Source organism: Burkholderia sp. BCC1988, from assembly GCF_905339895.1.
Classification (GTDB): Bacteria; Pseudomonadota; Gammaproteobacteria; order Burkholderiales; family Burkholderiaceae; genus Burkholderia.
This window is the reverse complement of record NZ_CAJPHA010000010.1, coordinates 114,361-171,055: the sequence shown is the minus strand read 5'-3', so window position 1 is coordinate 171,055 and position 56,695 is coordinate 114,361. Positions and strand designations below refer to the sequence as shown.

Below are 56,695 nucleotides of genomic sequence, written 5' to 3'. Positions count from 1 at the left end.
GATGCCTGTGCGGTTTCGTCGGTCGGCCGCGCTTTCCGGCGCTTGCGCCACGCAAAACCGGCCGCCAGCACGACCACGGCGGCGCCGGCCGCTGCGGCCGGACGCCAGTCGATCTGTTCCGAACCGCGTGCAGGCACAGCGGTCGCCGCCGGCACGGCCGGCTGCACGGGCGCCGATGCCGGCTGCACCGCACTCGCGGCCACGCCGGACGCCGCTTCGCTCGCAGCCGACGACGACGCGGCAGCTGACGCCGCCGCATCATTCGCGCCGTTCGTGCCGTTCGTGCCGTTCGTGCCGTTCGCGCCGTTCGTGCCGTTCGCAGCGGGACGCGGCGCAGCGGGCGCCGGCGCCGTTGCAACGTTGTTCGTGGCGGCCGGCTTCCCGATCCCGTGCTTCTGCAGTTCCATCAGCACGCGGTTCTTCAGCGCGAGCAATTGCTGCAGGCTCGACGGCCGCGGCTGCGACGCACCCGCGACGGGCGCTGCTGCAGACGGTTCGTGCATCCCTTGAGCTGCACCGCCCGGTCCGGACTGCATCACGGCTTCGCTCGCGGACGACGGTGCAGACTGGATCGCGCCGTTCCACACGTGCGGCCCGCTTGCGCCGGCCGCAGCCGCGGGCGACTGGACGGATTCGACCGTCGACGCGCCATGCGCGGCGGACGCGCCGCTCGAAGCCGACGCTCCTGCCGCCACCCCGGCTGCGACCGTGACGCTCGCCCCGCTGACCGGCGCCGTATGCGCGGCCGATACGGCCGGCGCGGCTTGCACGGCCGACCCAGGATGCGGCGCCGACGCGCCATGCTGCGTGACCGCCGCCGTGCTCGACACGGCAACCGGCGCGGACGCAGCCGACGCCCCCGACGCAGCAGCCGGCACGAGCGCCGCGCCGGTCGCATCGAGCGCCGGCACCGTCAGCGTCGCGCCGACTTTCAGGCGGCTCGGGTCGTGCTTCATGAACGCCTGCGGATTGGCGTCGAACAGCGCGCGGCCGGCGCGCGCGAGCACGCCCGGATCGTGCGATTGCGTCGCGGCTTTCGCGAGGTCGTTCAACGATTGGCCCGGCTGGACCGTCACGTTGAGCGGCGCGGCACCGCCGGCGGCGGACGCCGGCAGCTCGCCGGAACCGGCCGCCCAGGCCGAAGCGGCCGCGCCGAGCGCCAGGATCGCCAGCGCGCCACGCACGGCGCGCGCCAGACGGGACTGACGCGGAAACAAGGAAATTCGGGACATCGTAGGCTCTATCGCCGCGCGCGGGCGCGGCTCGGATTCGCGTAGGGAAGCGTCAATAAAGTCGCCGCAGAAATGCAAAAGCGTCGCGCAGAACGCGACGCTTTGGGCGGCTCTGCGCGTCGTAACCGCATAGTTTACTTCACACGATCGCGTTCCGGCCGAATTCGTCGCCTGCGGATGCGGCCGTCCGCGCCTGCGCCGCGACCTTACGGCCGACCGCGTCGGGCCGTCGGTGCGCGAATCGCGCGAAGGCATCGCCGATCCGGGCACTGAATCGCACGCGCCGGTTTTGTCAAAAGAGGATCATCAATCGATGAAAAACCGGACGACGGCATCGGGTTCCGGAATTCGGCCCCTCCTTGTACTTCGCGTCGCATCGATTCCTCGTGCCAAAGGATGGCGATGCAGGAAAAGCCCCGGCCGCGCGAGCGGTTCGGGACTTCCGCGCAATGGGCGGTCCGCACAAGACCTGACGCCGGACAAAAAAAACGCCTGCCACCCCGCGAAGGGCTGGCAGGCGTTTCGCGTCACGCGCGCACTGCGCGCGGCGCGGCCCGACTTACTTGTCGAGCAGGATGCGCAGCATGCGGCGCAGCGGCTCGGCCGCGCCCCACAGCAGCTGGTCGCCGACCGTGAACGCCGACAGGTATTCGCCACCCATCGCGAGCTTGCGCAGGCGACCGACCGGCACCGTCAGCGTGCCGGTGATCTTCGCCGGCGACAGGTCGCGCATCGACGCTTCGCGCTCGTTCGGCACGACCTTCACCCAGTCGTTCGCCGACGCGAGGATGCCGTTGATTTCGTCGAGCGGGACGTCCTTCTTCAGCTTGATCGTCAGCGCCTGCGAGTGGCAGCGCATTGCGCCGATCCGCACGCACAGGCCGTCGACCGGGATCGAACCCGGCTCGCCCATGGCCGGCTTGCCGAGGATCTTGTTGGTTTCCGCGCCGCCCTTCCACTCTTCCTTGGACATCCCGTTGCCGAGATCCTTGTCGATCCACGGGATCAGCGAGCCGGCGAGCGGCACGCCGAAGTGGCTCGTCGGCATCGCGTCGCTGTTCATCGTCGCGAGCACGCGGCGGTCGATGTCGAGAATCGCGGAAGCCGGATCGGCGAGTTGTTCCTGCACCGAACCGTGCAGCGTGCCCATCTGCGACAGCAGTTCACGCATGTTCTGCGCGCCCGCGCCCGATGCGGCCTGGTAGGTCATCGCCGTCATCCAGTCGACGAGGTTCTCGCGGAACAGGCCGCCGAGCGCCATCAGCATCAGGCTGACCGTGCAGTTGCCGCCGACGAAGTTCTTCGTGCCCTTGACGAGCGCGTCCTTGATCACGTCGAGGTTGACCGGATCGAGGATGATGACCGCGTCGTCGTTCATCCGCAGCGACGAGGCCGCATCGATCCAGTAGCCGTTCCAGCCGGCCGCGCGCAGCTTCGGGAACACGTCGTTCGTGTAGTCGCCGCCCTGGCACGTGATGATCACGTCGCACTTCTTCAGCTCGTCGACGTTGGTCGCGTCCTTGAGCGTAGTCTCGTTTTTCGCGAACGACGGCGCCTTGCCGCCCGTGTTGCTGGTGCTGAAAAACACCGGTTCGATCAGGTCGAAATCACCTTCTTCCTGCATGCGCTGCATCAGCACGCTGCCGACCATGCCGCGCCAACCTACGAGACCTACGTTCATGACTAACCCTTTGCTTGAATGGAGCTTCCCCGCCATTTCCGTCCCCGCGTGACCGCGCGGGGAAACAGGCGGGCACGACGGCGATCAGCGTTTAATGATCGTTTTCGTGGTAATGGTTTTCGTGATGACGATGGCGCGCGTACCCACACGGGCAGTGTTGCCGTGGAGTTTCAGGACCGGGGAGATCAGGGAAATCAGCGCCATCGTTCGAGTCTACACAAAGCCGGTTGCCCGCACAACGGCCAACCGCGCGCGAACCGGCCGATTTCGCGGCCCGTTCGCGCCCTTTTCCATCTTGACTGCCTGTTGCCTTGCTGCGCGCTTACAGCGCGGCGACCACCGCGTCGCCCATCGCCGCCGTGCCGACCTGCTGGCAGCCCGGCGTCGCGATGTCGCCGGTGCGATAGCCTTGTTCGAGCACCGTTTTCACGGCGCGCTCGATGCGATCGGCCTGCTCCGCGCGATTCAGCGAGTAGCGCAGCAGCATCGCGGCCGACAGGATCGTCGCCAGCGGATTCGCGATGCCCTTGCCCGCGATGTCCGGCGCCGAACCGTGCGACGGCTCATACAGACCCTTGTTGTTCTTGTCGAGCGACGCCGACGGCAGCATGCCGATCGAGCCCGTCAGCATCGACGCTTCATCCGACAGGATGTCGCCGAACATGTTGCCGGTCACGATCACGTCGAACTGCTTCGGCGCCTTCGCGAGCTGCATCGCCGCGTTGTCGACGTACATGTGCGACAGCTCGACGTCCGCGTATTCCTTCGACACGTCGATCATGATGTCGCGCCAGAACTGCGACGTCTCCAGCACGTTCGACTTGTCGACGGACAGCAGCTTCTTCGCGCGCTTTTGCGCGGCCTGGAACGCGACGTGTGCGATGCGGCGCACTTCCGGTTCCGAGTAGCGCATCGTGTCGAAGCCTTCGCGCGCGCCGGCGAACGGGCCGTCCGGTGCCGCGCGCACGCCACGCGGCTGGCCGAAGTAGATGTCGCCGTTCAGTTCGCGCACGATCAGGATGTCGAGGCCCGCGACCAGTTCCGGCTTCAGCGGCGACGCATCGACGAGCTGCGGATAGCAGATCGCCGGACGGAAGTTCGCGAACAGCTCGAGATGCTTGCGCAGCCCGAGGATCGCCTGCTCGGGGCGCAGCGCGCGCTCGAGCGAGTCGTACTTCCAGTCGCCGACCGAGCCGAACAGGATCGCGTCGGCTTCCTTCGCGAGTTTCAGCGTCGCGTCCGGCAGCGGATGACCGCTCGCCTCGTAGCCCGCGCCGCCAACCGGCGCCTGCTCGAGCTCGAACTTCTCGTCGAGGGCGTTCAGCACCTTGACCGCTTCGTTGACGATTTCCGGACCGATGCCGTCGCCGGGCAGCACTGCAATCTTCATGCGTTATTCCTGACTGGATAGGTATGGGTGGCAGGTCGGCGGGCGCGCGTCATGCGCGCCCGCCCGGAGGCAATCTCAGCCGACCAGCTTGTTGTTGAGCCACGGCTGCTTCGCGAGCCGCTCGGCTTCGAACTGGCGGATCTTGTCCGCGTGGCGCAGCGTGAGGCCGATGTCGTCGAAACCGTTCAGCAGGCAATACTTGCGGAACGCGGTGATGTCGAACGCATACTCGCGGCCGTCGCCCGTGCGCACGACCTGCGCATCGAGGTCGATCGTCAGCTGATAGCCGTTGAACGCATACGTGTCGTTGAACAGGTGATCGACCTGCTGCTCGGTCAGCACGATCGGCAGCAGCCCGTTCTTGTAGCAGTTGTTGAAGAAGATGTCGGCGAAGCTCGGCGCGATGATCGCGCGGAAGCCGTACTGCTGCAGCGCCCACGGCGCGTGCTCGCGCGAGCTGCCGCAGCCGAAGTTCTTGCGTGCCAGCAGCACCGATGCGCCCTGGTAGCGCGGCTGGTTCAGCACGAAGTCCGGGTTCAGCGGGCGCTTCGAGTTGTCCTGGCCCGGCTCGCCGTGGTCGAGGTAACGCCATTCGTCGAACGCGTTCGGACCGAAGCCCGTGCGCTTGATCGACTTCAGGAACTGCTTCGGGATGATCGCGTCGGTGTCGACGTTCTCGCGATCGAGCGGCGCCACGACGCCGGTATGTACAGTGAATTTTTCCATGATCCGTCTACCCGGTTGGAGGGCCGGCAGTCAGCCGGCGCACATCGACAAATTCTCGGTGGGCGTCAGTCCGCGGCGCGCTGCAGCGCATTGCCGGCGGCGTTGACGTCCTGACCGAAGCCTCGGACGGTATTGCAGCCCGCGAGGCCGAAGCCCAGCCCCGCGAGCGCCAGCGCGGCCACCAGCCGCGCGATGAGCTTCGATGCCGTCACGCGTTACCCCAGCTGGCGAATGTCGACGAAATGGCCTTCGATCGCCGCCGCCGCCGCCATCGCGGGGCTCACGAGGTGCGTGCGACCGCCCGCGCCTTGCCGGCCTTCGAAGTTGCGGTTCGACGTCGACGCGCAGCGCTCGCCCGGCTCGAGCCGGTCGGCGTTCATCGCGAGGCACATCGAGCAGCCCGGCTCGCGCCATTCGAAGCCCGCGTCGGTGAACACCTTGTCGAGCCCTTCGCGCTCGGCCTGCGCCTTCACGAGGCCCGAGCCCGGCACGACCATCGCGAGCCGCACGTTCGACGCAATGCGGCGGTTCAGCTTCTTCACGACGTAGGCGGCCGCGCGGATATCTTCGATGCGCGCGTTCGTGCACGAACCGATGAAGATCTTGTCGACCTTGATCGACTCGATCGGCGTGTTCGGCTCGAGCGCCATGTAGGCCAGCGCGCGTTCCATCGCGTCGCGCTTGACCGGATCCTTCTCGCGCTCGGGGTCCGGCACGCGACCGTCGATCGACGTGACCATTTCCGGCGACGTGCCCCACGTGACCTGCGGGACGATCTCGGCCGCGTTCAGCTCGACGACGCGGTCGAACTGCGCGCCTTCGTCGGACTTGAACTCGCGCCAGTACTCGACGGCCTGGTTCCATTCCGCGCCGGTCGGCACGAACGGACGACCCTTCAGGTAATCGATCGTCGTGTCGTCGACCGCGACCATGCCCGCACGCGCGCCGGCTTCGATCGCCATGTTGCAGACGGTCATCCGGCCTTCCATCGTCAGCGCGCGGATCGTCGAGCCGCCGAATTCGATCGCGTAGCCCGTGCCGCCGGCCGTGCCGATCTTGCCGATGATCGCGAGCACGATGTCCTTCGCGGTACAGCCGCGCGGCAGCGTGCCCTCGACCTTCACGAGCATGTTCTTGCTCTTTTTCTGCAGCAAGGTTTGCGTCGCGAGCACGTGCTCGACTTCCGACGTGCCGATGCCGTGCGCGAGCGCGCCGAACGCACCGTGCGTCGACGTGTGCGAGTCGCCGCAGACGATCGTCATGCCCGGCAGCGTCGCGCCCTGCTCCGGCCCGATGATGTGCACGATGCCCTGACGCACGTCGTTCATCTTGAACTGCGTGATGCCGAACGCATCGCAGTTCGCGTCGAGCGTGTCGACCTGCAGCTTCGAGACCGGATCGGCGATGCCGTGGCTGCGATCCGTGGTCGGGACGTTGTGGTCCGACACGGCCAGGTTCGCGCTGATGCGCCACACCGGGCGGTGCGCGACGTTCAGCCCTTCGAACGCCTGCGGGCTCGTGACTTCGTGCAGCAGCTGACGGTCGATGTAGAGCAATGCCGTGCCGTCGTCCTCGGTGTGGACGACGTGGGTATTCCACAGTTTGTCGTAGAGAGTCTGTGCCATGGGTATGCGGGGTCGTTGTGACTACAAGCCTTGCGGATGCGGTCGATTATGCCACGCAGAACGCGCCGCGGCGCGGGCACGGCGCGAAAAAACCCATTAAAAACAGTGGTTTGGCTGGTAGTGTCAATACCTGTATCGGCATTACCAGCCAAACGGGGAACGTCAGCCGTTCGGGTATTCGCGGTTGATCAGCGCGAGCCGCAGCATGCCGAGCTGCACGCCCGCGCTGCTCAGCAGGTAGAGATCGCGACGCCGCAATGCAGGCAATTGCGCGGCGCTGTCGTAGAACACCGGCAGCGTCAGTCCGGCCGGCACCGCGGCCTGCATCCCCGCAGCGCTCGACACGCGCACGGCGAGCGACGCCTGATCCCGATGCGTGACGATGCCGACCTTGCCGAGCGCCGCGGCCGAGCCGGCCTGCCGGACGATCGCGGCGACGACGCCGTCGGGGGTCGGGATCGGGCTGCCGGCGGCCGGTGCCCGCGTCGCGATCGACGTCACGCCGGCCGTCAGTCCGTACTTCGACGCGAGCACGCTCGCGACTTCCTGCTGCGCGTAAATCGGCGCCGCGGCCTTTTGCCGAAGCTGGAACACCGCATCGGCGATCGCCTCGTTCACCGGGCCCGGGACGGGCGCGGCACCGGACGCGCCCGCGCGGCTGCCGAAGCCGAACGCGGCGATCGTGTTGATGGCGGCCGCATCGACGCCCGGCGGCGTCCATGAGAACAACGTGTCGAGCAGGTAGCCGGTCTCGTCGGCCGCGGTCGCGCGATCGTTCAGTTCGTCGGTCAGCTTGCCGAGCATCTGGCGCTGGAGTTCCGCATCGGACACGGGGGCACTGCTCGCGCGCACGGGCGCGACGGCGGCGCACGATGCAGCGAGCAGCGAAGAGGAAGCGAGGAAATGGCGGCGGGTCGTCATGGTCATGAGATTCGAGTGGAGAGCGGCAGGCGTCAGCCCTTCGGAAACGCCTGCATCGTCGCGGCGATCGCGCGGGTCAGCATCTGCGCGTACATGTCGTGCACGAGGTAGAGGCTGCGGTTGCGCGTCCACGGCTGGCCCGATTGCGGGTCGTACACGGTCGGGAGCGGCACCTCGGCGACGGCGGCCGCCTTCATGCCCGCCTGCTGCGAGGTCTGGATGCAGCGCTTCGCATGGTCGCGATGGCCGACCACCGCGACGGTGCCCATCGCAGCCGCACCGCCCGCACGCGTAACCGCCTCGGCCGCGACGCCGGCCGTGCTCAGGTACACGATCGTGCCGTCGCTCGCGATCACCGGTTCGACCGACGACAGCACGTCGGCGCCCATCCCGTATTTCGACACGAGAAAGCGCGCGATTTCCCACTGCGCGTAGACCTTGACCGGCTTCAGCTGGCGGATGCGGTACACGACGTCCGCGAGCGCTTCGTTGACGGGCCCCGGATCGGGCAGCGCGGACTGGTTGCCGCCCGTGCTCGACGTGTTGCCGCTCGCGGCGTTCGGGCGATTGCCGAAGCTGTACGCGACGATCGCGCCGATCTGCGCGGCCGGCACCGTCGGCAGGTCCCAGGTGAAGCCGACATCGGTCAGCGCGGGCAGGATCGCGTCGACCGTCGCCGCATCGCCGAGCTGCGCGTTCAGCTTCGCGGACATCTGCGCGGCCAGCGCCGCATCGGTGAGCGGCGCCGATGCGACGTCGTCGCCACCGCATGCGCTCAATAGCGGCGCCGCTGCGATGCCGGGTGCGGCGGCAAGGAATTTTCTGCGTGAAGCAGTCGATGCATTCGAATTCATAAGAAATGCGAAACAATGCGAATCGCATGCGGCGGCATGGCGCGGCGGTGCAATTCGCGGGGTCACGGGAAATGGCAATCTGGCGAATCGCGGAGATCCGCGACGGGCGGCAGCGTCGAAGCGTGAAACGCAGCACGACGCTCCGTCGATTGACGATGCGCGATCGTAGTGCGCGTTTATTAAATTGCGGTGAAGCTGTCGCACGCATGCCGACGATCGCCGCGCCGTTTCACCGGCGGACCGATTCGTTTCATCGGTGGTGAGATCGTGTGCCGCCGTTTCATCGATGGCGCGCGACGCGATTCGCAGGCAGGGTCGCGCACCGCCGGCCGAGCTGCGGATTTCGCGCTACGATGGTGCAACCCGCATGCCCTCGTTCCCACGATCCGCACCCCGGAGCCCACGACGATGAAGCTCGGCATCAACGAATCGCTCGCCCGCCTCGACGATGAAGGCACGCTGTTCACCACGCTGTTTCGACACGGCACGCTCGACATCGAGCTGTACCGGCCGCGCGGCGAGGATCTGCAGACGCCGCACACGCGCGACGAGGTCTACGTGATCGCCGCCGGCACGTCGCGGTTCGTCGTGGACGGACGCGAATGCGGCGTCGCGACGGGCGACGTGCTGTTCGTCCCCGCATTCGCGTCGCACCGCTTCGTCGGCTTCTCCGACGACTTCTCGGCCTGGGTGTTCTTCTACGGCCCGGAAGGCGGCGAAGGTGGAGAACGCGGCGCATGACGTCCGGCGGGCACCACACTTCCCGCACGATCTCCTAGACTGTCTATTCGCAACGGGCGGCGCGCGACCGCCCTTCCCGCCATCACGATGCTGGCATCGCCCGACGCATCGACCGGACAGGAGCACTGCATGCGATACGAACTCTATTACTGGCCCGAAATCCAGGGCCGCGGCGAGTACGTGCGGCTCGCGCTCGAAGCGGCCGAGGCCGACTACGTCGACGTCGCGCGCGAATCGGGGCGCGGCATGGGCGTGTCGGCGATGATGCGGCTGATGGACAGCACGAAGGCCGAATGCGTGCCGTTCGCGCCGCCGTTCCTGAAGGCCGGCGACATGGTCGTCGGGCAGGCCGCGAACATCCTGCTGTTTCTCGGCGCGCGGCTCGGGCTCGCGCCCGACGACGAAGCCGGCCGGCTGTGGGTGCATCAGCTTCAGTTGACCGTCGCCGATTTCGTCACCGAGATCCACGACACGCATCACCCGATCGGCAGCGGCCTTTACTACGAGGACCAGAAGGCCGAAGCCGCCGAGCGAGCGGCAGATTTTCTCGAACACCGGCTGCCGAAATTCCTCGGCTACTTCGATCGCGTGCTCGCGCAGAATCCGCACAAAGGCGGGCACATCGCCGGCAGCGCGCTCAGTTACGTGGATCTGTCGATCTTCCAGCTGATCGAAGGCCTGCGCTACGCGTTCCCGAAGGCGATGAAGCGCGAGGAACGCAAGGTCGCGGGGCTCGTCGGGCTGCACGACCGCGTCGCGGCGCATCCGCCCGTCGCGCGCTATCTCGAGTCGGAACGCCGCATCCCGTTCAACGACATGGGCATCTTCCGGCACTACCCGGAGCTGGACAAGTAGCGGAGCCACGCCTCCCGCGTGGGTGGATTTCATGAAGGCGCAGCGGCAGCACGCGCGCTGAACGCGTGCTGCCGCTGCGCGTCGTCACGCCTGCTTCACCGGAGCCGGCCGCGTTGCGCGAGCCGGCCCCGTCGCCGCGCATGCGCCGCGTCACGCTCAGTGCGGCTGACCGTGCCGCGCGACCGCCGCAGCGACGGCCTCGACCGAGCGCGTGAGCCACGGCCCGATCTCCATCTCCTCGTAGCGCACGAGCCGGCTCTTGCGCACGCGACGATACGCCCACCAGATCGCGACGAACAGCGGGATCCACACATAGATCGACAGCACTTCCATCCAGTCGACGCGGGCGGCGAAGAACGCCTGGTAATCCTGCCCGAGCGAGATCACGATGCAGATCGCGATCGCGAACAGCGGCCCGAACGGGAACCACTTCGCGCGATACGGCAGCTGCTCGAGCCGGTAGCCCTGTTTCAGAAAGCCCTTGCGGAACCGGTAGTGGCAAACGGCGATGCCGAGCCACGCGATGAAGCCGGTGATGCCGACCGTATTGAGCAGCCACAGATAGATGCTCTGGTTGTTGGTCAGCGACGTGAGGAAGCACAGCCCGCCCACCGCCATCGTCGCGTACAGCGCGTTGCGCGGCACGCCGCCCGGCGACAGCGTCGCGAACATCGCGGGCGCACGGCCTTCCGCCGCGAGGTTGTACAGCATCCGCGTGGCCGCATACGTGCCCGAGTTGCCGGCCGACAGCACGGCCGTCAGGATCACGAGGTTCATCGCGCCCGCGGCGAGCGGAAAGCCCGCATGGCTGAACACGAGCGTGAACGGGCTGACGCCTATATCGGTCACGTCGCTCTTGAGCAGGTTCGGATCGGTGTACGGCACCAGCAGGCCGATCACGAAGATCGCGAGCACGTAGAACAGCATGATGCGCCAGAAGATCTGCTTCACCGCGCGCGGGATCGTCTTGCGCGGGTTTTCCGATTCGCCCGCCGTGATCCCGACCAGCTCGGTTCCGAGGAACGAGAAGCCCGCGATCAGCGCGACGCTCATCATCGCATGCACGCCGCCCACGAACGGCGCGTCGCCGGTCCTGAAGTTGCGCCAGCCGACCGGCTGCCCGTTGCCGAGCAGGCCGGCCGCTATCAGCAAGCCCGCCGCGATGAACGCGATCACGGTGACGACCTTGATCAGCGAGAACCAGTATTCGGATTCCCCGAAACCGCGCACGGACAGCGTGTTCAGCAGGAAGATCAGTACCAGGAACCCGGCGCCCCACCACACGCCCGGCACCGCCGGAAACCAGTAGCGCATCACGATCTGCGCGGCGACCAGCTCGATCGCGATCGTCACGGCCCAGCTGTACCAGTAGGTCCAGCCGAGCGCGACGCCGAAGCCTTCGTCGACATACTTTTCGCCGTAGATCGCGAACGAGCCCGACACCGGCATCAGCGCGGCCATCTCGCCGAGCCCGGTGACGACGAAGTAGACCATCAGCCCGATCGCGATATACGCGGCGATCGCCCCGCCCGGCCCCGCCTGCGCGACCGACGCGCCCGACGCGACGAACAACCCCGTGCCGATCGAGCCGCCGATCGCGATCATCGCGATGTGGCGGCTCTGCAGCCGGCGCTTGAGCGCCGTTCCGGACGGCGCGGCCGTCTGCGCTGCCGCTTGCAAAGCATCCATAGTGTTCACCCTGTTGGATTCGGGCCGCTCGAATTGATTCGGAATACCAATCGATCGGCCCGGTTATTCGCGTCAAAAAACGGTCCTGCCGCCGGGTCGCGCGTCCGATGCCGGTGGCCCGGACGCGCACGGCCGCGTCAGACGACGCTGCGCTTGATCGCCTGCAGCTCGGCCGTCGTCACGATCTTCTCGATCCGGAACCGCGGGCTTTCCAGCCACGCGTTCGCGATCCGCCGGTATTCGTCGAGATCCTCGCACGCGAGCCGCACGAGAAAATCGAACGTGCCGCTGACGAGCCAGCAATCGAGCACGGCCGGATTGGCCCGCATCTCGTCCTCGAACGGCGCCTGCGAACGCCCGTGGTCGGCCAGCACGATCTGCGCGATCACGACGATCGGCTTGGTCGCGCGCGGCGCCTTGATCACCGCGCGGTAGCCTTCGATCACGCCGAGCGCCTCGAGCCGTTCCACGCGCGCCTGGCAGGGCCTCGGCGTGAGGTTCACGAGCTCGGACAGCTTCCGGTAGGAAATCCGCCCGTCGGTACGCAGGATGTCGAGGATCCGGAGATCGATCTTGTCGAGCTGCATCTTCTTGTCAGTCATCCGCGTTCGCTCCGGTCGGGTCGTGGCTGGTGCGCGGAGCGTCTCCTCCGGTTCCGCGCGGGGGCCACATTATCCGGCCGAAGCGGCCGCGCGCCAATCGGCTAGAACCGCAGCGACAGGCAGGTCAGGCCGCCGTCCATCTTGCGGAACTCGCTCGTGTCGATCACGTGCAGCGGCATCCCGAGCGACTGAATCGCGTCGTGCACGCGCGGATAGCCGGCCGGCGTGATCAGCGTGCCGTTCACGCGCAGCGTGTTGCCGGCGTATTCGTCGGCGGCCGAGATCGCGATGCGGCGATAGTCGGCGAACGCCGGATGCGCAGCCAGCGCCTCGGTCACGAGCAGCGTGTCGTCGCCGAGCGCGTTGACGACCGATTTCAGATGCAGCCCCGCGCCGACCGGCACCGCGACGACCGAATAGCCGTAGCGCGCCACCAGCGACTCGAATGCGGCGATGCCCTCGGCATCGGTGCGGCCCGTCAGGCCGATGTAGAAGCGCTTGCCGACCTGCATCACGTCGCCGCCGTCGAGACGGCCTTCCTGCATCGGCAGCAGGTCGCGATGCGCGGCGAGCGCCGCTTCGATGTGCACCGTCTCGCCGCGCCGCGCGGGTGCGCCGGGACGCGTGATCACCGCGAATTCGGGCGTGACGACGGCGACGTCCTCGACGAAGTGCGAATCGGGAAACGCGTCCAGCGGCGGCAGCTCGGTCAGCTCGACGCCGAGCCCGCGCAGCGCGTCGCAGTACGCGTGGAACTGCGTGAGCGTCTTGTCGTAGTCGGGCGCGCCGAGCGCGGCGGTGGTGAGACCCGCGCCGCAGGACGGCGCGGGACGGCGAACGATCGCTTGCGTGAATTGCATCGACTCCTCCATGGTCACGCTGCCCCCGTGCGGCGCACGGGGCAGCTGCGTTGTGTCCGGACCATTATCGGAAGCCAAATTGCGCAATTCGCGTCGAATTCGGGCGCGCCCGCAGCCGATCGCGTCGAATTGCAGGCAGGATGCAGCCGATTCGGCAGACGGCCGACGGGCGCGGCGCAAACGGCCGTTCCGCGCGGTGCGGATGCGGCCGATGCATGCGGCGTCCGTCATGCGCCGACGGGCGCGAACCCCATTTGCGCACGGCCCAGCGGCGTGAGATCGCCCTCGCCGCCGCGTCCGTCGAAGTCGATCTCGAAATGATCGGCCGGGAAATCCGGCGGGCTGTCGCCGCGCAGGAACGCGAGCCGCTGGCGCTGCAGGTACGCGTCGTTCTTCGCGCACCCGGGCGCGGCCGGGATGTACATCACGTTGCTGTCGCCGCTGCCGCGATGCGCATCCTCGACCGCATGCACGACGTCGCCGTGCCAGAACACCGCGTCGCCCGGCTCCATGTGCGGGATCGGCACCAGCGCGTCGAGCAGCAGCGCGTGCCATGCGGGCAGGATCGACAGCGCGCGGCCCGGACGCGCGCCGCACAGGTCGTCGTCGGCGACGTCGTCCTGCAGCGCGCGCAGCACGACATACGCCATCGCGTTCGCGACCGGAATCAGCTGCAGGGTGCCGTCGCCGGGCCCCTGCGGCGTCAGCGCGGTCCAGCCCTGGAACGTGCGGAACATCGAGCACACGGCCGGCGACGGGATCTCCTCGACGTCGGGGCGGAACGCCGCGTCGAACGGATCGTAAGCGCGCCAGCGGCCGGCCAGCACGTGACGATAGACCTGCCGGAAATTCGCGCCGAGCCAGCGTTCGACAGAGCCGCCGTCGACATGCGGCGACAGCCCGAGCGACGTCGAACCCGGCGGCCGGCGGCGGATCCGGTCGGCGTAGGCCGGCACCTGGTCCGGGTCGAAATGCCTGCGCGCGCCGTCGGCATGACGCCACAGGCGGTTCAGGAACACGCGCGCCTGCGTGAGGGCCGGCGACTGCCGCGCGGCCACCTGCGGCTTCGACCAGTAGACGCCGTAGATCTGCGGCTTGCCCGATGCGAGATTGCCGAAGTAGCGGTCCTCGGCGCGTGCATGCAGCCGCTCGGCGAAGCGGTTCGCATCCAGATAGGCGCCGATCTCGTCGTTCCAGTCGCGCGCCTGCTGCGCGTCGAACACGCCGCGGATCACCGCGGCGCCGTGCGTGCGGATCGCGGCGATCGCCTGCGGATCGACGGTGCCGTTCGCGATATCCGCGAATCGCAATACCGGGATCACGTCGCGGCCGTGCGCGTGCGCGCGACGGATCGCGTCGACCTGCCGCGCGATATCGCCCTCCAGTTCGCGGAACGTGGCCGCGTAACCGGGCAGATCGGTGCGCAGCGCCCTTTTCGCCATGCGGATCGCAACCGGCAGATCGTCAATCGTCAGGTGCATCGTCGTCTCCTCGCTGAATCGTGTGGTGATGAGCATTCAGCGTACGGCGGACGCATCGCCGCCATCGACACTATCCGGCCAACTATCGATACAATCCTGACAAACCGCTCGCTACTCCGGACGATGGCAGACCACGCACAGCTTGTTGCCGTCCGGGTCGCGGAAATACGCGCCGTAGTAGTCGGGGTGATAGTGCGGCCGCAGGCCCGGCGGCCCTTCGCAGGCGCCGCCCTGCTGCAGCGCGAGCGCGTGGCAGCGGTCGACCTGCGCACGCGTCGGCGCGTCGAATGCGATCGTATGGCCGTTGCCGGGTTCGGGCGCGCGGCCGTCGAGCGGCCGGCCGAAGAAGAACAGCGGCCGGTCGGTGTCGGCCGGCATCCAGCCCGACCAGCCGTCCGGCTCGCTGAACTTCAGCCGCAGCCCGAGTTCCGCGAACAGCGGCGCGTAGAAGTCGTACGCGCGCGCGGTATCGCTGACGCCCACGCAAACATGTGAAAACATGGCATCGCTCCGTCGTGACGATCGATCACGATCATGCCACGGCGCGCTGCCCGCCCTCGCCCGGAGGCCGCGATGAAACCGCAGTACGAGCACGTGACGTTCGCCCCCGGCTGTTCGATCCGCGTGTACCACCGCCAGCTCGCACGCATTCCGTTCGAATGGCACCGTCATCCCGAGTACGAACTGACGCTGACGCTGAACAGCCGCGGCCAGCGCTTCATCGGCGATCACGTCGCGCGCTATGCGGACGACGATCTGGTGCTCGTGCCGCCCAACCTGCCGCATACGTGGTCGTCGAATGCGCGCATCGATCGCGCGGCGCCGGAAGTCGCGCTCGTCGTCTGGTTCGACGGTGACTGGGCACGACGCGTGGCCGACTGCTGCCCCGAGTACGCGCCGCTGCGCTCGCTGCTGCGGCGCGCGGCGCCCGGCCTCGCATTCGACGCCGATACGGCCCGTGCGATGCGCGCGCGGCTGCCGCAGTTGCTCGACCCTTCGCCGCGCATTCGCCTCGCGGCCGCACTCGACACGCTCACCGATCTCGCGGACGCCGGCGGCGAACCGCTCGCCACCGCGCAGGCCTACGATCAACCCGATGCAGCGTCGCCGTCCGCGAACGCCGCCGCGCCCGAAGCCGAGCGGCTCGATCGCGTGCTCGACGCGATCGACCGGCAGTTCCACGAGCCGCTGCGCGTCGATGCGCTCGCGGCCGTCGCGCACATGTCCGAACGCACGCTGCAGCGGTTGTTCGTACGGCACCTCGGCGAAAGCGTCGGCCGCTACGTGCAGCGGCTGCGGCTCGCGCATGCGTGCCGCCATCTGGTCGGCACCGACTGGCCGATCGCGACGGTCGCCGCGCGCTGCGGCATTCCGAACGCCGCGAACTTCAACCGCCAGTTCCTCGCCGCGCGCGGGATGACGCCCGGAGCATACCGGCAGTTCTTCGCGCAATACGGCCACGCGCCCGACAGCGACACCGACTCGCCGCCGCTCGACGCACGCCCGCCGTCGCTGGAACGCCGCGCCGGCTCGGGCCAGCGTCGGCCGCGCAAATGAAAACACCCCGGCGGGATGTCCCACCGGGGTGTCGGGGCGTTGCGGTTGCCGGACGCGAGCGGCCTTGCGGCCGTTCGCGCCGCGCACGACTTAACGTGCGTTGATCGGCTTCGCTTCGCGCGGCGTGTCGCCGATGAACAGCTGACGCGGACGGCCGATCTTCTGTTCCGGATCCGCGATCATTTCGTTCCACTGTGCGATCCAGCCAACCGTACGTGCCATCGCGAAGATACACGTGAACATCGACGTCGGGATGCCCAGCGCGCGCTGGACGATACCCGAGTAGAAGTCGACGTTCGGGTACAGCTTGCGCGACACGAAGTATTCGTCTTCCAGCGCGATCTTCTCGAGCTGCATCGCGAGCTTGAACAGCGGGTCGTCGTGCAGGCCGAGTTCGTTCAGCACTTCGTAGCACGTTTCGCGCATCAGCTTCGCACGCGGGTCGTAGTTCTTGTACACGCGGTGACCGAAGCCCATCAGCTTCACGCCCGAATTCTTGTCCTTCACCTGCTTGATGAATTCGGGGATGTTGTCCGGCGAACCGATCTGCTCGAGCATGTTCAGCGCGGCTTCGTTCGCACCACCGTGCGCCGGGCCCCACAGACACGCGATACCGGCCGCGATACACGCGAACGGGTTCGCGCCCGACGAGCCGGCCAGGCGGACCGTCGACGTCGATGCGTTCTGCTCGTGGTCGGCGTGCAGAATCAGGATGCGGTCGAGTGCGCGGACGAGCACGTCGTTGACCTTGTACTCTTCGCACGGGTTCGAGAACATCATGTGCATGAAGTTCGCGCTGTACGACAGCGAGTTCTTCGGATACACGAACGGCTGGCCGATGCTGTACTTGTACGCCATCGCGACGAGCGTCGGCAGCTTCGCGATCATGCGGATCGCCGACACTTCGCGGTGACGCGGGTCGTTGATGTCGAGCGAGTCGTGGTAGAACGCGGACAGCGCGCCGACCGCGGCGACCAGGATCGCCATCGGGTGCGCGTCGCGGCGGAAGCCACGGAAGAAGAAGTGCATCTGCTCGTGCACCATCGTGTGCTTCGTGACGGTGTCGACGAATTCCTTCTTTTGCGCCGCGTTCGGCAGCTCGCCCTTCAGCAGCAGGTAGCAGGACTCGAGGAAGTCGGCGTTCTGCGCGAGGTTGTCGATCGGGTAGCCGCGGTACAGCAGTTCGCCCTTGTCGCCGTCGATGTACGTGATCGCCGAATTACAAGCTGCCGTCGACATGAAGCCCGGGTCGTACGTGAACTTGCCGGTCTGGCCGTACAGCTTGCGGATGTCGATCACGTCCGGGCCCATCGTGCCCTTGTAGATCGGCAGTTCGACGCTCGGCGAGTTGTCGCTGAACGATAGCGTGGCTTTAACATCAGACGGAGTCATGGCACATCCTCAATCGAAAATAGAAACGGGATTCGATAACGGGCACAGCGCGTTACACCTTGGCGTTACACGTTGCGCAGCATCTCCAACAGCCGGTGAATGTCCTGGCTGTCTAGGTCGCCCTCTGGTTCCTTGCGCGCGAGGAGCAAGTCCATCAGGTCGTTGTCGCTCAGATCGAGCAGGCGCGACAACGCGCCTACGTCTGCATCGGTGAGGTCATGCTCGTATCTGCTGAAGAAACGCTCGAATACGATGTCGTTTTCCAGCAGACCCCGCCGCGCGCGCCAGCGGAGGCGCGCGCGACGGTGCGGGTCGGATTGATGCGATTCGTCGCTCATCAAACTTTAAACCGCGCGGCGAACCATCAGTTCCTTGATCTTGCCGATCGCCTTCGTCGGGTTCAGGCCCTTCGGGCAAACGTCGACGCAGTTCATGATCGTGTGGCAACGGAACAGACGGTACGGGTCTTCCAGGTTGTCGAGACGCTCGCCGGTGGCGGTGTCGCGGCTATCCGCGATGAAGCGGTAAGCCTGCAGCAGGCCGGCCGGGCCGACGAACTTGTCCGGGTTCCACCAGAAGCTCGGGCACGACGTCGAGCAGCTTGCGCACAGAATGCACTCGTACACGCCGTCGAGCTCGTCGCGTTCTTCCGGCGACTGGAGGCGTTCCTTCTCCGGCGGCGGCGCGTCGTTGATCAGGTACGGCTTGATCGAGTGATACTGGTTGAAGAAGTGCGTCATGTCGACGATCAGGTCGCGCACGACGGGCAGGCCCGGCAGCGGGCGCAGCACGATCTTCTGCGGCAGGTCGTTCAGGTTCGTCAGGCACGCGAGACCGTTCTTGCCGTTGATGTTCATCGCGTCCGAACCGCACACGCCTTCGCGGCACGAACGGCGGAACGACAGCGTCTCGTCGACGGCCTTCAGCTTGACCAGTGCGTCGAGCAGCATGCGCTCATGCTGGATCTCGAGCTCGTACGTCTGCATGCGCGGTGCCGCGTCCTTGTCCGGATCGTAGCGGTAGACTTCAAAAATGCGTTTTGCCATTTCGGATTCCTTTGACTCGGCTTAGAACGTGCGCGGCTTCGGCGGCACGGAGTCGACCGTCAGCGGCTTCATTTGAACCGGCTTGTAGTCGAGGCGATCGCCTTCGCTGTACCACAGCGTGTGGCGCAGCCAGTTGTCGTCGTCGCGGTGTTCGTAATCGCTGTGCGCGTGCGCGCCGCGGCTTTCCTTGCGCGCTTCCGCCGACACCATCGTCGCGCGGGCGACTTCGATCAGGTTCTCCAGCTCGAGCGCTTCGACGCGCGCGGTGTTGAACACCTTCGACTTGTCCTTCAGGTGGATGTTTTCCACGCGGGCCTTCAGGCCGGCCATCTGGTCGACGCCTTCCTTCAGCAGCGCCGACGTGCGGAACACGCCTGCGTGCTTCTGCATCGTCGCGCGGATGTCGTTCGCGACGTCCTGCGTGTACTCGCCCGAGCTCGACTTGTCGAGCTTGTTCAGACGCGCCAGCGAGAATTCGCCTGCATCGGCCGGCAGCGGCTTGTGTTCCTTCTGGTTCTTCACGTGCTCGACGATGTGGTTGCCGGCCGCACGGCCGAACACCACGAGGTCCAGCAGCGAGTTCGTGCCGAGGCGGTTCGCGCCGTGCACGGACACGCACGAGCACTCGCCCACTGCGTAGAAGCCGTTGACCGGATCCTTGTGGCCGCGCGACGTGCCGACGACCTGACCGTGGATGTTGGTCGGGATGCCGCCCATCTGGTAGTGGATCGTCGGGACGACCGGGATCGGTTCCTTGATCGCGTCGACGTTCGCGAACTTCAGCGCGATTTCGCGGATCGACGGCAGACGCTTCATGATCGTCTCGGCGCCGATGTGCGACAGGTCGAGCAGCACGTGATCCTTGTTCGGACCGACGCCGCGACCTTCCTTGATTTCCTGGTCCATCGAACGCGACACGAAGTCACGCGGCGCCAGGTCCTTCAGCGTCGGTGCGTAGCGTTCCATGAAGCGCTCGCCGTTCGCGTTGCGCAGGATACCGCCTTCGCCGCGCACGCCTTCGGTGATCAGCACGCCCGCGCCGGCCACGCCGGTCGGGTGGAACTGCCAGAACTCCATGTCCTGCAGCGCGATGCCCGAGCGTGCAGCCATGCCGAGGCCGTCGCCGGTGTTGATGAACGCGTTGGTCGATGCCGCGAAGATCCGGCCTGCGCCGCCCGTCGCGAACAGCGTCGTCTTGCCTTCCATGATGTAGACGTCGCCCGTCTCCATCTCGAGGGCCGTCACGCCGAGCACGTCGCCGTCCGCGTCGCGGATCAGGTCGAGCGCCATCCATTCGACGAAGAACTGCGTCTTCGCCTCGACGTTCTGCTGGTACAGCGTGTGCAGCAGCGCGTGACCGGTACGGTCGGCGGCCGCGCATGCGCGCTGGACCGGCTTCTCGCCGTAGTTCGCGGTGTGGCCGCCGAACGGACGCTGGTAGATCGTGCCGTCCGCGTTACGGTCGAACGGCATGCCGAAGTGTTCCAGTTCGTACACGACGTTCGGTGCTTCGCGGCACATGAACTCGATCGCGTCCTGGTCGCCGAGCCAGTCGGAACCCTTGATCGTGTCGTAGAAGTGGAAGTGCCAGTTGTCTTCGCTCATGTTGCCGAGCGACGCGCCGATGCCGCCCTGTGCGGCCACCGTGTGCGAACGGGTCGGGAACACCTTCGACAGCACGCCGACCGACAGGCCCGCGCGCGACAGTTGCAGCGCTGCGCGCAAGCCCGAGCCGCCCGCGCCGACGATCACCACGTCGAACTTGCGGCGCGGCAGGGAAGTTTTGATTGCAGCCATTCTTTACACTCTCCAGAGAATCTGCGCGGCGTAGCCCGCACATGCGAGCAGCCAGACGATGGTCAGCGATTGCAGCAGCAGGCGCACACCGACGGGCTTCACGTAGTCCATCCAGATGTCGCGCACGCCGACCCATGCGTGGTAGAAGAGGGAAAGCAGCGTCACGAAGGTCGCGAGCTTCATCCATTGCGCGGAGAAGATCGATGCCCAGCCTTCGTACGAGAAGTCATGCGCGCCGAAGAACAGGACGAGCAGAATGACCGTGTAGACCGCCATGATCGTGGCGGTGACGCGCTGCGCGAGCCAGTCGCGCAGGCCGTAGTGAGCGCCGACGACGAGGCGCTTCGAGCCGATTCGGTTATTGGCTGCCATTTTCTTAGAATGCTCCGAACAGTTTGAGTGCCATGGCGATCGTCAGCGCGATCGAGACGACAAAGACGACGACGGCCGTCCGCTTGCCGCCTTCCTTCGAGACGGCGTCGTGGTTGACGTCCATCAGCAGGTGGCGAATGCCGGCGCAGAAATGGTGGAGGAACGCCCAGGACAGCGCGAGGACGATCAGCTTGACGACGATGTTGGAGAGGAAAGCCTTGAAGACTTCGAAGCTGAGCTCGGAGGTGAGGCTCTGGTCGAAGAGGAACAGCAGGAACGGCAGGAACAGGAACAGCAGCGCGCCGCTGACTCGGTGGAGAATCGACAATATCGCCGCCAGCGGCATGCGATATTTCAAGGTGATGTCGCCGATTCCGATGTTCCGGTATTCCGGCCTCGGCTTTCTTACTGCGTCAGTCATGCTAGACCCCTACTATGTTGTCACACTAATCCGCGATTTTAGCGCCTTTTTATATCGCGCTGCAGCGAAAGTCTGCTCTGGATCATTACGCGAACGGGAATATAGGCGGCCCGAAACGTGCTACGCGAAAATGCGAAACCCGCGTGCACGCTGCTTGTGCCGATCCGTCGTCAGCTCAAGTCATTCTGATAGTAATACCCGGTTGTGACATACCAGCCGCGCCGCACTTCCACCGGCCGGTCTCCGTATGTATAGGACACGCGCTCGACCGACAGCAACGGAAAACCCGCCGGCACGTGCAGCAGGTCGGCCACCGCCGGCTCCGCCGCCACCGCGCGGATCTTCTCCGTCGCGCGGATCATCCGCGTGCCGAATTCCGTCTCGAACATCGCGTAGAGCGGGCCCTTGTACTCGCTCAGCCGCTCGAACGTGAGCCCGCGGAACATCGCGCCCGGCAGCCAGATCTCGTCGAGCACCGTCACTTCGTTCTCGAACTCCAGCAGGCGACGCACCTGCACGACCGGATCGGCCGGCTTCAGGTCGAGCTGCCGCGCGATCTCGGCCGGCGCGCGCAGGCGCCGGCATTCGAGCAGGCGGCTCACGTGCGGATGCTCGGCGCCGTCGTCAGCCAGTAGCCGCAGGAAGCGGAACTGCGCGCGATCTTCATTGTGCGTCGCAACAAAAGTACCTTTGCCCTGCCGCCGGACCACGAGGTTTTCCGCGGCCAGTTCGTCGATCGCCTTGCGAACGGTGCCCTGGCTGACCTTGTAACGGGCAGCCAGCTCCACCTCGCTCGGGATGATCTCGCCCGGCTTCCATTCACCGGATTCGAGACTTTGCGTGATCAATGACTTGATCTGCTGGTATAACGGACTGAAGGTCGGCGACGGCGAAGCGGCCGGCGCAGGCGCCGGCACGGAATCGCCCGCGCCCGGCTGCCCTGGGCCGCCTGCGCCGGTCGGATTCGCGTTGTTCGCCTGGTTCGATGTCATGGCGCGCATTTCATCACAAACCGCGCTTTTTCGTCCACTCAAATTCCGCAAAACATCTGTCTTATATAAGACATATGATACCGTTTGACTTTGGGTCCATCGGCTCCTACACTCCGGGGCGAGCAAGGGTTCGCGGGTGCAAAATGCGTCCCCGGCTACGTGCCACGGCCGTCTCCAGGTTCACCGCGTCTGCCTTTCGCGAATCCTCCGCCCTGCTTCAATGCAACGCTACGCGTAACGCGCATAGAATGGCGTTTTGCCTAGCGTCCACCGCTTCACCCGTCCTGGAGATTTTCAATGGCTAAGCCCGCAAAGCGCGTTGCCGTCACCGGCGCCGCAGGTCAAATCGCTTACTCCCTGCTGTTCCGCATCGCGAACGGCGACCTGCTCGGCAAGGACCAGCCGGTCATCCTGCAACTGCTCGACCTCCCGCAAGCCCAAGCCGCCGTCAAAGGCGTCGTGATGGAACTCGACGATTGCGCGTTCCCGCTGCTCGCGGGCGTCGTGATCACCGACGATCCGAAGGTTGCATTCAAGGATGCAGACGTCGCGCTGCTGGTCGGTGCACGTCCGCGCTCGAAGGGCATGGAGCGCAAGGACCTGCTGTCGGCGAACGCCGAGATCTTCACGGTCCAGGGCGCTGCGCTGAACGAAGTCGCGAGCCGCGACGTGAAGGTGCTGGTCGTCGGCAACCCGGCGAACACCAACGCATACATCGCGATGAAGTCGGCACCGGATCTGCCGAAGAAGAACTTCACGGCGATGCTGCGCCTCGACCACAACCGCGCGCTGTCGCAGCTCGCCGCCAAGTCGGGCAAGCCGGTCGCGTCGATCGAGAAGCTCGCCGTGTGGGGCAACCACTCGCCGACGATGTACCCCGACTTCCGCTTCGCGACCGTCGAAGGCGAGTCGCTGCTGAAGCTGATCAACGACGACGTGTGGAACCGCGACACGTTCATCCCGACCGTCGGCAAGCGCGGCGCGGCGATCATCGAAGCGCGCGGCCTGTCGTCGGCGGCGTCGGCAGCCAACGCGGCGATCGACCACGTGCGTGACTGGGTCCTCGGCACGAACGGCAAGTGGGTCACGATGGGCATCCCGTCGGACGGCTCGTACGGCATCCCCGAAGACATCATCTACGGCGTGCCCGTCACGTGCGAAAACGGCGAGTACAAGCGCGTCGAAGGCCTCGAAATCGACGCGTTCTCGCGCGAGAAGATGGACGGCACGCTGGCCGAGCTGCTCGAAGAGCGCGACGGCGTCGCCCACCTGCTGAAGAACTAAGCAGGCTGCATGGCCGGGCCGCCTGCGGGCGGCCGGCCACGGCACGGGCGGCGGGGCTGCAGCCGGCCCCGCCGCCCGATCCGATCCGGGCACGTTTTGCCGCTCCAGGCGCCCAGCGCGCCGGCCCAGAACGTGCCCGAATCCGATTTTCTCCACGTTGCCCGCTTCCTTGACGTAGAAGAGATGTCCGCGCTCACTCCTGCACAAGTGCTGTACGACGGGGCGTCCCCGCCCGCGATCCTGCCCTGCTGCGATCACTACGCGGGCAGCGAGAAGCTGATGCGCAAGTCGCTCGCGCTCCAGGCCGAACTCGGCCCCGTGTTCGACATCACGCTCGACTGCGAGGACGGCGCGGCCGTCGGCCAGGAAGCCGCGCACGCGCAGCTCGTCGCCGAATGCCTCGGCGGCGCCGAGAACCGCTTCGGGCGGGTCGGCGTCCGCATCCACGACTTTTCCCATCCCCACTGGCGCGACGACGTGCGCATCGTGCTGCGCGCCGCGCGCGCGCCGGCCTACGTCACGCTGCCGAAAATCGCGAGCGCCGCCGACGCGGCCGAGATGGTCGCGTTCATCGAAGGCACGCGCCGCGAGCTCGGCCTCGCGCAGCCGATTCCGGTGGACGTGCTGGTCGAGACGCACGGCGCGCTCGCCCAGGCGGCCGCGCTCGCCGCGCTGCCGCTGGTCGGCACGCTGAGCTTCGGGCTGATGGACTTCGTGTCCGCGCATCACGGCGCGATTCCCGATGCGGCGATGCGCTCGCCCGGCCAGTTCGACCATCCGCTCGTGCGCCGCGCGAAGCTGGAAATCGCCGCCGCCTGCCACGCGCACGGCAAGACGCCGTCGCACAACGTGACGACGGAAGTGCGCGACATGGCCGTCGTCGCCGGCGACGCGCGACGCGCGCGCGACGAGTTCGCGTTCACGCGGATGTGGAGCATCCATCCCGCGCAGATCCGCCCGATCGTCGACGCGTTCGCGCCACGCACCGATGAAGTCGCGCTGGCCGCCGAGATCCTGCTGGCGGCGCAGGCCGCCGACTGGGGCCCGACGCGCCACGGCGATACACTGCACGATCGCGCGAGCTACCGCTATTACTGGTCGGTGCTGCGCCGCGCGCGGGCGACCGGCCAGCCGGTGCCCGTCGAGGCCGCGCCGCTGTTCGGCCCGGCCGCCGGAGACGCGCGGTGAGCGCGCGCCGACACACGAATTTCATCGAATCACCGGGGCGCGAACCCGAGACGGGTTTTGCGAAACGACAAAAAACGTAACGGAGCCCGAAAACCTGATATGTGCGCGGCCAAATAGGTGAAAATAGCGGCCGCTGCGCGCTTCCGGGGCGCGTGCAGTTTCAAACCGGCCGGCGGTGTCAGCTGCCGGCCCTTGTCAACTGATTATCGAAAGGTTCTGACTCCATGAAGAAACTCCTGATCGCTACCGCCATCGGCGCCTTGTCCGCCACGATGCTGGTGTCGGCTCCGAGCGCGTTCGCCCAGGATACGGCGACGACTGCGAAGAAGACGGCCAAGCGCCCGGCGCCGGCCAAGCGCATCGTTCCGCGCAGCAAGAAGGCGCAGGCGCGTGCCGCGGCCAAGGTCGATCCGGTACCGGACGGCGCGGCCAAGTGGTCGTGCAAGGACGGCCTGTCGTTCGACCTCGCCGGCGACATGAAGCGTGACCAGGTCGTCACGGTTCACTGGGCGAAGAAGAACTACAAGCTGCCGCGTCAGGCCACGACGACGGGCGCCGACACGTTCTACGATCCGGCCGCGGGCTTCAAGCTGGTCGTGATCCCGAGCAAGGCGATGCTGTTCAGCGACGCGAACGGCGGCGAGCGTCTCGCCGACGAATGCGTGACGCCGGAAATGGCGCAAGGCACGCCGGCTCCGACGCAATCGAACGAGCTGAAGCCGGCAACGAACTAAGCGCGCTCTCCCGAGCTCCTCGATGTCCGCCTCGGTCTCCAACGTCCGCCCCGCTCCGGATACGGTACTCGTCGATATCGTCGACTACGTGCTGAACACCGGCATCGACAGCGCGCTCGCGCTGGAGACGGCGCGTCATTGCCTGATCGACACGCTCGGATGCGGACTCGAGGCGCTGTCCTACCCGGCCTGCACCAAGCTGCTCGGCCCCGTCGTGCCCGGCACGATCGTGCCGAACGGCGCGAAGGTGCCCGGCACGTCCTTCCAGCTCGATCCCGTCCAGGCCGCTTTCGACCTCGGCGCGATGATCCGCTGGCTGGACTTCAACGACACCTGGCTCGCCGCCGAATGGGGTCATCCGTCCGACAACCTCGGCGGGATCCTGGCGACGGCCGACTGGCTGTCCCGCACGGCCGTCGCGGCCGGCAGGAAGCCGCTTGCGATGCGCGACGTGCTCGTCGCGATGATCCAGGCCCACGAGATCCAGGGCTGCCTCGCACTCGAGAATTCATTCAACGCGGTCGGGCTCGACCACGTGCTGCTCGTGAAAGTGGCGTCGACGGCCGTCGTCGGCCGCCTGCTCGGGCTCACGCGCGACGAGCTGATCAACGCGGTATCCAACGCATTCGTCGACGGCCACGCGCTGCGCACCTACCGCCACGCGCCGAACACCGGTTCGCGCAAGTCGTGGGCGGCCGGCGACGCGACGTCCCGCGCGGTGCGCCTCGCGCTGATCGCGAAAACGGGTGAAATGGGCTACCCGTCGGCGCTCACCGCGAAAACCTGGGGCTTCTACGAAGTGCTGTTCGACGGCAAGCCGTTCCGCTTCCAGCGCCCGTACGGCACGTACGTGATGGAAAACGTGCTGTTCAAGATCGCGTTCCCCGCCGAATTCCATGCGCAGACGGCCGCCGAGGCCGCGCTGCAGCTGCACGCGCAGCTCGCCGCGGCGGGCCGCACGACCGACGAGATCAGCCGGATCACGATCCGCACGCACGCGGCCGCGATCCGCATCATCGACAAGCAGGGCCCGCTCGCCAATCCGGCCGATCGCGACCACTGCATCCAGTACATGGTCGCCGTGCCGCTGCTGTTCGGCCGGCTGACCGCGGCCGATTACGAAGACGCGGTCGCCGCCGATCCGCGCATCGACGCGCTGCGCGCGAAAACCGTGTGCGTCGAGGATCCGCAGTTCACGAAGGATTACCATGACCCGGCCAAGCGGTCGATCGCGAATGCGCTGACGATCGAATTCGCGGACGGGTCCACGCTTGCCGAAGTAGCGGTCGAATACCCGATCGGCCATCAGCGACGCCGTGCGGACGGCATCCCGCTCCTGGTCGAGAAGTTCCGGACCAACCTCGCCCGCCGTTTCCCGGCAAAGCAGCAACAAGCGATTCTCGACGTGTCGCTGGACCAGGCAAAGCTCGAAGCGATGCCGGTCGATGAGTACGTCGACTTGTATGTGATATAGCCGTCATCTACAGGACTCTTTGTTTCCTAGCCTTAAACCCAGGAAAATCACCATGGCCCACAATCTCCACAAGACCCTCAAGGAATTCGACAGCGGTTCCGGCAAAGGCAAGTTCTACTCGCTGCCGCAGCTCGGCAAGGAACTGAAGACGAAGATCGAGCGCCTGCCGGTGTCGATCCGTATCGTGCTCGAGTCCGTGCTGCGCAACTACGACGGCAAGAAGATCACCGAAGAACACATCGAGCAGCTCGCGAACTGGCAGCCGACCGCGAAGCGCGTCGACGAGATTCCCTTCGTCGTGTCGCGCGTGGTGCTGCAGGACTTCACGGGCGTGCCGCTGCTCGCCGACATCGCGGCCATGCGCGGCGTCGCGGAGCGTTCGGGCAAGAATCCGAAGAAGATCGAGCCGCTGGTCCCGGTCGATCTCGTCGTCGACCACTCGGTCCAGATCGACTACTTCCGCCAGAAGGACGCGCTCGACCTGAACATGAAGCTGGAATTCCAGCGCAACAACGAGCGCTACCAGTTCATGAAGTGGGGCATGCAGGCGTTCGACACGTTCAAGGTCGTGCCGCCGGGCGTCGGCATCGTCCACCAGGTGAACCTCGAATATCTCGCGCGCGGCGTCCACAAGAAGACGGACGGCGGCGACACCGTGTACTACCCGGATACCCTCGTCGGCACGGACAGCCACACGACGATGATCAACGGCATCGGCGTGGTCGGCTGGGGCGTGGGCGGCATCGAGGCTGAAGCCGGCATGCTCGGCCAGCCGGTGTACTTCCTGACGCCGGACGTCGTCGGCGTCGAGCTGAAGGGCAAGCTGCGCGAAGGCGTGACGGCCACCGACCTGGTGCTGACGATCACCGAAATGCTGCGCAAGGAAAAGGTCGTCGGCAAGTTCGTCGAGTTCTTCGGCGAAGGCACGAAGTCGCTGTCGCTGCCGGACCGCGCGACGATCGGCAACATGGCGCCGGAATACGGCGCGACGATGGGCTTCTTCCCGGTCGACGAAAAGACCATCGAATACTTCGAAGGCACGGGCCGCACGAAGGCGGAAATCGCCGCGTTCGAGAACTACTTCAAGGCACAGAAGCTGTTCGGCATTCCGAAGGCCGGCGACATCGACTACACGAAGACGGTCACGCTGGATCTTGCAACCGTCGCCCCGTCGCTGGCCGGCCCGAAGCGCCCGCAGGACCGCATCGAGATCGGCAACGTCAAGTCGACGTTCACCGAGCTGTTCTCGAAGCCGGTCGCGGAAAACGGCTTCGCGAAGAAGGCGGACGACCTGGGCACGCAGTACACGACGAGCAACGGCGTCGACGTGAAGAACGGCGACGTGCTGATCGCCGCGATCACGTCGTGCACGAACACGTCGAACCCGAGCGTGCTGCTGGCTGCCGGCCTGCTCGCGAAGAAGGCCGTCGAAGCCGGCCTGACCGTCGCACCGCACATCAAGACCTCGCTCGCGCCGGGATCGCGCATCGTCACCGAATACCTGACGAAGACGGGCCTGCTGCCCTACCTCGCGAAGCTCGGCTTCGAAGTCGCCGCCTACGGCTGCACGACCTGTATCGGCAACGCGGGCGACCTGACGCCGGAACTGAACGAAGCGATCACGAAGAACGACATCGTCGCGGCAGCCGTGCTGTCGGGCAACCGTAACTTCGAAGCGCGCATCCACCCGAACATCCGCGCGAACTTCCTCGCGTCGCCGCCGCTGGTCGTCGCCTACGCGATCGCCGGCAACATCACGCGCGACCTGATGACCGAGCCGGTCGGCAAGGGCAAGGACGGCTACGACATCTACCTCGGCGACATCTGGCCGACGAGCGAGGAAATCCACGCGCTGCTCAAGTTCGCGCTCGACCCGAAGAAGTTCGAGGACAACTACTCGAAGCTGACCAAGAAGGGCGACCTCTGGAGCAAGATCGAGGGCGAGACGGGCCAGGTCTACGACTGGCCGAAGTCGACCTACATCGCGGAGCCGCCGTTCTTCGGCAACGACTTCTCGATGGAGCCGGCCGATTCGATCCCGACGGTCAAGGGCGCGCGCGCGCTGGGCATCTTCGGTGACTCGGTCACGACCGACCACATCAGCCCGGCAGGCTCGATCAAGGAAGACTCGCCGGCAGGCAAGTGGCTGAAGGAGAACGGCGTGCAGAAGGCCGACTTCAACAGCTACGGTTCGCGCCGCGGCAACCACGACGTGATGATGCGCGGCACGTTCGCGAACGTCCGGATCAAGAACCTGATGATCCCGGCGAAGGCGGACGGCACGCGCGTCGAAGGCGGCCTGACGATTCACCAGCCGAGCGGCGAACAGCTGTCGATCTACGATGCGGCGATGAAGTACGTCGACGCCGACACGCCGACCGTCGTGTTCGCGGGCGAAGAGTACGGCACGGGCTCGTCGCGCGACTGGGCCGCGAAGGGCACGCAGCTGCTCGGCGTGAAGGCCGTGATCGCACGCAGCTTCGAGCGGATCCACCGCTCGAACCTCGTCGGCATGGGCGTGCTGCCGCTGCAGTTCAAGGGCGCGGACAGCATCCAGTCGCTCGGCATCACCGGCGAAGAGACCTACGACATCGAAGGCCTCGGCGACGACTTCAAGCCGCAGCAGGACGTCACGCTCGTGATTCACCGCAAGAACGGCGAAACGACCCGCGTGCCGGTGCTGCTGCGCATCGATACGCCGATCGAAGTCGACTACTACAAGCACGGCGGTATCCTGCCGTTCGTGCTGCGCTCGCTGCTCGCAGCGTAAGCGTCCTGCTTTTGCAGGTGCCGCAGCCGCCTCGCGGCGGTTGCGGCCGATTTGGAAGCCCGACCTCGTGTCGGGCTTTTTTTTGCCTGCGCGGCGGTGTGCCGGCGCGCCGGTGCGTCATGCGGCCTTGTCGGCTCGCGTCCTGCCGCCTGCGGCCGGCCGCGCGTTCTTCTTCAGGTGCGCGCGGTTGTAGTCGATCGCCGCGCGAACGAGACGCTTCAGCGCCCGCTTGTCGAGCTTGTCGCCTTCGAGGAAATCGATCGCACGCCGCGCATTGCCTTCAAGGCCCGCATTGAACAGCCGGTCGGGATCGGGCAGGTGCGCGCCATGCATGAACGTGAGCTTCACCTTGCCCTTGTGCGCGTTCGCGACCGCGATCATCCCGTCGCACGACCACACCGGGCTGCCCATCCATTTCCATTCCTCGACGATGCCTTCGTCGGCGGCAAGGATCGTCTCGCGCAGATCCGCGAACGTCTTGCCGCGCCAGTCGGCGATGCCGGCAATCAGCGCGTCGATGCGGGCCGACGGTTCCAGGTCAGAGGCGCTCATGCACGGCCCTCCTCGTCGTCATCGGGGCGCGCGAGCACCTGCTCGAGCGACGCGAAGAACTGCGTCCAGCCGTGCTGCGCACCGCGGTATGCCTGCTCCTGATCCGCGCGGAAACCGGCCTGCTCCATCCGCAACAGCGTGCCGACCGGCGTCGGCGTGAGCGTCCAGGTGACGACGCTTTCCAGGCCGTACGCGGCCCACGTGTAGGACAGCACGCGCTGCGGCTCGATCGTCAGCAACGTGCAGTCGACCGAACCCCAGTCCGCGCGGAAGCTGAACGCGCGGCCCGCGACGGGCTCGAAATCGCTCTGCATCAGCCATGCCTCGATCAGATGCGGTTGCGTGAGCGCACGCCAGACCTTCTCCGGCGGATGCGACAGTTCCCGTTCGACGACGACGGTGCGTGTTTCAGTGGTGGCCTGGTTCATGACTGATCCATCCTCTTGAGCAGATCTTCGAGCGCGTCGAACCGGTTCTGCCAGAAGCCTGCCATCTGGCTGGTCCAGTCGATCAACGGAGTCAGCGCTTGCGGCTGCGCGCTGTAGTGCGTCTGCCGGCCTTCGTGGCGGTCGCTCACGAGCCCGGCCTGCTTCAGTACCCCCAGATGCTTCGATACCGCCGGCTGCGTCACGCCTGCGTGCGCCGTCAGCGCGGCAACCGTCAGCTCGCCCTCCTCGCACAGCCGCTCGAAGAGCGCGCGGCGGGTCGGATCGGCGAGCGTCCTGAACAGCATGTCGGGAACGTTTTGCATGGCTTGATTCATAACCCGATAGTTATGGATTCAAGAATATCTCGGGATCGACGCACGTCAAGGAGCGATTTCGCAGGAAGCATCAGGCGATCCTGCAGCGGGGCCGTTCGCCGGAACGGACGGAATGGCGGCGAATCGGCTTGCGAAGAACATCACGCGCGCGTCGAGGCAGCGCCACCGTCCGATTCGAGCGTTTCCTCTAATCCGCTCGCCGGACGCTCCAACCGAAAGCACGCTGCAAGACTCGCCACCACGCCGTTCCACAGTTCGGGAAACGCGCGCGATCGACGGGTTCCGTTTTTGTGCATTCGCGCATTCGTACGTCGTCGCGCCGGCCGCGCGGCAACGCCTGACCACATATTGCAACGCGCAATGCGTTCACGCGCGATCGAAAGCGCCATTCGCACACGGCCCTTCGCTCTGCAATCGCGCACATTCCGCTGCCACGACGAACGAGTCGTGCGCGCAAACGCCAGCGACCGGTGCGCGGCACGTGGCGAACCGGTTCCCTTTGCCGCGGGCCGCTGCCGCATGCATGAACGACGCATCGCCGGCACGCGAGCACGCCGATGTCAGAACTGACAGCTATGGAAACTGGCAGCTACCTGAACGGCACCGACGCCCTACGCTCGTCACCGCTCGCGGCCCCACAAGGGCCGGGGCTTCCAGCAACGTCGTCTCTCCTAAAAAGGACTCCCGATGAAAAGGAACGCCTGGTTTGCCCTTCCCCTTCCGTCGCCGCGCCGCCTCGCGTGCGCGTGGCCGCTCGTGCTCGCCGCCGGCGCGGCACATGCGGCGACGGACTGGGTCGACACCCACACGAAGGCCTTTCTGACCGGCCCGCAATTGATGGCGCGCAGCGCCGCACCTTCGCTCGAACTCGCGGCCGGCGAAACGGCCGACATCGTCGTCAGCCTGAAGCTGCGCAACGCCGCGCAGCTCAAGCAGCTCGCGCACGACGTGAACCGGCCCGGCAACGCGCATTACCGCCAGTACCTGACGCACGAACAGTTCCTCGCCAGCTACGCGCCCACCGACGCGCAAGTGAAATCGGTCGTCGACTATCTGCGCAAGAGCGGCTTCGTGAATATCGAGGTCGCGCCGAACCGGCTGCTGGTGTCCGCGCGCGGCACGGCCGGCACGGTGAAGACCGCGTTCAACACGTCGCTCGTGCACTTCGAGTACGCGGGCCGCTCGGGCTTCGCGAACGCGTCGACCGCGCAGGTGCCGCGCGCGCTCGGAGACGTCGTCGGCTCGGTGCTCGGGCTGCAGAACGTCGCGCGCGCACGGCCGATGCTGCGCATCGGCAACGTCGCGAAGCCGCAGGCGCTCGCGGCCGGCACGGCCACCGGCCACTATCCGAAGGAATTCCCGGGCCTCTACAACGCGACCGGCGTGCCGACCGCGGCAGGCGTGAGCGTCGGCATCGTCACGATCGGCGGCGTGTCGCAGACGCTGCAGGACCTGAAGCAGTTCACGTCGAGCAACGGCTACGGCACGGTCGCGACCCAGACCGTGAAGACCAACGGCACCGGCACGACCGGCAGCTACAGCGACGACCAGGACGGCCAGGGTGAATGGGATCTCGACAGCCAGTCGATCGTCGGCTCGGCCGGCGGCCAGGTCGGCAAGCTCGTGTTCTACATGGCGGACCTGAACGCCGCCGGCAACACGGGGCTCACGCAGGCGTTCAACCGCGCGGTGTCGGACAACACCGCGAAGGTGATCAACGTGTCGCTCGGCTGGTGCGAGACCGACGCGAACGCGGACGGCACGATCGACGCCGAAGAGCAGATCTTCACGACGGCTGCCGCGCAGGGTCAGACGTTCTCGGTGTCGTCGGGCGACGAAGGCGTGTACGAGTGCAACAACCGCGGCTATCCGGACGGCGCGAACTACACGGTGTCGTGGCCGGCCGCGTCGCCGCACGTGCTCGCGATCGGCGGCACGACGCTGTACACCACGTCGGCGGGTGCGTTCTCGAACGAAACGGTGTGGAACGAAGGCCTCGACGGCAACGGCAAGCTGTGGGCGACGGGCGGCGGCGTCAGCACGGTGCTGCCGGCGCCGGCGTGGCAATCGGGCAGCAATCGTCAGTTGCCCGACGTATCGTTCGATGCCGCGCAAAGCACGGGCGCGTACATCTACAACTACGGCCAGTTGCAGCAGATCGGCGGCACGAGCCTCGCCGCGCCGATCTTCACCGGCTTCTGGGCGCGTCTGCTCGCGGCGAACGGCACCGGCCTCGGTTTCCCGGCCGCGAAGTTCTATGCGGACATCCCGTCGAATCCGTCGCTCGTGCGCTATGACGTCGTGTCAGGGAACAACGGCTATCAGGGGTATGGCTACAGAGCAGGCACCGGCTGGGATCTGACGACCGGCTTCGGCAGCCTGAACATCGCGAACCTCAACAAGCTGATCCAGACGGGCGGCTTCTGAGCCCGACGCGAAGGCCGGCGCGCGGCGGTCGTTCGCCGCGCACCGGCCGGGAAAGATTCGGGCAGCGGGCGGGCGCGGAGCCCTACTCCGTCGCCTGCTCGTTCGTCGCTGTCGTCGCTGTCGTCGCGACCGAGGCGACCGAGGCGACCGAGGCGACCGACGCAACCGGCGCGCCGGCCCGGTGCGATGGCGCGAAGAGCCGCAGCCCGCTCGCCACGCTCGCCGCCCCGGCAAAACCCGCCCCGAGCATCAGCGCGAGCGTCGGCCCGTGACGCCCCGCGATCCCGAACGACAGCGCGACGAGCGCCGCGCCGGTCGCCTGCCCGATCAGCCGCGCGGTCGCGATGATCCCGCTCGCACCGCCGCTGCGCTCGGGCGGCGCGCTCGACATCAGCGCCTTCAGGTTCGGCGACTGGAAGAAGCCGAAGCCCGCGCCGCACAGCATCATCCGCCAGCCGATGTCGACGACGCTCGGCGCTGCCGGCAATGCGGCGAGCGACACCATCCCCGCGCTGAGCAACGCGAGCCCGATCGCACCGAGCAATCCGGGCGGATAACGGTCGGACAAGCGGCCCGCGATCGGCGCGGCGAGCGCGACGATCGCCGACCACGGCGTCATCAGGAACCCGGTCTCGACCGCGTCGCGATGCAGGACGGTTTCGAAGTAGAACGGCAGCGACACGAACGCGAGCCCCTGCGCGGCAAACGCGCACACGGCCGTCAGCGCGGACAGCGTGAACACGGGTCGGCGAAACAGGTCGACCGGCAGCATCGGCGCCGGATGCCCGGCCTGGCGGCGGATCAGCAGCCAGCCGAACGCGAGCGCGACCGCGGCGGCCGCGAACACGACGGACAGCGGCCCGCGCTGCGCGAATTCGCCGAGCGCGAAGATCAGCGACGCGAACGTGATCACGTTGAACAGCGCGGCGAGCGGATCGAACGCGTGCTTGCCGCGCGCCGTCTGCGGCAGCGACGGAATCGCCACGGCAAGCGCGAGCACGCCGAGCGGCACGTTCACCGCGAACAGCCACGGCCATGCGGCCAGCGACAGGATCAGCGACGCGATCGTCGGCCCCACCGCGAACGACACGCCGACGACGAGCGCGTTGAAGCCGACGCCGCGCCCGAGCCGGTGCGCGGGAAACAGGTTGCGGATCAGCGCGACGTTCACACTCATGATCGCGCTCGCGCCGAAGCCCTGCACGATCCGCGCCGCCGTCAGCTGCGGCAGCGTCGCCGCGAGCGAGCAGCCGAGCGACGCGAGCGTGAACACCGCAAGGCCGCCGACATACACGCGCTTGTGGCCGACGATGTCGCCGAGCGACGCGAACGGCAGCAGCGTCGCGACCATCGCGAGCTGGTACGCGTTGATGATCCACACCGACGCGGCCGGCGACGCGTGCAGGTCGGCGGCGATCGCGGGCAGCGCGGTGTTCGCGATCGCGGTGTCGAGCGTCGCGAGCGCGACGGCCAGCAGCACGGCGGACATCGCGCGCCAGTTGACGGCCGGCTCCCGGGTGCCGGCGGGGGATGCGAATTCGGACAAGATGAGGCTCGGCTGACTGACGAGCGACGCGCGGCGTCGCGGATTGAGCGGCGCGGCAACGGGCGCTCCGTGCGTGCGACGGCAACGGAACGCGCGGCACCACGAGCCGTATTGTTGCAGAGCCGCATCGAACGTGCAGGCAACCGCTTCGTCAGTCAGCGAAACGAAAGCTTCGCCGCGCCGGGTCAGGCGCGCGGCTTCGTTGCGAACGCAACGATCGCCGGCCCGGCAGCCGGCTCAACGTCACGCATCCGGCCGCCGTTACGACACCGCGCGCCGCGCGTTGCGGCCGCGCAGCCATTCGAGCGCGAGCAGCAGGCTCGTCGAGAAGATGATCAGGATCGTCGCGAGCGCGGCGATCGTCGGGCTGATGTTCTCGCGAATGCCGGTAAACATCTGGCGCGGCAGCGTCGTCTGGTCCGCGCCCGCGAGGAACAGCGTGACGACGACTTCGTCGAACGACGTCGCGAACGCGAACAGCGCGCCCGACATCACGCCCGGCGCGATCACCGGCAGCGTCACGCGGAAGAACGTCGTGACGGGGTTCGCGCCGAGCGACAGGCTCGCGCGCACCAGGTTCTGGTTGAAGCCCTGCAGCGTCGCGGCCACGGTCGTCACGACGAACGGCACGCCGAGCGCCGCGTGCGCGGCGATCAGGCCGGTGTAGGTGTTCGCGAGCCCGAGCGGCGCGAAGAACAGGTACATGCCGACGCCGACCACGACGACCGGCACGATCATCGGCGACAGCAGCACGGCCATCAGCAGCCCCTTGCCGCGGAAGTCCGCCTTCGTGAGGCCGATCGCGGCGAGCGTGCCGAGCACGGTCGCGACGACGGTCGCCGACGGCGCGACGATGAAGCTGTTCTTCGCGGCCATCCGCCACTCGTCGGATGCGATCAGGTTCTCGTACCAGCGCGTCGAGAAGCCCGGAATCGGATAGACGAGGAACGTGCTCGACGAAAACGACAGCGGCACGATCGCGAGCACCGGCAGGATCAGGTACAGCAGCGTCAGCACGACGAGCACGCGCAATGCGACGTACCACGCGCGCTCGGCGAACGACATGTGCGGCGCGAACAGCGGCCTGGCGAGTTTCATGGTCGGCTTCCCCTTCCCGTTTTCCTGTCCCCGGCGCTCAGCCGAGGCTCACGTTGGTGCGCGTGAAGCGCCCGTACACCGCATACAGCACCAGCGTCGCCGCGAGCAGCAGCCCGCCGAGCGCGCACGCCATGCCCCAGTTGATCGTCACGTTGGTGAAGTACGCGACGTAGTAGCTGACCATCTGGTCGTTCGGCCCGCCGAGCAGCGCGGGCGTGATGTAGTAGCCGATCGCGAGGATGAACACGAGCAGCGCGCCCGCGCCGACGCCCGGATAGGTCTGCGGCACGTACACGCGCCAGAACGCGGCGAACGGATGGCTGCCGAGCGACACGGCCGCGCGCTGGTAGGTCGGCGGGATCGACTTCATCACGCTGTACAGCGGCAGGATCATGAACGGCAGCAGGATGTGCGTCATCGAGATGTACACGCCGACGCGATTGAACAGCAGCGTCAGCGGATGCGAGATCAGCCCGGCGCCGATCAGCGCGGTGTTGATCAGCCCCTCGCTCTGCAGCAGCACGATCCATGCGGCGACGCGCACCAGCACCGAGGTCCAGAACGGAATCAGCACGAGGATCATCACGAGGTTCGCGCGGCGCTCGGACAGCGTCGAGATCCAGTACGCGAGCGGATAACCGAGCAGCAGCGCGAACAGCGTGACCGCGACGCCGATCACGAACGTGCGGCCGAAAATCGCCAGATAGATCGACTGGTCGGGATCGGCCCGCACGATCTGGCCGAAGCCGTCCTGCTTGTGGTCGAGCGCGGCGAGCAGGTAGAACGGCGACACCTGGCTGCCGTTCTTCGCGATCGCCTGCCAGTACGCGGGTTCGCCCCAGCGCGAATCGAGGTCGATCAGCTTCGCGCGGGTCTGCGCGGGTGTCAGCGCCGCGGTGCTCGCGCCCTCCTCGCCCTTCAGCGGCATCGCGCGCGCCGTCTTCGCGACGAGCGAGCGGTAGCCGGGAATCTCGGTGTTCAGGCGCCGCGCGAGCGCGCCCATCGCCTCGCTGTCGGCGACCTTCGTCATGTCGGCCGCGAGTGCGGCATACGCGGTATCGGCCGGCGGTGTCTTGCGGTCCCAGCCCGACAGCGCGGCCACCGTGTTCGGCAGCGCGGTCGCGATCTCCGGGTTCTGCACCGCGCGCGTGAGCAGCGTGCCGATCGGCACGACGAAGATGAGCAGCAGGAAGATCGCGAGCGGCGCGATCAGCAGCAACGCCATCGTGCGCTTGCGGGCCTCGGCGGCCTTCAGCTCGCGCTTGAGCGCGGCTGTCGACGGCGAGGAAGGAGCGATCGTCATCGTGTTCAACGGTTCTCTCCGGCCGGGCTCGATCCGGCGGAATGCCGCGCGACGCGTTCGACGCGCCGCGCGGCAGGTTGCATCAGGACACCTGAGTAGCGGTTACTTCGTCGCCCACGCGGCGAAGCGCTGCTCGAGCTCGTCGCTGTGGTCGGTCCAGAAGCCGATGTCCTCCAGCACCGCGTTCTTGCCGTTGGCCGGCGAGTTCGGCAGGTTCGCGAGCGTCTTCGCGTCGAGCGACTTGATCGCCGCGACGTTCGCGGGGCCGTACGCGATGTGATGCGCATACTCTTGCTGCGGCTTCGGCGTCAGCGTGTACGCGATGTACTGTTCGGCCAGCGCCTTGTTCGGGGAGCCCTTCGGAATCGCCCAGTAGTCGAGGTCGTAGATGCTGCCGTTCCACACGACCTTCAGGTTCTTGCCTTCCTTCTGCGCGGCGTCGATGCGGCCGTTGTACGCGGTCGACATCACGACGTCGCCGGCCACGAGGAACTGCGGCGGCTGCGCGCCCGCTTCCCACCACTGGATGTACGGCTTCAGTTCATCGAGCTTCTTGAACGCGCGATCCTGGCCGGCCTTCGTGCCGAGCACCTTGTATACGTCCTTCGTCGAGACGCCGTCGGCCATCAGCGCGAACTCGAGGTTGTAGCGCGCGCCCTTGCGCATCCCGCGTTTGCCGGGGAATTTCTTCACGTTCCAGAAATCGGCCCAGCCGGTCGGCGCGGTCTTCAGCTTGTCGGCGTTGTACGAGAGCGCGGTCGACCACACGAAGAAACCGACGCCGCACACCTGCGGCGATTCCGGAATCAGGTCGGACTTCTTCGCGATCTTCGACCAGTCGAGCTTCTCGTACAGCCCTTCGTCGCAGCCGCGGTTCAGGTCGCCCGACTCGACTTCGACCACGTCCCAGTTGACGTGCTTCGCCTCGACCATCGCCTTCACTTTCGCCTGCTCGCCGTTGTACTCGACGGCCGTGACCTTGTTGCCGGTTGCCTTCTCGAACGGCTGGTTGAATGCGGCCTTCTGTGCGTCGCCGTTCGCGCCGCCGAAGTTGACGACCGTGAGTTCGGCCGCCGTGGCCGATGCGCCGACGACGGCGAGCGCCAGTGCGAGCGCGGTGCGACGCGCGGTAGTGCTTGCTCCGTTCATGATGGTTCCTCTCCTCTCGTGGTGGAAGTGGGCAGTTGTTGTTGACGACGTGCAGCGATAAAGCGGGAAAACCCTGTGTCAGGCGAACACGCGCAGGTGCTCGGGCGCGAATGCGAGCGATACCGGCGCGCCGGGCGAGAACGCGTCGAGCGCGCCCGTGCCGAGCGGCACCTTCACGAAGCATTCGTCCTGGCCCGGCAGCGCGCAGCGCATGCGCACGTGATCGCCGAAATAGATGAGGCTGCGCGCCTCGCCGGTGACGCGGTTGGCGGTGCTGCCGTTCATGTGCCCGTTCGCGAGGCTCATGCGTTCGGGGCGGATGCACGCGACGGCCGGCGCGCCTTCGGCCGCGTCGCCGATGCGGCGCCCGACGAGCTGCGTGCCGTCGTCCAGCCGGAATTCGCAGAATTCGCCGTCGACGCGCGCGATGGTGCCGCGCAGCCGGTTGCTGTCGCCGATGAAGTTCGCGACGAATTCGTTGCACGGCGATTCGTACAGGCGGTCGACGGTATCGAGCTGCTGCACGATGCCCTTGTCGAACACGGCGACGCGATCGGACATCGTCAGCGCCTCGCCCTGGTCGTGCGTCACGTACACGAAGGTCACGCCGAGCTTCTCGTGCAGCGCCTTCAGTTCGTACTGCATGTGTTCGCGCAACTGCTTGTCGAGCGCGCCGAGCGGCTCGTCCATCAGCACCAGCTTCGGCTCGAACACGAGGGCACGCGCGAGCGCGATGCGCTGCTGCTGGCCGCCCGACAACTGCGCCGGATAGCGCTTCGCGAAACGCTCCATCTGCACCATCTTCAGCGCATGCGCGACGCGCTCCGCGCGCTCGGCGGCCGCGAGCTTGCGCACCGTCAGCGGATACGCGACGTTCTGCTCGACCGTCAGGTGCGGAAACAGCGCGTAGTTCTGGAACACCATGCCGATGTTGCGCTTGTGCGGCGGCACGGTATTCAGCAGTTCCCCGTCGAGGCGGATCTCGCCGCCCGTCGGGAACTCGAAGCCCGCCAGCATCATCAGGCAGGTGGTCTTGCCCGAGCCGGACGGCCCGAGCAGCGTCAGGAATTCCCCTCGGTGGATATCGAGGTCGAGCGATTTGACGACCAGCGTCTCGCCGTCGTAGGTCTTCCGCACGCCGCGAAAGCTGACGATCACATCATCGGACTTCATCGTGGCTGTCCCCTTGCTGCGCGACAAACGTTTTTGAGATGCGAGCCACTATACGGCGCGCACGGTTCTATACTAGGGAACCATTTCAATATTCCTAGTAGGACCACTTTGGATACCGTGATCCTGGGCGACTGGCTCTCGGCCCGTCTCGACCGCGGCTCGTCCGAGCCGATGTACCGGCAACTGCTGCAACTGATGCAGCAGGCCATTCTCACCGGAGAATTAGGGCCAGGCACAAAGCTGCCGAGTTCGCGCACGCTCGCGGCAGACCTGTCGATCGCGCGCAATACCGTGCTGCACGTGTACGACCAGCTGACGGCCGAAGGCTATGTGCTGACGACGACCGGCAGCGGCACCTACGTGGCCGACACGCGGCCGGACGCGGCCGCGATCCGCGTGCCGGGCGCCGCCGCACCGCCGCCGTCCGATGCCGATGCGGCGCTGCAGCAGGACGCACAAGGCGGCCTGTCGATGCGCGGCCGGCAGCTGATCGAGCACGCGGGCGTGTCGCGGCGCCAGTGGGGCGCGTTCATGCCGGGCGTGCCGGATGTGTCGGAATTCCCGAGCCGCACCTGGAGCCGCCTGCAGGCGCGCCTGTGGAAGGAAGCGAATCCCGAATTGCTGACCTATGCGCCGGGCGGCGGCTACCGGCCGCTGCGCCGCGCGCTCGCCGACTACCTGCGCGTCGCGCGCTCGGTCAAATGCACGCCGGACCAGGTGATCATCACGACCGGCATCCACCAGTCGATCGACCTCGCGGTGCGGCTGCTGTCCGACATCGGCGATCGCGCGTGGGTCGAGGAGCCGTGCTACTGGGGCGTGCGCAGCGTGCTGCAGGCGACCGGCCTCGCGCTCACGCCGGTGCCGGTCGACCAGGAAGGCCTCGATCCGAGCGCGGGCGACATGCAGCATCCGCCGCGGCTCGTGCTTGTCACGCCGTCGCATCAGTATCCGCTCGGGATGGTGATGAGCCTCGCGCGCCGCCGGATGCTGCTCGAGTACGCACGCCAGCACCGCTGCTGGATCATCGAGGACGACTACGACAGCGAATTCCGCTACGGCAGCCGCCCGCTCGCGTCGCTGCAGGGGCTCGACGACGGCGGCCGCGTGATCTACGTCGGCAGCCTCGGCAAGATGCTGTTCCCGGGCCTGCGGATGGGCTACATGGTCGTGCCGGAGCATCTGGTCGACACGTTCCGCACCGGGCTGTCGGAGCTGTATCGCGAGGGCCAGTTGATGCAGCAGGCCGTGCTGGCCGAGTTCATCATGGACGGGCACCTCACTTCGCACGTCAGGCGGATGCGCACGCTGTACGGCGAGCGCCGGCAGTTGCTGATCGATGCGATCCATGCGCGCTTCGGCGACGCGTTGCCCGTGATGGGCGACGAGGCGGGACTCCATCTGGTGCTCGGCCTGCCCGACACGTGCGACGATCGCGCGGTCACGCAAAGCGCGTTCGACGCGGGCGTGATCGTGCGCCCGCTGACCAGCTACTACAGCAGCCTGGACACTGCGCGGCGCGGGCTGCTGCTCGGCTACGCGTGCGTCGCGCACGAACGCATCGGCCCCGCGTTCGACACGCTCGCGGCCACCATCGAACAGCATCTGCCGCGGCGCTTCACGCGCGCGGCATGAGCGCGTGCGCGATTGCGCGCATTACTGCGCGGCAGCCGCGCCGCGGTCGAGCGACGCCGCGCGCAGCGCTTCGCCGGGCTTCGTGAACATGCGCTGACGCAGCGCGGCGATCTGCGCGTCGCGATCCTGCGGCGACAATCCGGCCGCGCCGATCTGCGCACGCTGCGCCGCATAGTCGGCGTAGCGGCTCTGCCACGACGCGTCCTCCTGCTGCATCTGCGCGACGCGCGCGGCGGCTTCCGGGCCGAGTGTCTGCGTCAGTTGCGCGCGCATCGCATCGGGCGTCGCCCCGCTCTTCCGTAATTGCGCGATCTGGTCGAGCGCGGCTTGCTGCCGGTCGGCCTTCTGCCGTGCCGCGCGTTCGTCGGCCGGCATCTGCTGCGCGAGCGCCGCGAGCCGCTCCGCCTTTTGCGCCTCCGTCAGCGCAGGGTCCTGCGTAATCTTCAGCCGCGCGAGATCGTAGCGCTGCCGCCACTGCTCGGTGCCGAAGAACGGCTGGCTCCAGTCGCCGAGCGTCCGATACGCGATCGACGCGCGCTGGTCGAGCGCGAGTTGCAGCGCGCCGAGATCGGACTTGTCGACCGCACCCGCCTCCGGCAGCTTCGCGAGCGCGTCGAGATACGCGCGGTATCGATGCCAGACATCGAGCGCCTCGGATTGCGCGACCGTGCCGTCGAGCTGGGCGGCGATCTCGCGCACGACGAGCGCATCGAGCGCGGCCGCGCTCAAGTCGCTCCGCGCGGTCAGGCAGTAGTCGAAGAAATCGCGCACCGCGCGCGACTTCGCGAGGCGGCCGCCGGTGTCGAGCGGCAGCCGCGGCGCACTGGAGCCGGCGAGCGGCGGCGGCAGGCCAGCGCTCGCCGGCAATGCGGGCTGCGACGGCGCGGCGTTCACGCCGCCGAGGGCTGCGGCATCCGCCGACGCATGCGTCGCGTCGGCACCGCGATGCGATGCCGTGCCGCTACAGATCGCGACGCCGGCGATCGCCGCCAACCCCACTGCGCCGTAGACCACAACGCGCCGCGCGAGCGGCGCGCGTCCTTCGCGTGTCGTCATCGATCACACGCCCGCGAGCTGCAGCCGGTTCGCATGCGTGCGGATCACCGCGACCGGATCTTCCGCATACGCACCGCGCACGCCGAGCAACTGGTTGATCTCGTCGAGATGGTTCCACTTGTAGCTCGTGCCGAGCACCTTCCCGTATAGCGCGCTGCACTTCGACACGAGCCCGTCATTCTGGCCTGAGCCGCGATTGATCATCACCGTGCCGGTGCCGAACAATGCGAGTGTCGACAGGTCGAGCGCATTTGCCGGATCGATCACCGGGATCGTGCTGGTATCCGTCGCGCCCGTGACGCCGAAGGCGGAAACGGTCGGCTGGACCGCCGTGCCGGCCCACGAATACAGCAGGTGCGTATTGCCGCCGACGGTCTCCGTCGGCGCGCCCGTCTGGCAACTGCCGGGCGCGCCGAGGCCGGCACTCGGGTAATTCCGGTTGTACGCGGCGGCCTGGGCGGTCGTCAGCGTCTTCAGTGCGGCGAGCGCGTCCTGGTTCGTGTTGTTGCTGCTGCTCGTCAGGATGCCGAACACATTGACGAACGCGGCGATCACCGACGACGACAATCCGGTCGGATCGTAGGCGAGCACGCCCTGCACGAAATCGGCGAACTCCGAGCCGCGATGCGGCGTGCCGATCGTCGTGACCGACGCGACGAGATCGGGCGCGACGGCCGCGACATAGCGCGACGTGAGGCCGCCCTGGCTGTGACCGACCAGGTTCACCTTGGTCGCGCCGGTCGCGGCAAGCACCGTCTTCACGTAAGCGAGCAGCTGTTCGCCGCGCCCGTTCGGCCCGTCGTCGCTCTGGAACCCCGACAGGTTCGCGACGTAGACGGTCGCGCCGTGCTGCTGCAGGTCCTCCTGGATGCCGTACCAGTACTCGAGCACGCCCGCGTACTTGTCGGTGCCGGTGAGCCCGTGCACGAGGATGATCGGGTAACGCGTCGCCGCGTAATTGTCCGCCGGCGCGGTTGCCGCCATCGCCGCGTGCGTCGTCGCGAGCGTCATCACCGCGGTCGTCCCCGCGAACGGCGCGACGCTCATCGCGCATGCCACTGCCCCTGCCACCATCCTGGAACGCATCGATCTGGCCATGCATGTTCTCCTGATTATTGTGCTGCCGGTGCGAATGAGATCGGATCGACGCGCACGGCACGTCGCGAACGGTCGCGGGTACCGTGTGCATCGAATGCGGGAGTGAATCACGAGTCGCGAACGTTTGCGCCCTGACTAGATACGGTTCTCTAATCGGTTGACGCGCCCCGCCCGTTCGGGCGGGGGTTGCAACCACGCGCACGCATGCTGCATCGCACACGCGCGCCGCACGTCACAGTTTCGCGCTCAGGCGCACCCATGCCGTGCGCCCCGGCTCCATTACCGGCGCGTTCGCCGGATAGCCGAAGCCCGCGTTGCCGGCGAGGTTCAGGTGCTCGGTGTAGGCCTTGTCCAGCACGTTGTCGACGCCGATCGAGATCTGCACCTTCTTGCTGACGTTGTACTGCGCATGCAGCGACAGCACGCCGAAGCCGGCGCTCGGGCCGAAGTCCTTGCCGACCACGTTGCCTTCGTTCACCGCATAGCGATGCTGCGGCGCAACGACCCGCCACAGCCCGCCGGCCGACCATGCGCCGCGCGTGTACTCGAGCCCGAAGCGCGCCTCGAGCGGCGGCATCTGCGGCAGCGGATCGCCGCTCGTCGCGTTGCGCCCCCACGCATACGCGAGCGACGTCTCGACGCGCAGCGGCGCGACCGGCCGCCACGACACGCCGGCTTCGCCGCCCATGATCTGCGCGTTGACGTTGGTTGCCTGCGTGGTCGTTCCCATCATCCCGGCCGCGTAGTTGAACAGGATGTAGTCCTGTACATATCCCGCGTAGGCCGACACCCATGCATCGAACCGGTCGCTCTTGTACTGCGCGCCGATGTCGAGCTGCGTGGTCTTCTCCGGCTGCACCGCCGAGAACGCGTTGATCGAGCCGGCGGGCCCGCGCTTCGCGGAGAACAGCTCCCAGTAGTCGGGATAGCGTTGCGCATGGCCGATCCCCGCGTACCACGTGACCGGCAGCGACGCGAGATCGCGCTCGTAACGCACGAATCCGCTCGGCAGCACGCGCGCGCGATCGTCGTCGAAAGTCGGATTCGGCTTGCTCGCCATCATCCCGCTCGTCGTCGCACGCTTGTCGCGCGCGCTCGCGTAGTCGACCCGCGCGCCGCCGATCACGCGCGACGCATCGCTCGCATACCACGTCAGCTCGCCGAACGCACCGGCGTTCCACATCGTCGCCTGCGCATCCCACGGCTGGTCGCCGTAGTTCTGCCGCCCCATCGCCGAGCGCGCGTCGAGCCGGTTCGACTGCGCGTCGACGCCGGTCACGAGCTTGAAGTCGTCACCGAAACGGAAGGTCGCCGCCGCCCGCGCGCCGAGCGTGCGGCGCCGCACCTCGGATGCCATTCGCATCGGCATGCTGCTGGTCGGGTCGGGCTGCCGCAACGTATAGTTGTCCATCACGTGGTCGGCTTCGTTGTAGTACACGCGCGCCTCGATCCGGTCGAGCACGTCGCCGAGATGCCGCTTGTCGAACGACAGGCCGAACGTCTCGCGGCGGAAATGCGCGCCGTCCATCCCGCGCCCGGCGTAGCGCGCATAGCCGTCGCCGGTGCCCGCCGTCAGTTCGACGCGCGTGTGATCGTCGGGTGTCCAGCCGAGCGCCGCGTCGGCGTTCCACTTGTCCCATTGCGACGGCACGGTATTGCCGTTGCCGTCGTCGTAGTCCTGCGCATGCGCGTGATTCGCGGTCACGCGGCCGTAGACGTCCGGCGTGCCGGCCGTCACGTCGACGTTCTGGTCGTTGCGGCCGAACGAGCCGCCGACCACGCTGCCGTCGAACCGCATGCCGGGACGCTCGAAACGCGGCGTCACGCGTTCGAACAGCACGGTGCCGGCCGAGGCGCCGGGGCCGTACAGCACGGTCTGCGGGCCCTTCACGACCGTGACCTTGTCATAGCTTTCCGGCGCGATATACGAGGTCGGCGCGTCCATCCGGTTCGGGCAGGCGCCGAGCGTCGGCATCCCGTTCGCGAGAATGTTCAGCCGCGAACCGAACATCCCGCGCAGCACGGGGTCGCCGTTCGTCCCGCCGCTGCGGATCGACGTGAAGCCGGGAATCGTCTTCAGGTAGTCCGCGCCGTCGCTCGCCGGCAGCGGCTGGCGCGGCGTCTTCGGATCCGTGACGACGACGAGCGGCGTCGTCAACGGCGACGCAACGACTTCGACGGGCGGCAGCAGCGTGGCCGCGTCGTCCGTCGGCGCCCCGGACGCACGTGCGGATTCGGTCGCGGCCGCCGCCGCGGTCATCGCGCCGACGGCGAGCGCGGGAACGGTGAGTTTCAGCATGCGCGGCACGCGCCGCACACGGGAATGGCGCGACGCCCTCGGCGCGCGCAAGGAAAGCATGGTCATGATCGAAAGCCCGAGTGACGCCCTCCACGCGGCCTCGACGGACCGCACGGATATCGGCGATGAAAGAAACGGAAGGCAGCGCGTCAGGCGCGCTCGGGCGGTGCGCGTGGATATGCGCGCGGGTAGCGGTCGGCGCGCGCCGCGACGGCATGCGGCGCGGCGGCGGAAACGGCATGAGCGGGGACGAAGGCGAACGATACGGCGGCCGCGCCGCCGATCGCTGGACTGTGCGCGAAGAAGCCGCAGTAGCCGCACGCATCGAGATGCCGCGCGTGATCGTGCGCGTGGCCTGCATCGGGCGCACGGTGCGCACCATGCTCTGCACTACAGACGATTGCGTCGGGAGTCGTCGCCTGCGCGATGCGCCACTGCGACACCAGCGGCGCCGCGATCGCGAGCCAGATCGCGAACACGCCGAGCCAGGCGGTCAGGTGACGATGTCGGTGCAGCATGCGCGGCGATGCGTAAGCGGAACGTAAAAACAGCCGAGATGTTACAGAATGTTCGCCGCGATGGCCAGCCGCGCATCGGGGTAAACGGATCGGGGGCGCATGGTTGCGTCAACAACCATGCGCCCCCGGATGCTGCGCGGCTTCAGCGCGCGGCGATCACGGCGCCATGCGTCGCAGCACGTCGTCGCGCCGGATGAAGTGGTGGTAAAGCGCGGCCAGCGCATGCAGGCCGATCACGAAGTAGAACGCGTTGCCGATCAGTTCGTGCGCTTCCTTGATCGTCGGCCGCAGCGCCTTGTCGGGGCCGAACAGCGTGAACGACACGCCGATCCAGTCGAGCGACACGGGCTTGCCGCCCATGTTGACGAGCATGATGCCGAGCAGCGGCTGCGCGATGATGAAGACATACAGCGCGACATGGGCGAGCATCGACAGCCACTTGAGCAGCGTCGCCTGCGGAATCGGCTCCGGGACGCGGCTGACCATCCGCCACAGCACGCGCAGCACGGACAGCACGAGCACGAACGTGCCTGCCAGCAAGTGCACGTTCATCCAGAACACGCGGCTGTCGCTGCCTTTCGGTCCGCGAATCTCGATGGCCAGGTAGGCGAGTGCCACCAGCAGGAAGATGACCCAGTGGAAGAAAATTGCGGGCGCGCTGTAGCGCGTCTGTTTCGCGAGGATGTTTTTCATGCGTTGTCTCGTGTTTCTCGTGTGGTATGCGGGGGAGGCCCGTGCCGGGCTGGCCGGGGCCCGGCGGCTGCCCCGATTGTAGCCTCGCGCGTGGCCGGCGTTGTGCGACCGGGTCAAATATCCGACGAATCCGCGCGGCCCGTTACACGGTGCCGCCATATGGAAAATCCGCATCGCGCGTGTGCGCGGCTGTGGCACGATGAAGCTTTGGTGCGACGTTGCGCGGGCATCATGAGCAAAGCGATCTTCGTTGCGGCCTACCGGCTGATCGCCGCGTTGCTCGCGGTGTCCACCACGCTGCACAGCGTCGCCGGCAACTGGGGCTTGCCGGCCTTCCATCTCGGCAACTACCTCAGCTACTTCACCCAACTGAGCAGCCTGTATGCAGCGGCCATGCTGGTCGCGGGGCTGTCGCGCATCACGCGTCCCGGTTCGGCCCGCTACGAATCGATGCGCGGCGCCGCCGTGCTCTACGTGCTGATCACCGCGATCGTCTACGAACTGCTGCTCGCACGGCTCGATGCGCTGCGCCACGTCACGCCGGCCCTCAACAACTGGGTCCTGCACCGGATCGTGCCGCTCGTGGTGCTGTGCGACTGGCTGTACGTGGAGCCGCGCTCGCCGATCCCGTGGCGCAGCGCGGTCGCGTGGCTCGGCTTTCCGGTGATCTATCTCGGCTATACGCTCGTGCGCGGCGCGCTGGAGAACTGGTATCCCTATCCGTTCGTCGATCCGCGGCCGCACGGCTACCTGCCGGTCGCGATCCAGTGCTCGCTGATCGCGCTCGGCGCGGCAGGGCTCGCGCTAGGCATCCGCTGGCTCGGCAATCATGCGAGGCAGTCCGACGCCACGGCGCTCGAGGAAGGGTGAAGGCGGGAGCGTGTGCGCCGCACGGCGCACACGTCGTGAAGCGGCGTGTCAGCCGCCGTTGCGCGGCAGGAAGTTCATCGGGTCGACGACCTTGCCGTTCTGCCGGACTTCGAACTCGAACGTCGCGCGGCCGCTCGCGTCGGTGCCCATCTCGGCGACCGGCTGGCCCGCGCGCACCGCGTCGCCTTCGTTGACGAGCAGCCTGCCATTGTGCCCGTAGGCCGTAATGAGCCCGTTGTCGTGCTTCAGGATCACGAGCGGGCCATACGCCTTGACGCCGGAGCCGGCGTACACCACCCGCCCGTTGGCCGCGGCCCGCACCGAACGGTCGGGCCCCGACGCGGCGATCACGATGCCGCGCGTCTTGCCGGCCGAGAACGGCGTCGCGACGATACCCGTGGCCGGCCATGCCAGCGAGCCGGGCTGCGCGGCCGCCGCGGACGGCTGCCCGAGCGACGTCGCGGCTGGCGGCGGCGCGACGCGCAGCACCTGGCCGGGATACACGGCGTCATTCGGCGACATGTGGTTCCAGCCGGCCAGGTCCTGCACGCGCTGCCCGTAGGCGGCGGCGATGCCGGCGAGCGTATCGCCCGGATTCACGCGGTAATAGCCGGCGATCACGCCCGGCGTGGCGACCGACGCCGGCGTCGACTGCCGCACCGGCTGCCAGCTGTCGGTCCACGGCGTCATCGTACAGCCCGTCAGCGCGGCGGCCGCGGCGACGAACGCCGCCTGCGGCAACCAGCGCGTGAGCGCATCGTGGATCGGAATCGTTTTTCTCAAGGGTCCTCCCGGATTTGCGTCGTTGCGCCGCCCACCGCCCTCCGGCGTGCGACGCACGATGTCCGGCCGAACGGCCGGACCAACCAGTATCCGACCGCTCTCGCGGCCGTCAGTTTCCACCGCGGGACGTCGACGCGAAAAGGCTCACCGGCCCCTTCTTCGCGCCATCTTTGTGTCGTCCCGATCGGCAAAGATACCATTTGTCGCGGTCAGGACCGCGGCAGACGCCCCGGCCGGCAACAATCTTGCGGCGCCACGAACGGGGGCCGGCGGGCGGCAGGCCGCGCCGCGCGGGTCATCCCGCGGACTTCCGGCCGGCCGTCCCGCGGCGGGCAGCCGTATCGCGCCCATGAGCGCCGCCCCGCTGCCGGCCGCCTCCTATACTCGGAGGAGCACCGCACGTTCCAGCGATAACGAGGAGAAAACCATGAACAATGCGACGTTTCTGTCCGTGCAGCTCAACGCCGAGGATTTCGCCGGTTCCAGCGGCCTCGTCGAACTGCTCAACCGGCACCTGCTGTTCGCGACGGACGTCGCCGAAGCCGCGGACGCCCTCGTCCAGCTGGCGAGCGTCGCGCACCTGAGCGGCGCTACCCGGCACAGCGTCGAGTTGCCGGTACTCGCGATCGAGCGGCTGCGCGACGCGCTCGACACGCTGAGCGGCTACGACGAAGCATGGCTGCAGGCGCTGGAACCGGGCGACGCGCTGTTCCGGGACATCGGCCGCGGCCCGCGGCCGCTGCACTGACGCGGCGGGCGCAGCCAATGAAAACAGCCCGTCGTTCCGTGATTCGGAACGACGGGCTGCGTGTACTGCGCGGGGGGCAGATCAGGCCGCCCATGCGGCCGGCGATCGATGACGATCAACGACCCTTGTAGACCGGTGCACCGTCCGACACGCGCTTGACCTGCCAGCCGGTCTTGGCAGCGGCCGGAGCGCCCGATTCTTGCTGGGCGGCCGGTTGCGCACCGTAGCCGCTCGTATCGGCAGCGGCGACGTTCTGTTGCGGGTTCACGCGGGCTTCAGCTGCCTGGATGCTTGCCGGGTAGTCGGTACGGTCGCTGCCCAGCTTGTAGCCGGCCTGTTGCAGCTGGGCCAGTTCGGCCTTCACCTGCGCACGGGTGACGGGGGCGTTCTGTTGGGCGAACGAGACGGCGGGAACGGCGAGGACGGCAGCTGCAGCGAACGTTGCGATCAGCGATTTCATGATTACCTCCGGGATTTTTTTGCTCCGCCGCACACACCATGTCTGCAGCGATGGAACAAAGTTTAGCCCCGAGATCACCTAGGGAAAACCATGAAAGAGCGAAAACACTGTTTCCTCGGAACCAACAATTGCGGGATCCGGGAACGAAAAACCCTACTCAAAGAATAGAATTTCGCAACAATACCGTCCTCGCCTGCCGGTTACGACCAGTTCGCGTGGAAACTGCCCGGCTTGTCGGTACGCTCGAACGTGTGGGCGCCGAAGAAGTCGCGCTGCGCCTGCACAAGGTTCGCCGGCAGCCGCTCGGAACGGTAGCTGTCGAAGTACGCGACCGCCGACGCGAACGCCGGCACCGGCACGCCTGCCTTCACCGCGGCCACCACCACGTCGCGCAGCGACGCCTGGTAATTCGCGGCGATGTCCTTGAAGTACGGGTCGAGCAGCAGGTTCGCGAGCGCCGGATCCTTCGCGTACGCGTCCGTGATCTTCTGCAGGAAACGCGCGCGGATGATGCAGCCCGCGCGGAAGATCTTCGCGATCGTCCCGAGATCGAGGTTCCAGCCGTACTCTTCGGATGCCGTGCGCAGTTGCGCGAAGCCCTGCGCGTACGAGATCACCTTGCTCAGGTACAGCGCGCGGCGCACGGCTTCGACGAACGCGGCACGATCGCCGTCGAACGGCGCGGCGGCCGGGCCCGACAGGATTTTGCTGGCCGCGACGCGCTCGGTCTTCAGCGACGACAGCACGCGCGCGAACACCGACTCGGTGATCAGCGGCAGCGGCACGCCCAGGTCCAGCGCGTTCTGGCTGGTCCACTTGCCGGTGCCCTTCTGCGCGGCGCGATCGAGGATCACGTCGACGAGGTGCTTGCCGGTTTCTTCGTCCTTCTTGCCGAAGATCTTCGACGTGATCTCGATCAGGTAGCTGTCGAGTTCGCCCTGGTTCCACTCGGTGTAGACCGCGCCGAGTTCGTCGTTGGTCAGGCCCGCGACGTCCTTCAGCACCGCATAGCTCTCGGCGATCAGCTGCATGTCGCCGTACTCGATGCCGTTGTGGACCATCTTCACGTAGTGGCCCGCGCCGTCCGGCCCCATGTACGCCACGCACGGCTCGCCGTCCGACGGCGCCTTCGCGGCGATCTGCTTGAGGATCGGCTCGACCAGGTCGTACGCGTCGCGCTGGCCGCCGGGCATGATCGACGGGCCGCGCAGCGCGCCCTCTTCGCCGCCCGACACGCCGGTGCCGATGAAATGCAGGCCCGATTGCGCGAGCTCCTGGTTGCGGCGGATCGTGTCCGTGAAGTGCGTATTGCCGCCGTCGATCAGCACGTCGCCCTTCTCGAGCAGCGGCTTGAGCGATGCGATCGTCGCATCGGTCGCTTCGCCCGCCTTCACCATCATCAGGATCCGGCGCGGCGTCTCGAGCGACGCGACGAACTCCTCGAGCGTATAGGTCGGCACCAGATTGCGGCCGGGGAATTCGGCGATCAGTTCGTCGGTTTTCTCGCGGCTGCGGTTGTACACCGACACCGCGTAACCGCGGCTCTCGATATTGAGTGCGAGATTGCGGCCCATCACCGCCAGCCCGATCACACCGATTGCTTGTTTGCCCATTAGTCAATTCTCCGGAAAAAACGGGGCGCGACCCGAGCCGGGCCGCGCGCACAGGCGAAAGGATAGTGGAAACCCGGCCGCGATGCGCGCTTGCGTGTCATTGCTCCGCGTGCGGCAGGCGCCGGAACACGACGCTCAGGTTGTTCGCCGGCATGTCGACGACCTCGATGCAGTCGAGCCCGCGGTCGAGGCCGAGCGCGACGACCGCCTCGAGATCGCGCACGCCCCACGACGGATCGCGGCTGCGCAACTGCTGGTCGAACGCCTCGTTGGATGGCGCCGTGTGCCGGCCTGCGCGGCGATACGGGCCGTACAGGAACAGCACGCCGCCCGGACGCAGCACGCGCGACGCGCCGGCGAACAGCGCGTCGGTGCAGGCCCACGGCGAGATGTGGATCATGTTGATGCAGACGATCGCGTCGAACGCCGCGGCCGGCCACGACGCGTCGCGCACGTCGAATGCCAGCGGCTCGGCCAGGTTCGCGAGGCCGGCATGCGCGACCCACGCGGCGATCGAGCGGCGAGCGTGCGCGTCGGGATCGCTCGGCTGCCAGCGCAGCCCCGGCAGCGCCTGCGCGAAATGGACCGCATGCTGCCCGGTGCCGCTCGCGATCTCGAGCACGTCGCCGGTAGCTGGCAGCACGCGGCGCAACACGTCGAGGATCGGCCCGCGATTGCGCTCGGCCGCCGGCGCCGACAGCCGCGCGGACGGATCGGACGAAGACGTCGGCCCGGTCACGATGCGTGCTCCGGCGCGCTGCCGGCGACGCCCAGCCGCGCGTTCAGCGCGTCGAGCGCGGGCGCGCAACGCGCCTCGACCTTCAGCGTCAGCATCGGATCGGCGCGCGTATGGCCGAGGTTCAGCGCGGCGACGGGCTTGTTCTGCGCCTGGGCCCACACGCAGAACCGGTAGCCGGAATACACCATCAGCGACGAGCCGACGACGAGCAGCGCATCGGCCGCATCGAGCGCCTGCGATGCCAGCGCGACGCGCTCGCGCGGCACGTTCTCGCCGAAGAACACCACCGCCGGCTTCAGCAGCCCGCCGCAGGCCGGGCAGGCAGGAATGCGGAACGTGTCGAGCGCGGCCCATTCGAGATGCGCGTCGCCGTCGGCGGCGGGTTCCGCGTGCGCGCCGAGCAGCTCGGGGTTGTCCGTTTCGAGCACGGCCTGGATCGTCGCGCGCGCGTGATGCGCGCCGCAGTCGAGGCACGTGACGCCGTTGATGCCGCCATGCAGTTCGATCACGTCGCCACTGCCCGCGCGCTGGTGCAGCCCGTCGACGTTCTGCGTGACGAGGCGCTCGATCCGGCCGGTGCCGCCGAGCCGCGCGAGCGCGACATGCGAGCGGTTCGGCTGCGCACGGCCCACCACGGGCCAGCCGATCATGCTGCGCGCCCAGTAGCGGCGGCGCGCAGCGTCGGAACCGAGGAATTCGTGGAGCTGGATCGGCGGCGAGCGCATCCATTGACCATTGCGGTCGCGATAGCCGGGAATGCCGGAATCCGTGCTGATGCCCGCACCGGTCAGCACGAGCAGCCGCGGATGGCGCTCGACGAACGCGTGCAGCGCATCGAGCGCGGCCGGTTCGATGCTGGCGGATGAGGGGTCGGGCAAGGTGATGTCGTTCATGTTGGCGGCGCGTGATCGGGCGCGGTGGCCGGCCGTGCGGCCGGCGCGCCAGCACATGATACAGAACGCCGCGCGATCCGGCCGGCGGTCCGCGCGCGACACCGGCGCCGCAAAAAAAGACGCCCATCGACCACATGGCGATGGGCGCATCAACAATTGATCCATCGGGGTAGTGGATCAACTGACAGCACAATGTCGTCGGATCCGCCGCAGCGCCGCCGGCAGACCTTCCCCAGGACTACACCTTCGAATTCCTGAAATTGCCCTGATGTTTGCGAGGATCGCCGCGCGGCACGGCGCACGGCACACGCACGCATGCTTCGCGTGCGGCGCGCCTGCGTATCGCGCGTCGGCATGACGATCCGGAAGTCATGGTCGCCCATCCGCGCGCACCGGCGGTTCATCCCCGACGGCCGACCGGCACGGGTCGGCCTCGTGCGTCATACCTGCACGTCGTCGTTCGGAACGAACCGGATGGGTCCGGATGAAGCGAAAAGCCGCGCGCTCATGTCGCCGTAATCAACGGCGACGCGAAATCACGGGCAGGTCGGCGATTCATGTTTGCAACATGGCACGTTGCGATTCGGTCTGTTCTCATTCTCTTGTCCCCGTCTTCGATGCGTCCGACCTACTGAAGCGACGGCCGGGCCCCTGCTGCGCCCGGCGATCGCGCTCACGGCGCATACAGACATGCAAGGAGCGCACCATGCTTCGCCGTGCAAGGCCGCGCGGGCGGTGAAACGACCCCGATGCAAATCGCACGGCGACAGACAAGCGTGAACGTTTCGAAAGTGAAACGAGGGGAAACGGCCCGCGCGATCGATCGCACCGGACGCGACGCCGGTGTTGCACGCATGTGACGCGTGCGCCGGCGGCGCGTTTGCGTCGGTTCGATGCCGACGATCCGCTTACAGTCGCGCGACCCTGGCCGCGCATGCATGGTCGAACGCGCTCGTCGAACCTGTGAGCACCACCTGCAACCACGGACAGCACGCTGCTCGCCGCAAGACCGGCCACCACGCGCTGACGTACGTTCATGCCGATTGATTGCCGGATGACCGAAGGTGCCGATCATGCCAATACCGCCGATGCCGCCGCGCGCCGCAAGCGGCGCGCAAACACGTTAGCATTCGGACACGGTGCGGCGCGCGCACCGGCTTCGCCCCGTCTCCAAGGAATGGACATGACCCTGCCCGCCTCCGGCCGCGCCGACGTCGCGCGGCGCGTTTTCTCGGCCGAGCGGCTGTCGATCGGCCTGACGCTGCCGCTGCTGCGCAGCGGCCATACCGTCGCGGATTTCAACGAGCAGCTCGAACTCGCGGCGCTGGCCGATTCGCTCGGCTTTCGCGCACTGTGGGTTCGCGACGTGCCGCTCAACAGCGCCGATTATCCCGACCCGGTCGGGCATCTCGATCCGTGGGTGCTGCTCGGCGCGCTCGCGTCGCGCACGCGCCGGATCGTGCTTGCCAGCGGCGCGATCGTGCTGCCGCTGCGTCATCCGCTGCATATCGCGAAAGGCGCGCTGTCGGTCGCGACGCTGTCCGGCGGGCGCTTCCTCCTCGGCCTCGGCTCCGGCGACCGGCCGCCCGAATATGCGGCGTTCGGCGTCGACGCGCAAACGCGGCGCGACCGGTATCGCCGGCATTGGGACATCGTCGCGGCCGCGCTCGGCGTGCCGTCCCGTGTGCTGCCCGACGAGACGCCACCCGACGCGCCCGAGTTCACACTGCTGCCGCGCGGCGACGACGCGGTGCCGATGCTTGCCGTCGGCTCCGGCGGACAGAGCGTCGACTGGATCGCACGGAACGCGATCGGCTGGATGACCTATCATCGCGACCCGGACACGCAGCGCGCTCGTTATTCGATGTGGCGCGCGGCCGTCGACCGGCTTGCACCGCCGGGCTTTCGCGCGTTCGGCGTATCGATGCGGCTCGATCTCGATGCGAATCGCGATGCACCGCCCACCGCGCTGCCGCTCGGCTATGCGACCGGTCGGAATGCGCTCATCGACATCCTGCGGGACATGCGGGCAGCCGGCACGCACCACGTCACGCTGAATCCCGGCTCGGACCGGCCCGTGCGCGAGGTCATCGAGGAAATCGCCGAGCATGTATTGCCGGTCTTTCACGACGATCGGGGTTGATTCATCAGGAATCCGGAATTCTCCACCCATAGCCCATAGTCGAAGCCACGGTTGGCCACCCATCGAATCACCGGCGAGCACGTTTCGTTCCCGATCCTGCGCCTTCGCTTGCGGCGGGACCGCGTGCCAACACCCGACGACCTGCCCGCATCACGGATCGTGAACGGCCGGCGCGAGACACCGCCACGCGAAAGGAACCGCACGGCAGCGCGCAAACGCCCGCACCGCCTGCCGCATGCCCGATTCGAATATTCGTCGACGGAACTATCCGGTTCCGATGGCAATCATGTTAACTTCCGTCCATCGTCCAGACCGGCGGGCCGCGTTCCGATGCGCGCCCGCACGCCTACCCATGCGATATTTCCTGCTCGGCTGGCTGCTCGCCGCCGTCGTATCGGCCGCCCACGCGGCCGCCCCTGCCCCGGCCGTCGCCTCGGCCGCCTCCGGCGCCGTGCCCGCGCTGACGCCGCAGCAGGCGCAGCAGGCCCTCTCCGTCCTGCAAAACCCGCGCGAGCGCCAGCAGGTCGAAACGACATTGCGCGCGATCGCGGCCGTCGGCGTGCTGAGCACGCCCGCGCTTGCGGCGAGCGCCGCGGCGCCGGCCAGCGCGGCATCGGCTGGCACCGCTCCGGCCGCACTCACGACGAACGGGCTCGCGTCGATGCTCGTGCGGCAGGGATCGCACTGGGCCGGTGAAATCGGCGGCGCGCTGAACGAATCGCTGCGCTCGCTGCTCGACGTCGGCTCGGTCGGCAACTGGTGGCACGAGCGGCTCGTACGCGCCGACCAACGTACCGATCTCACGCGCGCGATCTTGATCATCCTCGCCGTGCTCGTGCCCGCGCTCGCCGTCGAATGGTTCGCGAAGCGGCTGCTGCGGCGCGCGCTGGCCGCGCTGAGCGCGCGCCGCACCGGATCGTCGCACCGGGCCGATGCCGATGCCAACGCCGATTCACCTGAACCCGAACCGCCCGGTCCCGGCGACCGCACTTCGACGCCGGAACCGGCCGCCACCGCTGCCCGCGCCGACGGCACCGGCACGCCCGATACGTCGTCGCAAGGTCGCGGCCATGCGCGGCGCCACACCACGCTGCTGCGCCGGATGCCGCGCGCGCTGGTCAGCCTCGCACTGCGGGTGATACCGCTGCTGGTATTCGTCGGCATCGCAAGCCTGACGATGTCGGTCCTCGACGGCGCCGGCACGCCGACCCAAACGGCACTCGAATCGCTGATCGACATCTACGTGATCTGCCGCCTCGTGACGATCGTCAGCCGGCTGTTCTTCCAGCCCGACGCGCGGCAGCTGCGGCTGCTGCACATCAGCGATGCATGGGCCGCGTTCGCGCAGCGCTCGATCGCGCGGATCGTGATGGTCGTCGGCGCCAGCACGGCCGCGGTCGAGATCGCCGCGAGCTTCGGCCTCAGCGACGCCGGTCACGTCGCGCTGCTGAA

The 56,695-nt window shown here is 67.4% G+C and carries 53 protein-coding genes (2 of these 53 running past the window's edge); 14 read left to right on the top strand and 39 right to left on the bottom strand.

Annotated elements, in window-relative coordinates; translation table 11 throughout:
* From U4012_RS16665 to U4012_RS16625, 9 genes are all read right to left on the bottom strand, one after another.
* Nucleotides 1–1,232, bottom strand: partial view of a FimV/HubP family polar landmark protein gene (locus tag U4012_RS16665; protein WP_321800172.1) — the 5' portion only. It extends 886 nt beyond the left edge of the window; only the first 1,232 of its 2,118 coding nucleotides appear in the window; its start codon is at nt 1,230–1,232; the stop codon falls past the left edge of the window.
* Nucleotides 1,233–1,791: 559 nt separating this feature from the next.
* Complete coding sequence (asd, locus tag U4012_RS16660) at nt 1,792–2,913, bottom strand: aspartate-semialdehyde dehydrogenase (protein WP_057923940.1); 1,122 nt, start codon at nt 2,911–2,913, stop codon at nt 1,792–1,794.
* Nucleotides 2,914–2,997: 84 nt separating this feature from the next.
* Nucleotides 2,998–3,117, bottom strand: a complete 120-nt coding sequence (locus tag U4012_RS16655) for a 3-isopropylmalate dehydrogenase (protein WP_124628490.1) — start codon at nt 3,115–3,117, stop codon at nt 2,998–3,000.
* A 118-nt stretch (nt 3,118–3,235) separates the two neighbouring features.
* Entirely contained in the window at nt 3,236–4,303 is a 1,068-nt protein-coding gene (leuB, locus tag U4012_RS16650) for a 3-isopropylmalate dehydrogenase (RefSeq protein ID WP_321800014.1), read from the bottom strand.
* A 75-nt stretch (nt 4,304–4,378) separates the two neighbouring features.
* Nucleotides 4,379–5,029: a 3-isopropylmalate dehydratase small subunit gene (leuD, locus tag U4012_RS16645; protein ID WP_044843811.1), complete on the bottom strand. Its 651-nt coding sequence runs from the start codon at nt 5,027–5,029 to the stop codon at nt 4,379–4,381.
* Between the two features lie 65 nt (nt 5,030–5,094).
* Entirely contained in the window at nt 5,095–5,241 is a 147-nt protein-coding gene (locus U4012_RS16640; protein ID WP_011658379.1) for an entericidin A/B family lipoprotein, read from the bottom strand.
* A gap of 3 nt (nt 5,242–5,244) precedes the next feature.
* On the bottom strand, nt 5,245–6,654 hold the full coding sequence (gene leuC / locus U4012_RS16635; protein ID WP_044843810.1) for a 3-isopropylmalate dehydratase large subunit: 1,410 nt from the start codon (nt 6,652–6,654) through the stop codon (nt 5,245–5,247).
* 162 nt (nt 6,655–6,816) lie between these two features.
* Nucleotides 6,817–7,575, bottom strand: coding sequence for a Tat pathway signal protein (locus tag U4012_RS16630; RefSeq protein ID WP_321800170.1), 759 nt, complete (start codon nt 7,573–7,575; stop codon nt 6,817–6,819).
* Between the two features lie 32 nt (nt 7,576–7,607).
* Nucleotides 7,608–8,429 (bottom strand): hypothetical protein, encoded by an 822-nt coding sequence (locus U4012_RS16625; RefSeq protein WP_321800011.1) that lies wholly within the window; start codon nt 8,427–8,429, stop codon nt 7,608–7,610.
* A 408-nt stretch (nt 8,430–8,837) separates the two neighbouring features.
* Between U4012_RS16625 and U4012_RS16620 the strand changes: the two genes are divergently transcribed.
* A complete protein-coding gene (locus U4012_RS16620) occupies nt 8,838–9,170 on the top strand; it encodes a cupin domain-containing protein (protein WP_321800009.1) in 333 nt (110 codons plus the stop codon).
* Between the two features lie 129 nt (nt 9,171–9,299).
* Complete coding sequence (locus tag U4012_RS16615; RefSeq protein WP_124521907.1) at nt 9,300–10,025, top strand: glutathione S-transferase; 726 nt, start codon at nt 9,300–9,302, stop codon at nt 10,023–10,025.
* A gap of 156 nt (nt 10,026–10,181) precedes the next feature.
* Here the strand turns inward: U4012_RS16615 and U4012_RS16610 are convergent, their stop codons facing one another.
* The 5 genes from U4012_RS16610 to U4012_RS16590 form a co-directional block, all read right to left on the bottom strand.
* Nucleotides 10,182–11,714, bottom strand: coding sequence for an amino acid permease (locus tag U4012_RS16610; protein ID WP_321800005.1), 1,533 nt, complete (start codon nt 11,712–11,714; stop codon nt 10,182–10,184).
* Between the two features lie 137 nt (nt 11,715–11,851).
* Nucleotides 11,852–12,316 (bottom strand): Lrp/AsnC family transcriptional regulator, encoded by a 465-nt coding sequence (locus tag U4012_RS16605; protein ID WP_044843805.1) that lies wholly within the window; start codon nt 12,314–12,316, stop codon nt 11,852–11,854.
* A gap of 101 nt (nt 12,317–12,417) precedes the next feature.
* On the bottom strand, nt 12,418–13,176 hold the full coding sequence (locus U4012_RS16600; protein WP_044843999.1) for a dimethylarginine dimethylaminohydrolase family protein: 759 nt from the start codon (nt 13,174–13,176) through the stop codon (nt 12,418–12,420).
* A gap of 227 nt (nt 13,177–13,403) precedes the next feature.
* The gene (locus U4012_RS16595) at nt 13,404–14,657 is read right to left on the bottom strand and encodes a DUF1479 domain-containing protein (protein WP_321800002.1); all 1,254 of its coding nucleotides are present in this window, start codon (nt 14,655–14,657) and stop codon (nt 13,404–13,406) included.
* A 111-nt stretch (nt 14,658–14,768) separates the two neighbouring features.
* Entirely contained in the window at nt 14,769–15,158 is a 390-nt protein-coding gene (locus U4012_RS16590; protein WP_044843804.1) for a VOC family protein, read from the bottom strand.
* 72 nt (nt 15,159–15,230) lie between these two features.
* Between U4012_RS16590 and U4012_RS16585 the strand changes: the two genes are divergently transcribed.
* Nucleotides 15,231–16,214 carry an AraC family transcriptional regulator gene (locus U4012_RS16585; RefSeq protein WP_321799999.1) on the top strand — a complete coding sequence of 328 codons (984 nt, stop codon included), beginning with the start codon at nt 15,231–15,233 and terminating at the stop codon, nt 16,212–16,214.
* A 90-nt stretch (nt 16,215–16,304) separates the two neighbouring features.
* Here the strand turns inward: U4012_RS16585 and gltA are convergent, their stop codons facing one another.
* The 7 genes from gltA to U4012_RS16550 all read right to left on the bottom strand — a co-directional run bounded on the left by gltA (nt 16,305) and on the right by U4012_RS16550 (nt 22,243).
* A complete protein-coding gene (gltA, locus tag U4012_RS16580) occupies nt 16,305–17,606 on the bottom strand; it encodes a citrate synthase (protein ID WP_014899964.1) in 1,302 nt (433 codons plus the stop codon).
* Between the two features lie 65 nt (nt 17,607–17,671).
* Entirely contained in the window at nt 17,672–17,944 is a 273-nt protein-coding gene (locus U4012_RS16575) for a succinate dehydrogenase assembly factor 2 (RefSeq protein WP_321799995.1), read from the bottom strand.
* A 6-nt stretch (nt 17,945–17,950) separates the two neighbouring features.
* Complete coding sequence (locus tag U4012_RS16570) at nt 17,951–18,652, bottom strand: succinate dehydrogenase iron-sulfur subunit (RefSeq protein ID WP_011658352.1); 702 nt, start codon at nt 18,650–18,652, stop codon at nt 17,951–17,953.
* Nucleotides 18,653–18,673: 21 nt separating this feature from the next.
* Nucleotides 18,674–20,449: a succinate dehydrogenase flavoprotein subunit gene (sdhA, locus tag U4012_RS16565; protein WP_044843800.1), complete on the bottom strand. Its 1,776-nt coding sequence runs from the start codon at nt 20,447–20,449 to the stop codon at nt 18,674–18,676.
* A 3-nt stretch (nt 20,450–20,452) separates the two neighbouring features.
* A complete protein-coding gene (gene sdhD / locus U4012_RS16560; RefSeq protein WP_006399546.1) occupies nt 20,453–20,821 on the bottom strand; it encodes a succinate dehydrogenase, hydrophobic membrane anchor protein in 369 nt (122 codons plus the stop codon).
* A gap of 4 nt (nt 20,822–20,825) precedes the next feature.
* A complete protein-coding gene (gene sdhC, locus U4012_RS16555) occupies nt 20,826–21,242 on the bottom strand; it encodes a succinate dehydrogenase, cytochrome b556 subunit (protein ID WP_012365678.1) in 417 nt (138 codons plus the stop codon).
* A 170-nt stretch (nt 21,243–21,412) separates the two neighbouring features.
* The gene (locus tag U4012_RS16550) at nt 21,413–22,243 is read right to left on the bottom strand and encodes a GntR family transcriptional regulator (protein WP_082088449.1); all 831 of its coding nucleotides are present in this window, start codon (nt 22,241–22,243) and stop codon (nt 21,413–21,415) included.
* Between the two features lie 288 nt (nt 22,244–22,531).
* On the opposite strand from U4012_RS16550, the gene U4012_RS16545 reads away from it, so the two are divergent.
* The 5 genes from U4012_RS16545 to acnA all read left to right on the top strand — a co-directional run bounded on the left by U4012_RS16545 (nt 22,532) and on the right by acnA (nt 29,684).
* The gene (locus tag U4012_RS16545) at nt 22,532–23,518 is read left to right on the top strand and encodes a malate dehydrogenase (RefSeq protein WP_044843799.1); all 987 of its coding nucleotides are present in this window, start codon (nt 22,532–22,534) and stop codon (nt 23,516–23,518) included.
* Between the two features lie 183 nt (nt 23,519–23,701).
* Nucleotides 23,702–24,706, top strand: a complete 1,005-nt coding sequence (locus U4012_RS16540) for an HpcH/HpaI aldolase/citrate lyase family protein (protein ID WP_321799989.1) — start codon at nt 23,702–23,704, stop codon at nt 24,704–24,706.
* A 224-nt stretch (nt 24,707–24,930) separates the two neighbouring features.
* A complete protein-coding gene (locus U4012_RS16535) occupies nt 24,931–25,440 on the top strand; it encodes a hypothetical protein (protein ID WP_044845313.1) in 510 nt (169 codons plus the stop codon).
* 22 nt (nt 25,441–25,462) lie between these two features.
* A complete protein-coding gene (locus U4012_RS16530; protein WP_321799987.1) occupies nt 25,463–26,914 on the top strand; it encodes a bifunctional 2-methylcitrate dehydratase/aconitate hydratase in 1,452 nt (483 codons plus the stop codon).
* Between the two features lie 52 nt (nt 26,915–26,966).
* The gene (acnA, locus tag U4012_RS16525) at nt 26,967–29,684 is read left to right on the top strand and encodes an aconitate hydratase AcnA (RefSeq protein WP_257774885.1); all 2,718 of its coding nucleotides are present in this window, start codon (nt 26,967–26,969) and stop codon (nt 29,682–29,684) included.
* Between the two features lie 117 nt (nt 29,685–29,801).
* Here acnA and U4012_RS16520 read toward each other — a convergent pair whose 3' ends face one another.
* From U4012_RS16520 to U4012_RS16510, 3 genes are read right to left on the bottom strand one after another with little or no spacing between them, the layout of a single operon-like run.
* Nucleotides 29,802–30,236: a DUF1801 domain-containing protein gene (locus tag U4012_RS16520; protein ID WP_321799983.1), complete on the bottom strand. Its 435-nt coding sequence runs from the start codon at nt 30,234–30,236 to the stop codon at nt 29,802–29,804.
* Entirely contained in the window at nt 30,233–30,664 is a 432-nt protein-coding gene (locus tag U4012_RS16515) for an SRPBCC family protein (RefSeq protein ID WP_124892012.1), read from the bottom strand. The genes U4012_RS16520 and U4012_RS16515 overlap by 4 nt, the downstream gene beginning before the upstream one ends.
* A complete protein-coding gene (locus U4012_RS16510) occupies nt 30,661–30,987 on the bottom strand; it encodes an ArsR/SmtB family transcription factor (protein ID WP_044845308.1) in 327 nt (108 codons plus the stop codon). The genes U4012_RS16515 and U4012_RS16510 overlap by 4 nt, the downstream gene beginning before the upstream one ends.
* A 699-nt stretch (nt 30,988–31,686) precedes the next feature.
* On the opposite strand from U4012_RS16510, the gene U4012_RS16505 reads away from it, so the two are divergent.
* On the top strand, nt 31,687–33,426 hold the full coding sequence (locus U4012_RS16505; protein WP_321799980.1) for a S53 family serine peptidase: 1,740 nt from the start codon (nt 31,687–31,689) through the stop codon (nt 33,424–33,426).
* Between the two features lie 82 nt (nt 33,427–33,508).
* Here the strand turns inward: U4012_RS16505 and U4012_RS16500 are convergent, their stop codons facing one another.
* The 5 genes from U4012_RS16500 to U4012_RS16480 form a co-directional block, all read right to left on the bottom strand.
* Nucleotides 33,509–34,972, bottom strand: coding sequence for an MFS transporter (locus tag U4012_RS16500; protein ID WP_321799978.1), 1,464 nt, complete (start codon nt 34,970–34,972; stop codon nt 33,509–33,511).
* A gap of 261 nt (nt 34,973–35,233) precedes the next feature.
* Entirely contained in the window at nt 35,234–36,070 is an 837-nt protein-coding gene (locus tag U4012_RS16495) for an ABC transporter permease (protein ID WP_044845306.1), read from the bottom strand.
* 37 nt (nt 36,071–36,107) lie between these two features.
* Entirely contained in the window at nt 36,108–37,382 is a 1,275-nt protein-coding gene (locus tag U4012_RS16490) for an ABC transporter permease (RefSeq protein ID WP_321799975.1), read from the bottom strand.
* Between the two features lie 93 nt (nt 37,383–37,475).
* Complete coding sequence (locus tag U4012_RS16485) at nt 37,476–38,522, bottom strand: ABC transporter substrate-binding protein (protein WP_044845304.1); 1,047 nt, start codon at nt 38,520–38,522, stop codon at nt 37,476–37,478.
* Between the two features lie 78 nt (nt 38,523–38,600).
* Nucleotides 38,601–39,695, bottom strand: a complete 1,095-nt coding sequence (locus tag U4012_RS16480) for an ABC transporter ATP-binding protein (protein ID WP_044845303.1) — start codon at nt 39,693–39,695, stop codon at nt 38,601–38,603.
* Between the two features lie 108 nt (nt 39,696–39,803).
* On the opposite strand from U4012_RS16480, the gene U4012_RS16475 reads away from it, so the two are divergent.
* On the top strand, nt 39,804–41,330 hold the full coding sequence (locus U4012_RS16475) for a PLP-dependent aminotransferase family protein (protein WP_124521332.1): 1,527 nt from the start codon (nt 39,804–39,806) through the stop codon (nt 41,328–41,330).
* 21 nt (nt 41,331–41,351) lie between these two features.
* Here U4012_RS16475 and U4012_RS16470 read toward each other — a convergent pair whose 3' ends face one another.
* The 5 genes from U4012_RS16470 to U4012_RS16450 form a co-directional block, all read right to left on the bottom strand.
* The gene (locus U4012_RS16470; protein WP_321799970.1) at nt 41,352–42,386 is read right to left on the bottom strand and encodes a lipase secretion chaperone; all 1,035 of its coding nucleotides are present in this window, start codon (nt 42,384–42,386) and stop codon (nt 41,352–41,354) included.
* Nucleotides 42,387–42,389: 3 nt separating this feature from the next.
* A complete protein-coding gene (locus tag U4012_RS16465; RefSeq protein WP_321799967.1) occupies nt 42,390–43,484 on the bottom strand; it encodes a triacylglycerol lipase in 1,095 nt (364 codons plus the stop codon).
* 232 nt (nt 43,485–43,716) lie between these two features.
* Nucleotides 43,717–45,849 (bottom strand): TonB-dependent copper receptor, encoded by a 2,133-nt coding sequence (locus tag U4012_RS16460; protein WP_321799965.1) that lies wholly within the window; start codon nt 45,847–45,849, stop codon nt 43,717–43,719.
* Between the two features lie 83 nt (nt 45,850–45,932).
* The gene (locus U4012_RS16455; protein WP_321799963.1) at nt 45,933–46,301 is read right to left on the bottom strand and encodes a DUF2946 domain-containing protein; all 369 of its coding nucleotides are present in this window, start codon (nt 46,299–46,301) and stop codon (nt 45,933–45,935) included.
* 156 nt (nt 46,302–46,457) lie between these two features.
* Complete coding sequence (locus U4012_RS16450) at nt 46,458–46,994, bottom strand: cytochrome b (RefSeq protein WP_044845297.1); 537 nt, start codon at nt 46,992–46,994, stop codon at nt 46,458–46,460.
* 231 nt (nt 46,995–47,225) lie between these two features.
* On the opposite strand from U4012_RS16450, the gene U4012_RS16445 reads away from it, so the two are divergent.
* Nucleotides 47,226–47,864, top strand: a complete 639-nt coding sequence (locus tag U4012_RS16445) for a Pr6Pr family membrane protein (protein ID WP_321799960.1) — start codon at nt 47,226–47,228, stop codon at nt 47,862–47,864.
* A 48-nt stretch (nt 47,865–47,912) separates the two neighbouring features.
* On the opposite strand, the gene U4012_RS16440 is transcribed toward U4012_RS16445, so the two are convergent.
* Complete coding sequence (locus U4012_RS16440) at nt 47,913–48,647, bottom strand: peptidoglycan DD-metalloendopeptidase family protein (RefSeq protein WP_044845296.1); 735 nt, start codon at nt 48,645–48,647, stop codon at nt 47,913–47,915.
* A 427-nt stretch (nt 48,648–49,074) separates the two neighbouring features.
* Here U4012_RS16440 and U4012_RS16435 point away from each other — a divergent pair, with 427 nt between their 5' ends.
* Complete coding sequence (locus U4012_RS16435) at nt 49,075–49,395, top strand: hypothetical protein (RefSeq protein ID WP_044845295.1); 321 nt, start codon at nt 49,075–49,077, stop codon at nt 49,393–49,395.
* 115 nt (nt 49,396–49,510) lie between these two features.
* Here the strand turns inward: U4012_RS16435 and U4012_RS16430 are convergent, their stop codons facing one another.
* The 4 genes from U4012_RS16430 to U4012_RS16415 all read right to left on the bottom strand — a co-directional run bounded on the left by U4012_RS16430 (nt 49,511) and on the right by U4012_RS16415 (nt 53,100).
* A complete protein-coding gene (locus U4012_RS16430) occupies nt 49,511–49,855 on the bottom strand; it encodes a DUF4148 domain-containing protein (RefSeq protein ID WP_044845294.1) in 345 nt (114 codons plus the stop codon).
* 200 nt (nt 49,856–50,055) lie between these two features.
* On the bottom strand, nt 50,056–51,468 hold the full coding sequence (gene gndA / locus U4012_RS16425) for an NADP-dependent phosphogluconate dehydrogenase (RefSeq protein ID WP_044845293.1): 1,413 nt from the start codon (nt 51,466–51,468) through the stop codon (nt 50,056–50,058).
* Between the two features lie 97 nt (nt 51,469–51,565).
* On the bottom strand, nt 51,566–52,207 hold the full coding sequence (locus U4012_RS16420; RefSeq protein WP_124570558.1) for a DUF938 domain-containing protein: 642 nt from the start codon (nt 52,205–52,207) through the stop codon (nt 51,566–51,568).
* Nucleotides 52,204–53,100 (bottom strand): NAD-dependent protein deacetylase, encoded by an 897-nt coding sequence (locus tag U4012_RS16415; RefSeq protein ID WP_321799954.1) that lies wholly within the window; start codon nt 53,098–53,100, stop codon nt 52,204–52,206. Before U4012_RS16415 ends, U4012_RS16420 begins: the two co-directional genes overlap by 4 nt.
* 1,183 nt (nt 53,101–54,283) lie before the next feature.
* Here U4012_RS16415 and U4012_RS16410 point away from each other — a divergent pair.
* Both U4012_RS16410 and U4012_RS16405 read left to right on the top strand, forming a co-directional pair.
* Nucleotides 54,284–55,243: an LLM class oxidoreductase gene (locus U4012_RS16410; RefSeq protein ID WP_321799952.1), complete on the top strand. Its 960-nt coding sequence runs from the start codon at nt 54,284–54,286 to the stop codon at nt 55,241–55,243.
* 352 nt (nt 55,244–55,595) lie between these two features.
* Nucleotides 55,596–56,695, top strand: the start of a protein-coding gene (locus U4012_RS16405; RefSeq protein WP_321799950.1) for a mechanosensitive ion channel domain-containing protein. The gene runs 1,381 nt beyond the window's last position; 1,100 of the gene's 2,481 nt are visible here — the first part of the coding sequence; it begins with the start codon at nt 55,596–55,598; its stop codon lies off the right edge, out of view.

Coding starts and splice junctions, on each gene's coding strand:
- U4012_RS16515 (WP_124892012.1), bottom strand. CDS start 30,664: ATGAACCAGGCCACCACTGAAACACGCACCGTCGTCGTCGAACGGGAA.
- U4012_RS16545 (WP_044843799.1), top strand. CDS start 22,532: ATGGCTAAGCCCGCAAAGCGCGTTGCCGTCACCGGCGCCGCAGGTCAA.
- U4012_RS16520 (WP_321799983.1), bottom strand. CDS start 30,236: ATGAGCGCCTCTGACCTGGAACCGTCGGCCCGCATCGACGCGCTGATT.
- gltA (WP_014899964.1), bottom strand. CDS start 17,606: ATGACTCCGTCTGATGTTAAAGCCACGCTATCGTTCAGCGACAACTCG.
- U4012_RS16535 (WP_044845313.1), top strand. CDS start 24,931: ATGAAGAAACTCCTGATCGCTACCGCCATCGGCGCCTTGTCCGCCACG.
- U4012_RS16610 (WP_321800005.1), bottom strand. CDS start 11,714: ATGGATGCTTTGCAAGCGGCAGCGCAGACGGCCGCGCCGTCCGGAACG.
- U4012_RS16435 (WP_044845295.1), top strand. CDS start 49,075: ATGAACAATGCGACGTTTCTGTCCGTGCAGCTCAACGCCGAGGATTTC.
- U4012_RS16410 (WP_321799952.1), top strand. CDS start 54,284: ATGACCCTGCCCGCCTCCGGCCGCGCCGACGTCGCGCGGCGCGTTTTC.
- U4012_RS16620 (WP_321800009.1), top strand. CDS start 8,838: ATGAAGCTCGGCATCAACGAATCGCTCGCCCGCCTCGACGATGAAGGC.
- acnA (WP_257774885.1), top strand. CDS start 26,967: ATGGCCCACAATCTCCACAAGACCCTCAAGGAATTCGACAGCGGTTCC.
- leuC (WP_044843810.1), bottom strand. CDS start 6,654: ATGGCACAGACTCTCTACGACAAACTGTGGAATACCCACGTCGTCCAC.
- U4012_RS16415 (WP_321799954.1), bottom strand. CDS start 53,100: ATGAACGACATCACCTTGCCCGACCCCTCATCCGCCAGCATCGAACCG.
- U4012_RS16625 (WP_321800011.1), bottom strand. CDS start 8,429: ATGAATTCGAATGCATCGACTGCTTCACGCAGAAAATTCCTTGCCGCC.
- U4012_RS16530 (WP_321799987.1), top strand. CDS start 25,463: ATGTCCGCCTCGGTCTCCAACGTCCGCCCCGCTCCGGATACGGTACTC.
- sdhC (WP_012365678.1), bottom strand. CDS start 21,242: ATGACTGACGCAGTAAGAAAGCCGAGGCCGGAATACCGGAACATCGGA.
- U4012_RS16430 (WP_044845294.1), bottom strand. CDS start 49,855: ATGAAATCGCTGATCGCAACGTTCGCTGCAGCTGCCGTCCTCGCCGTT.
- leuD (WP_044843811.1), bottom strand. CDS start 5,029: ATGGAAAAATTCACTGTACATACCGGCGTCGTGGCGCCGCTCGATCGC.
- U4012_RS16590 (WP_044843804.1), bottom strand. CDS start 15,158: ATGTTTTCACATGTTTGCGTGGGCGTCAGCGATACCGCGCGCGCGTAC.
- U4012_RS16570 (WP_011658352.1), bottom strand. CDS start 18,652: ATGGCAAAACGCATTTTTGAAGTCTACCGCTACGATCCGGACAAGGAC.
- U4012_RS16470 (WP_321799970.1), bottom strand. CDS start 42,386: ATGACGACACGCGAAGGACGCGCGCCGCTCGCGCGGCGCGTTGTGGTC.
- sdhD (WP_006399546.1), bottom strand. CDS start 20,821: ATGGCAGCCAATAACCGAATCGGCTCGAAGCGCCTCGTCGTCGGCGCT.
- U4012_RS16630 (WP_321800170.1), bottom strand. CDS start 7,575: ATGACGACCCGCCGCCATTTCCTCGCTTCCTCTTCGCTGCTCGCTGCA.
- U4012_RS16595 (WP_321800002.1), bottom strand. CDS start 14,657: ATGCACCTGACGATTGACGATCTGCCGGTTGCGATCCGCATGGCGAAA.
- gndA (WP_044845293.1), bottom strand. CDS start 51,468: ATGGGCAAACAAGCAATCGGTGTGATCGGGCTGGCGGTGATGGGCCGC.
- U4012_RS16585 (WP_321799999.1), top strand. CDS start 15,231: ATGAAACCGCAGTACGAGCACGTGACGTTCGCCCCCGGCTGTTCGATC.
- U4012_RS16505 (WP_321799980.1), top strand. CDS start 31,687: ATGAAAAGGAACGCCTGGTTTGCCCTTCCCCTTCCGTCGCCGCGCCGC.
- U4012_RS16605 (WP_044843805.1), bottom strand. CDS start 12,316: ATGACTGACAAGAAGATGCAGCTCGACAAGATCGATCTCCGGATCCTC.
- U4012_RS16550 (WP_082088449.1), bottom strand. CDS start 22,243: ATGCGCGCCATGACATCGAACCAGGCGAACAACGCGAATCCGACCGGC.
- U4012_RS16540 (WP_321799989.1), top strand. CDS start 23,702: ATGTCCGCGCTCACTCCTGCACAAGTGCTGTACGACGGGGCGTCCCCG.
- U4012_RS16445 (WP_321799960.1), top strand. CDS start 47,226: ATGAGCAAAGCGATCTTCGTTGCGGCCTACCGGCTGATCGCCGCGTTG.
- U4012_RS16460 (WP_321799965.1), bottom strand. CDS start 45,849: ATGACCATGCTTTCCTTGCGCGCGCCGAGGGCGTCGCGCCATTCCCGT.
- U4012_RS16495 (WP_044845306.1), bottom strand. CDS start 36,070: ATGAAACTCGCCAGGCCGCTGTTCGCGCCGCACATGTCGTTCGCCGAG.
- U4012_RS16510 (WP_044845308.1), bottom strand. CDS start 30,987: ATGCAAAACGTTCCCGACATGCTGTTCAGGACGCTCGCCGATCCGACC.
- U4012_RS16575 (WP_321799995.1), bottom strand. CDS start 17,944: ATGAGCGACGAATCGCATCAATCCGACCCGCACCGTCGCGCGCGCCTC.
- U4012_RS16455 (WP_321799963.1), bottom strand. CDS start 46,301: ATGCTGCACCGACATCGTCACCTGACCGCCTGGCTCGGCGTGTTCGCG.
- U4012_RS16465 (WP_321799967.1), bottom strand. CDS start 43,484: ATGGCCAGATCGATGCGTTCCAGGATGGTGGCAGGGGCAGTGGCATGC.
- U4012_RS16480 (WP_044845303.1), bottom strand. CDS start 39,695: ATGAAGTCCGATGATGTGATCGTCAGCTTTCGCGGCGTGCGGAAGACC.
- U4012_RS16485 (WP_044845304.1), bottom strand. CDS start 38,522: ATGAACGGAGCAAGCACTACCGCGCGTCGCACCGCGCTCGCACTGGCG.
- asd (WP_057923940.1), bottom strand. CDS start 2,913: ATGAACGTAGGTCTCGTAGGTTGGCGCGGCATGGTCGGCAGCGTGCTG.
- U4012_RS16450 (WP_044845297.1), bottom strand. CDS start 46,994: ATGAAAAACATCCTCGCGAAACAGACGCGCTACAGCGCGCCCGCAATT.
- sdhA (WP_044843800.1), bottom strand. CDS start 20,449: ATGGCTGCAATCAAAACTTCCCTGCCGCGCCGCAAGTTCGACGTGGTG.
- U4012_RS16655 (WP_124628490.1), bottom strand. CDS start 3,117: ATGGCGCTGATTTCCCTGATCTCCCCGGTCCTGAAACTCCACGGCAAC.
- U4012_RS16615 (WP_124521907.1), top strand. CDS start 9,300: ATGCGATACGAACTCTATTACTGGCCCGAAATCCAGGGCCGCGGCGAG.
- leuB (WP_321800014.1), bottom strand. CDS start 4,303: ATGAAGATTGCAGTGCTGCCCGGCGACGGCATCGGTCCGGAAATCGTC.
- U4012_RS16600 (WP_044843999.1), bottom strand. CDS start 13,176: ATGCAATTCACGCAAGCGATCGTTCGCCGTCCCGCGCCGTCCTGCGGC.